Genomic DNA, 52,062 nt, shown 5'->3' with positions numbered 1-52,062 from the left:
AATAATCTTTAATGGCAGCTAATTTTAATTCTTTAGAAAACATAAAAGAACCCCTTAAGTTAGATTTCTCCAACTCAAGGGGTTCAGTTCACTGACATATTTGTCAGTCCTTTTTTATTACTTAGAAGTAGTTGTATTAGTATTTCCAGTATCTTTTTCTTGGTTATTGTTGGTAGTGTTTGAATTTGTGTTGTTAGTTGTAGTTTGCTTTGGTGTATATACTTCACGATACAACCAACCTTCAAGAGAACTTGCATATACGTAAACCTTGTAGTTACTTTGCTTTGGATTGTATTGGAACCATTGATCACCATTTGAAGGTGTATAAGTTTTTGGAAGAATTACACGACTATCACCAGGGTTGTATAGTGATTGTAGTCCAGTGTTTCCGTTAGCTAGTTTTAATACTAAAGTGTTTGATGTGATGGCATAAGGTTGGTTGTTGTTGATTGTAACCTTGTAACTCTTACCACCTATTACAAGCATTTCGTTTGAATCGTCAATCTTCATTGCCTTCACTGAATCACCAAATTTAAGAACGGTCTTACCTGTGCTGATTGGTGCGTTCAATGCATAGTAAGCATCGTTAGCAGCCTTAGTGCTTAAGTCGTTGGTAGGAACAGTCTTCTTACTGGTAGTGTAAACAGGAACGCGTTTAATCCAGTTTGATTTAGTGGTCTTAGTAATCCAGATACCGTTCTTGATTTCAGGAACGCTTCCACCGATTAACATCCATTGACCGTTATTTAATTTTCTAACTAAAATAACTTGGTTTTTAGCAATGGTGCTCTTTTTGATAATCTTCTTGGATTGGATGGTGTTGTTCTTAACAGCGTATCCGTAAACAGTGGTCTTCTTGGTAACCGCGTATAAAGGAACGTTCTTGTTAGTATTAACAGTTACCTTGGTAGCTTTTTTAGCGGTGTTCTTTTTAGCAACTTGTTTCATCCAAGTAGTTTTGGCTTGGCTAGTTGTTAAAACAGTGTTCTTAGCAGTCTTAATTCCGGTAATTTTCCAAACATTGCCCTTCACGTGTGTGACAGAGATTTTGGCTCCCTTTTTGATGTTAACCTTCTTTAGAACTTTCTTAGAAATCTTCTTCTTCACTACCTTGTGTTCAGTTGCCTCAATTTTTTTGGTAGTGGTAACGACACCTGCCTTATTCCAGTAACTGGAAGATTTGCTTGGTAGTGAGCTGGCATTGGCGGCAACAGCAGGTGTGGTGATTAGGACAGCGCCAGCTAAAGCGGTCATGATGCTTTTTTGAAACTTCATGTATGAATCCTTCTTTCAAATTAAATATTATGACTATCTTAACCTATAATTAGATATTTTTCTACATTTTCAGAAGATTTTAATCTTTTTAATCATTTCGGGTTACATTTGTAGACAAAGACAAGCCGATTTGATATATTCTTAATCAAGCAAGATTATTTAATGTAAAACATATTTTATAAGGGGTGCCAAATAATGAAGAAAAGAAACATTATGACTTCACTTTCAGTTGCTGCTTTATCACTATCATTACTATCTGGTGTAGCTGTAAGTGCTGATTCAATGAGTAACATGCACGACATGTCATCAATGAAGATGGAAAAGAAGACTACTAAGAAGTCTACCAAGAAATCAACTATGAAGATGACTAAGAAGTCAGCAAAGAAGACTACTGCCAAGAAATCAACCATGAAGATGACTAAAAAATCTTCGAAGAAGATGAATATGAAACACTCAATGATGAGTGGCATGATGATGGATGGTTTAGAAATGAACATGAACTCTAAACTACCAAAGGGATTGAAGAAAGCTACTCATGCTAAATTCCACGTTGGCCAAAAGGTAACACTAAAGGCTAAGCACATGGAAGGGATGTACAACGCTAAGGCAACTGTTGCCGGTGTATACAAGACCGACCTATACGAAATTGACTTCATGCCAACAAACGGTGGCAAGATGGTTGAGAACCACAAGTGGTTAGTAGCTAGCGAACTAAAAGCAAAGGGTGCCCTAAAAGCTGGTAAGAAGGTTACTGTTTTAGCCGATCACATGTACAATATGAAGGGTGCTAAGGGTAAGATTGTTAAGGTTCACAAAGGACCTGCTTACGTAGTAACTTTCAAGGATACTAAGACTAAGATGGTTATGAAGAACCACAAGTGGTTAACTCAACAAGAACTAAAAGCAATTAAATAACAATCAAAAAAGACCTGACAACGTCAGATCTTTTTATTTTATAGTAATGATTTAACGCCAAGTAAGATCAGCATTATACCAATAAATGGTTTTAAGTACTTACTGATTGGGCTCTTGGCAAGACCACTTGCTAACATTGGAGCAACAATGGCACCGACGATTGCACCGGAGGTTAGTGGTAAACCAGCATACCAATCGATTGATCCACCTGCTAAGTGGAATAACATACCAACGGTGGACATGAATGCCAATACGTATGTTGATGTGGCAGTTGCGTTGAAGGTTTCAAGCCCTAGGATGAATAGTCCGGCAGTGATAACCGCGCCACCACTCATTCCGGCAACTCCGACCATTAGACCAGCTAAACATCCGTATAGGGAAGCCTTTAGTCGGTCATTTCCGTTATTATCGATGCCTGCTTCAGAAACCTGTTTGGTTTTTCTAAGCATGTTAACACCTAGAATAATCATGATTAAACCGATAATCCATTTGTAGAAAGAATCGGGGATGAAGTGAGATAGGATGGAACCAGCGACTACAGATGGTAGTGCAGCAATTAGCATTTGGTTTCCGATTTTGACATCAATTTTTCCTTGGCGGTAGTAACTGATTGCTCCGATGATTAATGGTGGCAAACTAGTTACCAAGGATGTAGATGCTGCGTTAGCGGCGTTTAGACCGATGACACCGGTTAAAATTCCTAGATAGATGGCACCGCCACCACCACCTAATAGGATAGTCAGCATTCCGACTGCAACACCAAAGACGATTAAAAAGATAATACTAGACATGATAATAATCCTCTCTAAATAGAGTTATTTGCTTTTTCGTTTTTTATTAATTACAATATGTAATTATATCATTCAATATGTAATTATCAATTTATATGCTTGGGGGCATCGATGTGAGAACAGCAACGATTTCAAAAAAAGATATTATCAAGACCGCAATCATCATGATTGAAAAGGGTGAAAAAATTACATTTTCCACTATTTCTAGGAAGATGAAGATTACGTCTCAATCGTTATATAACTACTTTAAGAACCAAAAGGAATTAGAGTATGCAATTGTCGGGACCGTTGTTTCATCAGCTTGTAAAATTGCTCAAGAAAAGACTTTTGGCAAGAGTGGTCATGATGGCGTGACCTCATTAGCACTAACGTTTAGAAAGATGGGCGTAAGACACATTAACATGGCTCAATTTGTAATTTCACATCATCGTACCAATCAATATAAGATTGTTACAGATGCCTTTAACGAGTTGAAAATATTGATTGATCGCATGCTTGAAAGTTACATCGATTCAGATAAGTTACTAAAGGCCAGTCGACTAATTAGAAGCCTGGTAGTTGGCGATATTTTGAACGTTGGAACTGGTTGGTTTAAGAGCCCCGAAGTGAGGGCAGAATCCAGCTTCATTGAGATGTTAAATCTTAGTTTAAATGCTTTAAAGAATTCTTAATTCGTCGATTTAATTTGAAAAATCAATTTATTTTTTAAGTAATTTGGATTATATTTGTTATTATATATTCAGAGTGTTTTTTAGAAAGGATACATAATAATGAAAAAATTTACCGGTTGGGTAAAACATTGGTACAGATATAAGACTGATGAACCATACATTATTGCTGCTGCAATCGTTGGTGCACTATGCCTTTTAGGATCAATTGCTTTAGACCACAAAAAGAGATTTTACATGTACGTTTTAATCCTAATTTTAATTGCAATTTGGGCACTATTTAGGAGTGTTACCTTTAAGAAGAACTTTGTTCGTCAATTCGTTGATGAAAACAAGTTCGAAGGCAAGAGTAAGGGATTAGATTTAGGTACAGGTACTGGCTACGCATTAATCAAGCTAGCCCGTGATACTAAGCTAAAGAAAGTTTATGGTGTCGAAGACAAGTATCAATACACAATCAAACGCCTTGAAAAAAATGCATACTTAGAAAATGTTAAAGATCGCATTGAAATCACCACTGCAGATATTGAAAACCTACCTTTTGACGATAATGAATTCGATGTTATTACAGCCATTTCAGCAAATGGTAATCAATTAAGCACACCTAAGAGGGCTGTTTATAAAGATATTGCTTTTGAAATTGCTCGTGTAATTGCTGATAAGGGAACTATCTTTATGGTAAACACTCCTCGTATGACAAAGAAATATGCCAACGAGTTTGAAAACAGAGGACTAAAAGTTGAATACATGCACAGAAAATTCGAACGTTTCTTCTTCTTACGTGCAATCAAAGTTACCAACAAATAAAAAAAGCCGACCTGCTTAGGTCGACTTTTTTATTTTGTCTAGAAGTGGTGAACGCGGTTGAAGAAGTCAACGAATAGTTGGTTTTCTTCATCGTATTGATCCCACATATTTTCTGGATGCCATTGCACACATTGGATTGACTTGTCGTCATTTTCTAAGCCTTCAATCATACCATCATCGGCACGAGCCACTACATGAAGTCCTTCAGCAACGTCCTTAGCAGCTTCATGATGGAATGAATTGACAAATGCACGAGTGCCAAATGTCTTGGCTAATAGTGAATCGTCATCAATACTGATGTGATGCACTGGAGAGTATCCGATTGCCTTTTGTTCATGTTGTAATTGAGGTAATCCGTTTTGTGGGGTGAATTGAGCACCAATGTCTTGGTATAAAGTTCCGCCCATTGCAACGTTTACGATTTGTAATCCACGGCAAATTGCTAAGATTGGTTTGTGCATTCTAATTGCTTGCTTAACTAACGCTAATTCGAATTCATCTCTGGTTTCAAATGTACGACCAATTTGAGCAATTGGTTCTTCGCCGTAATATTTGGGCAATACATCTGGACCACCGGTAAAAATTACACCATCGACAGTTTCTAATAATTCGGCAGCCATGCTTGGCTTTCCAACTGGAAAGATAACTGGAGTGATGTTATTTTCTAGCAAACAGTTCATCAAAGTCCTTTGAGCAAAATGTCCTTCTCTTTGACGGAAAGGTTCATCCTGACTAAAGATGATATCTGATGTAACTCCAATACGCATATGAATCAGTCCCTTGTTAAAATATTGTGATAATATAGATATTCTATCATTTTATGTAATAATTGCCACTTATAATAATTAGGGCACGATATTTTTGATTGCATTGACTTTTTAGATGTGCTATTTTTGATAACATATTGTGGAAAATTATGATGAAATAGTTTTCAGACAGGGGGATGAACTTTTATGAAATTCAAGTCAATTGCAAAACTAGGTGTAGTGGCCATTGCTGCAACAATGGTGCTTGCCGCTTGCGGTAAATCATCAGATACAACATCTAGAACAGATTCATTGAATTGGATGAGTAATACAACATTGACCACTTTAGATCCTTCTAAGGCTGTTGATGTTACCAGTGATCAAGTTTTATACAACGCAATGCGTGGTTTAGTTACTCCCGATAAAGGAAATAAGATTGACCTAGCAATTGCAAAGAATTACAAGGTTACTAATGGTGGAAAGACTTACACTTTCACCTTAAGAAACACTAAGTGGAGTAATGGTAAGAAGGTTACTGCCGGTGATTTTGAATACGGAATCAAACGTAGCGCCGATCCTAAGACTGCTTCACAAATGGCATACTACATGGCTAATATTATGAATTACGATAAAGTGAAGACAGGTTCAATGTCAGCTGATAAATTGGGAGTTAAAGCAATGGGCGACAATAAGTTGCAAATTACTTTAACTAAACCACAAGCTGATTTTATAAATGTCTTAGCATTACCTGTCTTTTATCCTCAACAAAAGACGTTAGTTGAAAAATACGGTACCGCTTACGGAACAACATCAGATAAGATGGTATATGATGGTCCATTTGCTGTTAAAAACTGGAAAGGTAGCAACGATGCTTGGACATTATCCAAGAATAAAGGCTACTATGATAATGCTAACGTGAAATTAAAGGCCATCAACTATTCAGTGATTAAGGATCCACAAACTGCATTGGATGAATACCAATCAGGTAAGTTGGATCAAACACTATTAGCAGGTAAACAACAAGTTAACACCTACAAGAATAATAAAGATTTTGTGAACCACAAGCAGTTTATGGTTCAATATCTATCCATTAATCAAAGCAAAGTTCCTGCTCTAAAAAACAAGAACTTAAGAAAAGCTTTATCATTAGCAATTAATCGTGAAGAATTAACTCAAAATGTTTTAGGGGACGGTTCATTTGCTGCCAGAGGATTGGTTCCAGATACTTTGGCTTACATGAACGGTAAGGACTTCAATGATTATGCTACTGTTAAAGATGCTACTACTGGTGATTTAACTAAAGCAAAAGAATTATGGGCTAAGGGATTAAAAGAAATTGGTAAGAAGTCTGTATCAATTTCAATTATGAACAACAACGATCAAACGAGTCGTTCTGTTACTGAATTCTTGCAAACCGAATTAGAAAAATTACCAGGACTAAAGGTAAATGCAGAAATCTTGCCTAATAACGTTGCTTCCGGTCGTTCATTAAAATCTGATTACGAACTTTCAGTTTCAGGATGGGACCCATCAATTAGTGATCCAATCTCACCTCTACAAACTAAAGTTTCAACCAGTCCAATTAATACTTCTAAATGGGGCAACGCAATGTATGATATGTACATTGATCGTTCAAATAATGAAGATGCTAATAATCAAAATAAACGTTTCTTTGATTTAGTAAATGCTCAAAAGGTAATCTTAAATGATCAAGGAATTATTCCATTGATTCAAAAGGCCCAACCAGAACTAATGAAAACTAATATTCATGGTGTTAAGTACTTAGGAAATGGTCCGGTTTGGGATTTCTCTCACGCTTACATTAAATAAATCATAAAAGTCGCCAAAATTTTTGGTGACTTTTTATTTTGTTTTAGCTTTATATTAAATGTTGATTTATCAACGTTTGACAGCTTTGTAGCGTATATAATTTTTATGATTGTTATAAAATAAAAAGAATAGTTCGTGCTTTTTGGATAATTATATCGAATATTTATGGTTGTCAAAAATTTCGTTCGGATGTATTATACTTATAAATCATAAGGAGGGGTTCATAATGAAGATGTTTAACGAAGAACAAATGTGTTGTTGTCAATATCGAAGCATGAACTCTATTCTTATATTCTAATCAAGAAGACGTTTTTTAATTAGATTATAACGGGGTGTCATGGTTCGGCTTTTTAGCGTAGAATCATGACGCCCTTTTTCTTTTTTTAGATGGCCATCTATGTAAAGAGTATTTATTGAACAAAGGAGTATGGATATGAAAAAGTCACGGATATTATCAATCATCGTTACCACTGCATTACTTGGTTTGGTATTAACCGCTTGTGGTAAGAGTCAATCAAGTAATAAAAAACACCTGAACTGGATGACAAACGCATCCATTGCGTCACTTGATCCATCAAAAGCTGTTGACACTAACACTCAACAAGCTGTTTATAATGCTTTTTCTGGTTTAGTATCTCCAGATGGTAGTAACAAGGTGCGTCTAGCAACCGCCAAGAGCTATCACGTTTCAAAGGATGGTAAGACATACACATTTGATTTGAAACACACTAAGTGGAGTAATGGCCAAGAATTAACAGCAAAGGATTTCGAATACGGTATCAAACGTAGTGCTAATCCAAAGACCGCCTCACAAGAAGCTTACTACATGGATAACATTGAAAACTACACAGCCATCTCTAAGTCACAACTATCATCAGATCAATTGGGCGTGAAGGCAATCGGTAAGTACAAGCTACAAATTAAGTTAATTAAACCCCAACCATACTTCTTGAACCTATTAGTATTACCAGTGTTCTACCCACAATCAGAAAGTACTGTTAAGAAATATGGTAAGAGCTACGGAACAACCAGTAGCAAAATGCTATATAATGGTGCCTTTAAAATTACTAACTGGAATGGTACCAACGATTCATGGACTTTAACCAAGAACAAGGAATACTACAATGCTGACAAGACAAAACTTGACAGCATCAAGTACACAGTAATCAAGGACCCACAAACTGCTTTGAACGAATACCAAAGCGGTAAGTTAGATCAAACTACTTTAGTTGGTAAGCAACAATATAGCAGCTACAAGAACTCAAAGGACTTCCATTTAAGAAAGATTTACAGTGTAAGATACCTATCACTAAGTAACAAGAACGAACCTGCGTTTAGAAACGTTAACATCAGAAAGGCACTATCGTTAATCATCAATAGAAAAGAACTACTAAACGATGTTTTAGGTAACGGTTCAACTCAAGCACGTGGAATTGTGCCAGATACTTTGGCATCACGTAACGGTAAAGACTTTAACGACTACGCTAGCGTTTCTGACGCAGTCAACGGTAACGTTGAACAAGCTAAGAAGCTATGGAAAAAAGGTTTAAGTGAAATCGGTAAAAAGAACTTAACCATTTCCATTAATAGTAATAATGGTGATGATGCTAAACCTATTGTTGAATTCATTCAAAACCAATTTTCTAAGCTACCTGGTTTGAAAGTTAATCTAACATTACTTCCAAACACAGTAGCGACCTCAAGATTCTTAAGTGGCCAATATCAAGTAGCAGTTACAGGTTGGAGTCCATCAATTAGTGATCCTATTTCACCACTAAATATTAGATACTCAACTAATTCAATGAATACTGCTAAGTGGAGTAACGCTGAATACGACAAGTTGATTGATAAATCAAATGACGATGATGCTTTGAACCCAGCAAAACGCTGGAACGATTTAGTAGACGCCCAAAAGGTATTATTAGACGACCAAGGTCTAATTCCGCTATTCCAACCAGCACAAGCTGAACTAATTAAGAGTGATATTCACAATGTGCGTTTCTACGGAAATGGCCCAATCTGGGACTTCTCTGAAACTTACGTTAAATAGTTAATAAAAAGGTCATCTTATAATGGATGACCTTTTTATTTTTTTAAATTCTAGTTTTTTATAATAATGGTATAATTAGATGATATTAAATAACGATTAGAGGTATTTAATTATAATGAATCTAAAAAATAGACTGCATGACCTCTGGCGCAATCATGCGATTGTCATTTTAATTTTTATGGTCATGTCGATATTAAGTGTCTCAATTATGTGGCACTACAAATTTATTACAATGGGATCAGACATGCATTTTCACTGGGAACGAATTTGGGACTTACGTGAATCATTAGTTAATAAGAGTCCGTTTCCACTGGTAGCATTAAACCAATATAACCAAACTGGTTCCGCCGTAATGGCATTGTACCCACAATTAGGGATGTTGCCTATTGCATTACTTTCTTTGGTAATTAAATCATTTATTCCGTTGGTTTATACCGTATTGATGCTAAGAAACTTTTTTGCGTTGATTGTGGCTTACTTTGCTAGTTATAGCTACAACTATAACAGAAAGATTAGTTTTATTTTTGCATCTGGTTACACTTTGGCGGCCACAGTTTTATTCCATGCCGTTATCAGTTATGATATCGGGCGTTCATCTTCTATCATTTATTTACCATTAATTCTTTTTGGCTTCTTAAATCTATTAGAAAAAAACGACTGGATTGAATTAAGTCTCGGAATGAGTGCGATCATCATGTGTCACGTGGTAAATACTGCAATTGCCATCTTTTTCTTAATTGTTATGACACTTATTAACATTATGAAATTACTAAACAAAGATAAGTTAATCGCTTTGGGAAAAGCAGTTGTGATGACCGTTTTACTAACTGCACTATACTGGATACCGTTTATAATTATTGTTGGTAATAATTCTATTAATTTTCCACCATCTTATTGGAAAGTTGCTGGAACAGACACATATGTCTGGTACCTATCAATTATTCAAAATAGTGTAGGTCCATTTTTCAATATAATTAATTTATTAGGATTAGCTTTCGGGATTATCTTTTTTAGACGTCTGGGAACATATTCGAAACAATTATTATTTGTTGGAATTGGATTCTTAATTCTATGTAGTAATTTGTTTCCTTGGGATTTAATTGCGAAGACTGGAATTAATGATTCTCTTCAATTCACTTGGCGTTTAAACATCATTCCACAACTAATTTTTTGTTATCTATTCGCTGAAATTGTTGTGAAAATGTTCAAAAAAGAATCATTTACATGGACTGCAATTGTTGTTGCAACGATTGGAATTGTATTGTTGCAATTTAATGCTCAACAATCAGTGGTTAATGAAACCAAGAATAATCTTGAGTTGAATCACAAATTTTATGAAGATGGTAAGAAGTACCGTTTGAATAATAATCAGGATTTCAACAATATGATTTTTAGTGACGTTGGGGTGAGTGACTACTATCCAAGCGCAGCAATGAAGTATTATGGTAATACCAACAAACATATTGCTACCTATAACGGTAATCAACGATTAAAAGTAAAGTTATTAGGTGATGGTAAGTACTCATTTAAAGCACCGGTTAAAATTAAGAAACTAACATTGCCTTTCCTACATTACAAAGGGATTTCTTATGAAGTGCTTGTTGATGGTAAAGTTGTTAAAACAACGGCTAATCACCATGCTTTACTAACGGTTTCCCATCTTTCAGCTGGTCGTCATCACGTTCAGATTATCGTTCATCGAACTAAGAAGGAACTACTTTCATATTTATTTGCAGTTGTCGGAATTATTATTTTGATAACAGCATTGATCAGAAAGTATGGATTTAAAAATAATAAATAATAAACGATAAAAACCACAGGTCCAATGGGCTTGTGGTTTTTATATTGTGATTATTACCGTTTAGCTAGCAAAAAATACCACTTATATGAAATTTTGTTATTAATTTGTCGAATTGACGTAAGATTATCATATCGATTAGGAGGTTATAAAATGTTAGAAGTAAACGGATTAACAAAACGATTTAAAAATAAAATTGCAGTTGATCACATCGATTTGCAAATTAATGATGGTCAACTTGTCGCTTTTCTAGGTCATAACGGAGCCGGAAAATCGACAACCATTAACATGTTAATTGGTCTATTAAAACCAGATGCAGGAGAGATTCAACTAAACGGTTTGACCCCCAATGATAAAAATTACAACGATTCATTAGGTGTTGTCTTCCAAAATAGTGTTCTAGATAAATCTTTATCTGTTGAAGATAACTTAAAGATTGCTGGCAGACTTTATAAGAATTTTGATGCTGATTTTCAAAAGGATTTGCTAGATAAGTTAGAAATCAAATCCATTCAAAAACAAAAGTATGGCTCATTATCCGGTGGACAAAGAAGACGTGTCGACATTGCGCGTGCATTGCTAAGTAAGCCAAAATTATTATTTTTGGATGAACCATCAACTGGTTTAGATATTCAGACCAGAAATAAAATTTGGGAAGTACTAAATGAGCTACGCCATGAAATGGGATTAACCATTATATTGACAACTCACTACTTGGAAGAAGCTGATCAATCTGATTGGGTATATGTACTGGATAAGGGAAAGATTGTAGCCTCTGATACTGTTGACAATCTAAAGGCGCGTTATGCACAGAATACATTGATACTTTACGCAAACGACTTATCCACTGTGGATAAATTATCCATGCTTGATGACGTTAAAGTTTTGCACAATAAGGTGTTATTAAAAGTTAATTCATATCAAGAAGCAATCAGCATTATAGAAGAATACAAAAATGATATTTCAGACTTTGAATATATTCACGGATCAATGGACGATATCTTTATTGCTTTGACCGGAAAGGAGATTAAGTAATGATTTTAGCTAGTTTAATCAATCGTAATTTGAAATTATATTTTAGTGATAGAAAGCGCATTATCTTTTCACTAATGGGTGCACTAATCTCGGTGGTCTTGTACGTGGTTTTCTTGAAAAATAACATTCAAAAGGGATGGACAGGTATTGATGATGGGGTCAAACTACTGGATTATTGGTTAATTGGTGGAACCATTGCGATTGCTGCCATCACAACTACTGGGGATGCTTTGCACCAAAGAATCTATGATATTGAAAGTAAACGCATGGATGATCTAATGATGACCAATGCGAATAAATCAGTGATTGATATGAGCTACGTCATTAGTGCCACCTTGATTGGTTTAATGATGCAGGTGATTGTTTATGTCATCCTATCCGTTTTATTCATGTTGATGGATCAACTTCCCTTTAACTTTGCTATTTCGGGTCAACTATTGGGCGCAATGTTGATTGGTAGTGTGGTTTGGACACTCTTCAACATGATTATCTTGATGTTTGTTAAAAAGGCATCAGTAATCCCGTCATTGAATGCGATTATTTCCAGTTCTGCGGGTTTCTTTGCGGGAGTCTACATGCCATTAGGATTGCTTCCAAGTGGTGCCAGCAAGATTCTAAAGTATACACCAGCTCCTTACGATGCTTCGCTGGTAAGAAATATTTTGATGAACTCACAAATAAAGACGAGTTTTCAACATGTGGATAGTCACGTGCTAAGTAATTTTAAATCCACAATGGGACTTGTGATTAATGGCTTTGAAAAATCAATCGGGGATGCATGGGTATGCGTATCATTTATCGGTGTTTTCCTAATTGCATTTGTGATGCTAACTAGATTTAGAAAAAATGCAAAGTAGTTATGATAAGATATAAAAAAGGAGGTGGGTAGATTGAAGATTGATTTTAATAAGGATGGTCGATTGAACGATGACGAAATCAACGTGTTGGTCAGTGCCAAAGAACTAACCCCTGAAGTCATTGACTTATTATCGATGCTAAAGGATGCATCGAATGAAAATGATAATTGGCTTCCAGTTAATACTAACGACCGTGTTCAGATGATTGCTGTTGATGATATTGTCGGCATTGAGGTCTATCAAAATGAATTGAATATCTACACCACTGAGGAACAGTTTGTCACCACTGGGACTTTAAAAGATATGTATGAAAAATTGAAAAAACATCACTTTATTCAAATCAGTAAATCCGCGATTATCAATATTGATCACTTAGATTATATGGAAACAGCATTTTCGGGAAACATGACGGCATTTTTAACTAATGATTTAAAGTTAAATGTTAGTCGTAAGTATTTACCTGGTTTGAAGAAAAGTCTAAGGATGTGAGAAATTATGAACTTATTTTGGAATCTATTTAAGCGTTTCTTTATGGGGATGTTGTATGGATCATTTTTATATGTAGTTACCGGATTATACTTTAATAGCAGTTCCTATAACATATCTGATAGGTTAATCTTTTTATTCGCAAGTGGATTAATCGGATTACTGAGTGTGATATTTAAGAGTGAAAGAATCGGTATTGTATGGGAATTTGTCATTCATGGTGCTTTATCATACATGATTGTTGTCGCATTGAATCTCGTAATTACACCATATTTTGATTTTTGGAATCCAAACATCTTTACCACCTTTACCGTTGAATTCATAGTCATTTATGTGATTATTTGTAGCAGTAGCATCGCTATGTTTCATCGTTCTACTAGAGAAATTAATGATGAAATCACTAAACGTAAACAAAAAATGAACCAAAAAAATAATTAAGAAGAGCTTAAAAAAGCAGCCGATAATGGCTGCTTTTATTTTGTTTTAACTTAGTATGATAGAATGAACCTATAATTAATTTAACGGATGTGATTAAATGTTAAACCAAAAGATTAAGGATAATTGGAAATGGATCTTAATTCCAATCATCTTGATTGCAGAATTGTTAATCGATGATTACGTGATGCCACATGTTTATAAATTTGTGTTCCATCTATTTGCCTTCAATCCAGTCGAACACTTCTACACTTACTTAAACATCTACAAGATTGTGTCAATTTTGGTAATTTGTTTATTGAACTACTGGATTATCAAACAAAAGATATTCTTCAAACCCAGTGAGACCAAGGTGGGGTGGCTAGTATTTCTAGTTATCTGCTTTACCATCGTACTTACATGTTTTACGCATAAGAACTTCTGGATTGCATTAGACGTCGGCACCATTGCGGCATTGCCTGAAGAATTGATGTTTAGAGGAATCATTCTAGCATTTGTATTAAAACTAATGACGAGAAAATCAACTGATCAATGGAGAATCATTACCAGTTTGGTTATCTCTGCGCTAATTTTTGGTGGTTTCCACTACATTAACCTTACCAGCCAATCATTTGGTTTTACTTCTCTTCAAGTGGTCAATGCAGCCGCATTAGGAATGCTATTGGGTGCCGTATACATTAAGAGTGGGACCATCATCGTTCCAATGGCGCTTCACTTTATTTATGATTTCTTGGTGACATTGATTAAGGGAATGTCAGCAACCAATTATACAAGTGTCCAAACTAACCAATGGTGGGGGCTATCTATGTATGTATTGATATATTCAATCGTGGCACTCTCAATCATTAATTACAAGTCATCTGACAACAAAATTTTACCAAAACTTAAGAAATTATAGCACCGTTCAATGGTAAAATACGTCTTGAGTATTATATAAGAGTATAAAAATTAAGAGTTTAAAAATGGTTTTCATTGATAACATCTAGAAAGAAGGATGAACGGTGCGTAACAGTGACACTTGGAGATCGGACCACCTCTTAAAACGTGGTTTCATCGGTTTTTGCCTAATCTGCATGGTTGCTAGTTCAATTCAGTTTATTCCTGTTCAATATATTCAATCTAATCAGGCCAACGTTAATAATGTGGCTTTAACTATTGAATTCTTTGGTGCCTACATCATTATGCTAAACTTCGCGGTTTACGCGTACAGACGATACGGTAACGGGAATATATTTAAGGTACTAAGTCTAAAGGACTATCAACTAACAGCTTTCGCAACTGTGATGGCATTTTTAATTGCCCAGGCTTATATTTACATGTTCGATATTTTCTTCCAAAATAGATTCCAAATTGAAGCAATCCACTTTCCTAGAGATCTGTATGATAATACGTGGTCGTTAATTCTATTAGTGATTGGGTTCGTCTTCTTGTCACCAATTCTAGAAGAACTGGTATTTAGAGCCTACATTCTAGACGTGGCGTTTTCCGATAAGTGGCGATGGTTAGGTGAGATTGTTTCCGCATTATTCTATGGATTATTCCATATGAGATATCATAATCTATTCTCGTTTATCTTCTTTGCCCAGTATGGTTTTTGGATGGCCTGGTTATATAACCAGACTAGAAACGTTAGGGCCGCAATTTTGATGCACATAGTATTAAATGCTGTGACGATATCGATTGTTGGTTATTATTATCACTAAAAAAGCAATGCCTCATTCTGGCATTGCTTTTTGTGTACATTCAATTATTTGTTTGGGTGAGTCATATTTGAAACGTTGACCCACTTGTCGAAATCTTTTTCATCAATATCGAAATGTTGAGCGGATTCCTTTAGGGTGGTGTTATTTTGTTCAGCCCATTGGGCGATTTTGGCGCTCTTTTCATAACCAATGTGAGGGCTTAAGGCAGTCACTAGCATCAATGAATTATTCAATAGTTCGTTGATACGATCGACGTTTACTGTTAAACCATCAACTAATTTTTCGGTGAATGACTTAATTGATTCATTCAACAATTCGGTACTTTCCAAGAAACTATCGATGATGATTGGTTTGTAAACGTTCATTTCGAAGTTTCCTTGGCTATTAGCAAAGGTAATGGTAGCGTCGTTTCCAAATACTTTTGCGGAAACCATCGTCAATGCTTCAATCTGAGTAGGGTTGACCTTACCAGGCATGATTGATGATCCCGGTTCGTTACTTGGAATTGATAGTTCGTTGTATCCAGCACGAGGTCCGGAAGAAAGAAAACGGATATCGTTTCCAATCTTGATTAAATCGGATGCCAAGGTCTTAAAAATACCGTGAACCGAAGTGATTTCGGAATGGTCGGCTAGACCATGGAACTTGTTTTCTGCCACTTTGTAGTTGGTGTTTTCGTTGTGATTAATGGTATCGACGACGTCTTGGTCAAAACCATTTTTGGTGTTTAGACCAGTTCCGACGGCGGTGCCACCGATTGGTAATTCTAGTAGTGATTGTTTGATGGCGTTTAAAGTGACAACGTCGTGTTCAAGTGTTGATTTCCAACCACTGATTTCTTGGCCGACTGTGATAGGAGTGGCATCTTGTAAGTGAGTACGACCAATCTTGATGATTGATGCGAACTCATTTTGTTTCTTATCAAACGATGCGATTAGGTTTTCAACGGTCTTAATGACACTGTTGGTGGCTTGATATGCTGCCATCATCATGGCGGTAGGGAAAGTGTCATTTGAGCTTTGTGATTGGTTGACGTGATCATTTGGATGAACGTGGGCGTCTGGGTGTAGTTTGTTGGCAAGGTTTGCGACTACTTCGTTGACGTTCATGTTGGTTTGGGTTCCGCTCCCGGTTTGATAAACGTGAAGTGGAAAGGCATCCTTATAGTCGCCATCGATTAGTTTGTCGATTGCTTCGTTGATGGCGAAATACTTTTTATCATCTAGTGTTTGATTATTGTGGTTAACAAAAGCGACGGCTTTTTTAATCTTCAAAAGTGCATAGATGACTTCCATTGGCATGGTGCGACCAATGTTAAAATTATGTAGACTACGTTGCGTTTGGGGGCCAAATAAAGCGTCTTTAGGTACTTTGACCTCACCTAATGAATCGTGTTCAATGCGAAATTCCATCATATCAAGTCCTTTTATTAGAATATACGATAATTATAGCCATTTTCCTTAGCTCTTACTACCGAAAACATTATCCAAATGATACAATAGAATATACATATTATGTAGGAGTAGCAATATATCATGCATATAGACTTAAGATTTTTTATCGCTGAACTACTTGTCTTATGGATGCCGTTATCCATCGTAGTTTTGGTGTCAGAATTGCTTAAATTTAACTGGTTTCTGACTGGATTGTTATTACTATTGGTATACTTCTTGGTAGTCTTGTTTAACAGGGCTAACAGGGTGGTTTATTTTCTTTTCCACGTGCAAAAGCAATCAAGTAACCAATTGTTAGAATCAATCATCTTCTTTTTGGTGCTATTAATTTCAGTGATTCTGTCAGTAAAACTATTTGACGATTCCGCGGTCGGAATTATTGTGTTTATGTTGATCAGCACACTAGCTGGTTCTGTCGTAATTGACGCAAAATAACCACAGATAGTTTCAAAAATAAAAATAAAAAATTTAATATTTAATTATTACTGTAATTTCGGTAATTTGACCCCTATCTCGACTTTTGAGACCCTTGCAAAAAATATTGAGCATGGTAGTATATATAGTGTTGTTTTTAAGAAAGAACACTATATATTGTATGCATACATATTTTAGGTTCCAAATATAGAGATAGGGGTTTTCATTGTGTCAGCTTATTTTAAATTTTTGGCCCACCAACTAAAGGGTTGGCCACAACAAAATTACTACTTATTCTTCTTTAGTTTAGGTGCTCAAGTTATGACATTGGTAAATGCACCAATTACATGGCTTTCAATTTTAACTTTCATCGGTACTACCTTAGGGGTACTATGTGTCCTTGCAATTAACGCTGCTAAGTCAGTTAACGGGGTGTTGGGAATTCTATCAGCAATTTGTTTCATCATTGTTGGTTTCTCAGCAAAGAACTACTTAAGTATCGGTGAACAATTAGCATACGTTATTACACTAGATATTCCAGTTCTATTGAGTACAGACTGGAACGTTAACATGGTTTCTAAGATTAGAAAGTTCACTGCTAAGAGTTGGGCAATTTCAATTATCTTCACTCTAGCGGTTTACCTAATTTCTGGTTTCGCAATCAAAGCACTTACTAATGAACCACGTCCATTCTACGATGCCTTTAGTTTTGCTGTTTGTTTAACTGCCGGAATCATCTGTTTCCTACGTTACAACAACCAATACTTCTGGTGGTTAGCTTCAGGTCTAGCCCAAGTCGTTCTATGGTTCATCACATTCAGAGAAGGATCAGCAACTCTTGCGATGTTTGTTAACTCAGCAATTTACGTTGCTAACGATATCCTAGCCTTCACTGTTTCTCCATGGTTCAACGAACGCGAAAAGAAACGTTTAATGAAGGAAGAACAAGCTTACGCTGAAAAAGTGGAAGCTGACGCTTAATAATCACAAAAAAAGCTACCAATTATTGGTAGCTTTTTTATTATGCTTTGATATCTGTATCAATGATGATTCGAACACGTGAATCGTTGATGTTGAAGTCATCATGAATTTCTAGTAATTGGTTAAATGTTTCATCCTTAACACCGTTGATGGACTTGTTTTTGATGTTATCCAATGTAATATCATCATTGAAATAGTCCTTGGCTAGTGCAAGAGAGAACTTAATCATATTGTCCGAATCAAAGAAAATTTTATTTTTGTAGACGTCAAAAATACGGGTGTCGTATTCAAATTTTTCGTCTACGCTTAGTTGTCGATCCTTTAATTCCAATGGACTCTTACCGGCTAATAATAGGTATGAGTAGCAGTTTGTTTCATTATTAATTAGTTTGTAGAATGTAAACGTCAATTGAGGTTCGATGTTTAGACCACAAACGTCATAAATTTCCGCTCCCATGTCGATTAGGGTATACCCTTCGCCTAGCATTAATGAAAGATGATTGTGTTCTTCGAACAATGGTAGGTGGGCTGGTAGGAACTCTTCGAAGCTGGTTTGTTCAAACCCGTGGTTAGAGTTGAATTCACGAATGCCGTTTAGCTTTTCGGTAGTGGCATCGGTTGGAAACATTTGAACATTGGCATCGTATTTGTTTTCAATCTTGTCAAAGCTCATCTTCTTGAATGTTCCGATGGGACTATCGATTAGAGCGTGTGACATTGATTGACCGATAAGGTAGTCGGTAGCAAAGATTGGATCCTTGCTGTCAGTCATATCGGTCATTTCTTCGATTGCCTTTTGAGCTGGACCATAGAAACGATCGCCTTCAACACTGTTGTTCAAGGCGCGTTCCATTAGTTCGTTTGCTTCGGCAATGTTGCCGTTATTCATTAGGATTTTACCTAAGTAATAGTTGGCAGCCACGTACTTGCTATCGTATAAGATTGCTTGTTGAAATAGATGTACTCCGGTTGGATCTAATGATGAGCCGGATTCTGTAAAAATAATTCCTAGTTTAGTTAAAATTTCAGAACGACTTGGAATTTTTCCTTCGATTTCTTCAGTAGTCATAACCCCTGCTGGGTATTGTGAGATAGCAGAGCTTAGTAAAGAAATGGCGTCGTCTCCTTTATTGTCATCGATACATTGTGTAGCTAATTCGATGAATTTATTTAATTGTTGGGCTTTATCTTTTCCCAATTCAATAGCGTCCATTTGAAAACTCCTGACTTGAATTTATATATCTATTATAATCATTTTTGCGAAAATAAAAAACTTTACTATTAATATGGATTTATGTAATATTGAAGCTAATCAGAAGGGGAAAGCGAGGAGATAGATTGAAAAGACTGAAATGGCTGGCTTCGATTGTCTTGCCATTGGTTGCTTTAATGTGGTTTGTGCCAATTACAACCCACGCGGAAAGCACCAATCCAACACCTACCAAAGAGTATGTTGTTGATGATTATGCCAATATATTGACTGATAAGACAAAACAATTGGTAATTAATAAAGAAAAAGAATATCAAAAAACTAAAACACAGCCTCAAATTGTCGTGATGACCGTGAAAAGTACCGGGGATCAGGATATCGATGGCTATTCAGATAGCTTGCTAGATAATGCTAGATGGAAGTTTGGTAAGAAAGGTTTGGATAATGGGGTATTAATCCTATTTGCCCAAAACGGTGGTAAGAACAATGTCCGTATCTCCACCGGATACGGGGTAGAAGACATCCTACCCGATGCTACTACCAATCAGATTTTACAGGCCAATAAATCATTATTAAAGTCCAATAATAATGATGAGATTAATCAAGGTCTACAAAATACTTTTAACCAAGTTGCATCAATTTTGGATAAACGTTATGCTAATAAATCTTTAAATGAAGCCAAAGCAGAAGTATCACAAAACCATAATAATAAATTGGCTGGAATATTATTGGTGATAGTTATTTTAGTTATTATCGGAACTGCCATCTGGGTGATAAAAAGTAATGGTGATGACGACGATAACCACCGAAATGGTGGTGGCGGTGGTCGCTATGATTCCGGAGATACCTTCTTATTAGGAGCATTGCTTGGCGGATTAGGTAACTCCAGAGGTGGTTCATCAGGTGGATTTAGCTCGTCTGGAGGCGGCGGAAACTTTGGGGGCGGAGGTTCCTCAATTTAAATTAAGGAGATAAATTATGATTGAAAATAAACCATTTTATAAAAAAGGCTGGTTCATTTCACTAGCAGTTGTTGTCGTTTTATTATTTGCTTTAATTGGTGGCTTCATCAAGTCTGCTAACAGCATGGCTACCAGTGAACAAGGCGTTGAAGAACAATTAGGTCAAGTCCAAACAGTCCTACAACGTCGTGCTGATTTAATCCCTAACTTGGTTAACGCCGTTAAGGGTCAACAAAAACAAGAAAAATCAGTATACAGCGATATTACTAAGGCGCGTACTCAATACTACAACGCCAAGAACCAATACAATAATGCCAGTTCAACTTCCGATAAGGTAAACGCCTTGAATACTCAAGAACGTTCATTGAACATCTTGGTTGGATCAATCAAGGAAGCATATCCAAACCTTGCATCTAACTCAAACATGCAAACATTAATGGTTCAACTAGAAGGTAGTGAAAACCGTATCAGTGTTGAAAGAAACAGATACAACCAAGCAGCTAGGGCTTACAATGACAAGATTGTTAAGTTCCCAGGTTCAATTGTTGCTGGAATGACTGGTCACAAGAAGGTTAACTACTTCACAGCTGATTCAAACGCTCAAAACGCACCATCAGTTAACTTCTAATTATATATACGCAAAAATAAAAAACGTTGAGATTAATTTCTCAACGTTTTTTTATTACTTCACGATGTCGATAGCTTTATTAACTTTCTTAGCGTGAATTTGTGATAGTGATAGTTTGTTGTGCTTTTGACTGATAACGGATTTCTTAGTGTAGTTGTCTTGAGTAACTACCAGCATATCTTCGTTGTTACCTTTATCGACCAATTGAAAGGCATCTGGACTAGTTATGATAATTGTTTGATGTGGGCGAATTGGTTCGTTTTCCCAACTTTGTTCATAGCGATTCAATTTGGCTTGTTCATTGGCATTCTTGTTGGTGTAAGCAGATGAGTAGGCAAGTGGTTGATCTAGCTTCTTGTCCTTACCATCAACCTTGGCTGAAGCTAGTAGTTTAGTGTTGTTTACGATTTGGCCAGCGGTTAACATCTTATCTGAATTGTTAGTGGCTTTGAAACTGTATAGAACCATGTCGAAACGTTTCTTACCATTGTTATCGTAGCTAGTACCACGATAGGTCTTGTAGAAAGTAATGCTACCTTTTTTAGTGACCAGTTTAGTTTGGTTGTTTTCGTTTATTAATTTAACGTACTTAGTGGGTTTAGTTGATTGATCCGCTTCTTGCTTGGTCTTGGAATTTGAACATGCGCTAAGTGTTACAACTGCTAATAAAGCAAATCCAATAATTGATAATTTTTTCATATTGCGCCTCCACGTAATTTATACAACTTTATTTTAGCACTTTTCAACACAAATAAAACGGCTACCCCCAATGGATAGCCGTTAAGTTTTTATTAAATTTTGGCTTCCTTATGACCGGAAGTCTTGTATATGATTAATCCGATGATGGCACCAACGATAGCTGGAATTACCCAGTCCATACCAATTGAGGCAAACGGTAAAATCTTTTGTTCCGCATTGATTAATGCACGGATGAAATAGATGTTTGAGATAACTGGTGGAAAGGCTGCCAACATATCGAAGAATGCTGGGATTAGAGTAAAGATAATGGTGAATAGGTAAACGTTTCTATCCTTGTTAAATAGTGGTGAGCATAATGCTAGGATGATTAATACAATCGCAAATGGATATAGGAACATCAATACTGGAGTTGACCAAGTGATGATAAGTGATAGACCTTCGTTTGCAATGATAAATGATACGAAGCAGTTAAATGCTAACCATTGGTGGTATGAGAAACGAGGGAAGTGTTCGTGGAAATCTTGGGCGAACGCAGCAACAAGTCCTACGGCTGTGGTAACACAGGTTAGAGTCATCAATGTTGCTAGTAAGGCGTGGCCGGTAATTCCTAAGTAGTGACCCATGAATTGGTTGAAAGTAGTTCCACCGTCATCGGTACTAATCTTGAATAGGTTCAATGAAGTGGCACCAATCCAGATTAGGATGATGTAGATGATTCCAACCAATGCTTCGGAGATTAGACCGGCTCTGGCAGTTACCTTTGCATTTGACTTAGGAGATGTCTTTCCTAGTTGGTTAACAGCGGAAACAACGGTAACCCCAAAGGCTAATCCTGCCAATGCATCCATGGTGTTGTAACCCTGCAAGAAACCATTGAAGAATGATTGGTGTTGGTAAGCTTGGGTAACTGGTTGTGCTGAAGCAGCACCCATTGGATGTAAGAATGCCAATAAGAAGGCTAGGAACAATAGTGCCAAGAATAATGGGTTTAAAATCTTACCTAGGTTATCGATGATACTTGATGTTCGATATGATAGATAGAATGTAGCAATGAAGAATAGTGCGGTGAAGATAAACATTGCTAGTTTGATGTAGTGATCAGGGATGAATGGTTGAATCCCAACTGTGAAGTTAACGCTGGCAGTTCTAGGTGTGGCAAACAATGGTCCCAATGTTGAATGAACTAATACCAAGAAAATGATTGCAAATACTGGTCCCAGTGGTTTGGCAATGTCGTATACTCCCTTGGCACGAGAGATACTGATTGATAGAACTGAAAGTAGTGGTAATAATACCCCAGAAGCTAGAAAACCTAGCATGGCAGGTACCCAGTTGGCACCTGATAATTGACCCAAGTGAATTGGGAAGATTAGGTTACCCGCACCGAAGAATAGTGCGAATAGCATTGAACCGATGATTAGATATTGTTTGATTGACAATGGTTTTGTATTAATGTCTTTGATTTCGTCTTGCATAATAAGCGCTCCTTTAATAATTGTGTTCTTGATTTGTTATATGTGCTAACTACTCACAACGTTTTTCATAACCATCATCTCCTTTTTTTAAAGCAATAAAAAAGCACCCTTAGCTCGTATTGAACCAAGGGTGCTTTGTGCACGGTACCACCTTTAATTGCTAGACAAATAGTCTAGCCACTTCACGTACTAACATACGCTAACACTGTAATGGGTGTACCCAATATACGTTACTCTCCAACGGATTTCGGTATATAGCTCCAAAGATACTTTCGCAATTTAGTAGTTATCCCGTTTCCAGAAAGTAGGAACTCTCTTGAACTAGCCGAATTGTTACTCTGCTTTTTCATCGCTTTTTTAAACTGATTTATTGAATATAAAAAATATATCAGCAAAATTTATGAAAGTCAAATTTTATTTTAGAGAATCTAGTTCATCGGTAGAAATGAATTTCTTGTCTACTAATTCAGGATGACTTTGTTTAAAGACGTATTCCTTAATTGGTTGCTTGGTAGGAACCGATGTGTAGATCTTGAAATCAGTGAACTTGTCGGCGTTACTTGTGACCATGACATTATAACTTTCATCACCATTAACCTTAAGTGTAGCAGGCCAGTATGTGTTGATTTCATATAATGATCTGATGTACACGGCGTTAGTTGTACGGTATCTTTCCATTACCAATGGACCTGGACCAGATACTGGGTCGGTTGGATGATCACCTCTAAAGATGTAGTCGCCGACTTGAATCTTGGCTTGATTACCGTAGTACCAGTCACCGTAGAAATCATGGGTGATTGGTTTGTAGATTGGACTAGCAGGAATTGGAATAGAGTATTGCTTTGGTTGTTCTTTTTTCTTAGCAGTTTCTTTTTTGCTGCTTGAACTAGATGACATAGAAGATGAACTACTGCTAGTTGATACAGTAGAACTTGTTGCCTTTGAGCTGCTTGATTCAGCAGTATTATGGGTTTGATCGTTATGTTTAACGGATGCAAACGCCACTGTTCCTAGGATTAAAACAGCAACAATTGATATAACAGAAATGATTACTTTTTTACTGTTCAAAATAGCACTTCCTTTCTTACTTAAGTATGTTATCACTCTTGAACAATAAAAAAAGAGTTGAACATTTCGCTCAACTCTGATTGTTTGTTTAAACGTTAGTCTGTAACGGTTTGTAAATATTTTTTATTTTTGTACCAGTGACACATTAGGCCAAGTAGTAAACCTACGACCGCAAATGGTACCCAATCCATTCCGATTGATGCCAATGGAAGATAACTTTGTTGGAAGTTTCCGACCATTTTGGCAAATGCACTTTGTGATACGACTGGTGGAAATGATGCTAGCATGTCCATCAATGCTGGCACAGTGGTTAATAATACGACCCAGAAGTAGACGACTGAATCACGTTTGAATAGTGGTGAGAATACTGATAGTAGGATTAATACCATTGCGAATGGGTATAAAAACATTAGCATTGGAGTTGACCATTGGATGATGGTATCTAGTCCAAAGTTAGCAGTTAGAAATGATGCGGCACACATTAGTCCTAACCATTGAACGTAGCTTAATGCTGGGAAATGTTTGTGGAAATCTTGGGCGAATGCGGCAACTAATCCCATCGCAGTAGTTAGACATGTAAGGGTTAGTAGTGTGGCTAGTAGTGCGTGTCCAGTTGCACCTAGGTAGTAAGTCATTAATTGGTTAAAGGCAACACCACCATCTGCTGATGCCTTGAAATGACCTAGGGTAGTGGCACCCAACCAGATTAGGACAACGTAGATTAATCCGACTAGTGCTTCGGCTAGGAAACCGGCTTTGGCAGTTACTTTGGCGTTGCTAAGTGGGTTAGTCTTACCAAGTTGGTTAACGGCGGTTACGACAGTAACACCAAAGGCAAGTCCGGCTAGGGCATCCATGGTGTTGTAACCTTCCAAGAAACCATTGAAGAATGATCCACTTTGATAAGCTGCGGTGACCGGTTGGCTACCTGCTGAGCTCATTGGATGTAGAAATGCCAAGAAGAATACTACGAATAGTAATACTAAAAAGATAGGGTTCAATAGTTTACCAACACTAGCCATGATTGATGATTCCTTGTATGAAAGAAGGAATGCGGCTAGAAAGAATAGAAATGAGAATACTAGCAAACCATAGTGCATAAAGTTACTTGGTAGTAATGGTTGAACACCGACTGCAAAAGGAACGGTAGCGGTACGAGGGGTACCAAATAAAGGTCCGATGGTAGCGTGGATTAATACCATGAATACCAATGCAAATGTTGATCCCAGTGGGGTTCCAATGTCATAGACACCCTTTGAACGAGTCACACTGATGGCTAGAACTGATAGTAAGGGTAATACCACTCCTGTACATAAGAAACCAAGCATGGCGGTGAACCAATGAGCACCAGCTAGTTGGCCTAAGTGAAGTGGGAAAATTAAGTTACCAGCACCAAAGAATAGTGCGAATAACAGTGAACTGACGACTAAATATTGTTTTACTGATAATGGCTTTTTGTTTAAGTCTTCCATAATAAATCTCCTTTAAAAATTGTATGTGTTTGAATTGAATCACTATGTGTAAAATGTCAATCGGACTATCCATGCCATCATCTCCTTTTTTATGTATTAATTAACTGATTGCGGGGCACAAAAAAACGCCCTTAATCTAACTTTACAATTAGACTAAGGGCGTCATTCGACACGGTACCACCTTACATTCGTAGCTTAAAAAAGCTACCTTGACGTACTAACATACGCTGACGCTGTAAGGGGCGCTCCCCATGCACTTTACTTTTTGTTCAGTACATCGCTCGAAAGGGATTTTCGTAACCTGATCAACGCTTCCTTTCACCAGACGAAGCTCGCTTTGGTTGATGTCAGTTATTACTCAACTTTCTCATCGCAATCGTTTATTTGTCATTATATTAAAACTGGATTAGAAAAAAGTCAAATAAAATTGGTAAAGAAGCTTAACCAATTTTATACTTTTCTTAATAAACCTCTTGAAACGACAGTGATATAATATTAATATACTATAAACCAAATAATAGCTGTCAATTTTTCAGTATGCATAGAGGAGATATATACAATGAAGATTGATAATTATGTTCCAAAAAATCAACGAAGAGAAGTTTCTGACAAACGAATTCGTAATCTAAAAATTATGAGTAAAGTGGCTATCTTTACTTCATCACTAATGTACATTGCTTACATTCCAGAAATTATGCAAAACTTTTCTGGTAACCCAGTTAGCCCAATCCAACCATTCGTGGCCACTATTAACGCTACCTTGTGGACCCTATATGGTTGGTTTAAGACCTACAAAGATTGGCCTTTAATTATTTCAAATGTTCCGGGAGTTATTTTTGGTTTAATAACACTTGTTACAGTGTTTATTCATTAAAAAGGCTTATGACGACAGATCGTAAAACGGTCTGTTTTTTTGTTTGCAAAAAAGAACATTTGTTCGTATAATATATTTTACTGAAAGGAGGAACCCAACATGGATTATTCAAATGAACCCAAAGGGGTCTTTATGGTCATTGATAATAAGTCGTTTTATGCCAGTGTTGAGTGCGTTCAATTAGGTTTGAATCCACTGACGGCTAGCTTAGTGGTGATGTCTGATCAAGACAATACCAACGGTGGATTAATCTTAGCATCGTCTCCGACAGCTAAGAGACGATTCCACATTACGAACGTGACTAGAAAGCGTGATTTGCCTTGGGATGATTCATTAATTGTGGTTCCTCCAAGGATGAATTTGTACATTCAAAAGAACTTGGCAATCAATAAAATTTTCCATGAGTTCGCCGATGAAGAACAATGTTTTCCATACTCAATCGACGAGACCATCTTGGATTTGACCCACACATGGCAATTATTCGGCGATAGTCCTGCCCAAGTAGCCAGAAAAATTCAAAAGACGGTCAGACAACGCCTTGGTCTATACACGACAGTTGGAATTGGTGACAATCCAGTGCAAGCCAAGCTAGCGTTGGACTTGTTTGCTAAACACAATAAGGACCTAGTCGGCCAATTAAGCTATGACACTTTTGCCAAGAATGTTTGGCCAATTGAACCCATCGATAAGATTTGGAGTATTGGTAAACATACCGCTGAAAACTTAGCCAAACTAGGGATTCATAACCTAGGTGAACTGGCGAGAACAGATCCATATCAATTAAAGACGCACTTAGGTGTGATGGGATACCAACTTTTTGCGATTGCGTGGGGAATTGACCGTGCTCAATTAGACCAAAAAGTGCCAATCAAGGATAAGGGCTTATCCAATTCCCAGGTACTACCAAGGGACTACAAGGACCAACACGAACTAGAAGTCGTTATTACTGAAATCGCCGAACAAGTGGCATCTCGTTTACGCCACAGAAAGAAACAAACCAGCTGTGTTCATCTTTACCTCGGCTTTTCGTACGCGGAAAGTGAAGGCAGCGATCGAACCAGCATTTCACACGAACAAAAAATTACCACGACTTCGGATAACCGTGAATTGGTTGGAGCAGTCATGGATTTATTCCATAAGTATTGGCACGGCGAAAGGGTCAGAAATGTCGGTGTCTCATATACCAGATTAAGCAGTAGTAATGCTCAACAATTAGACATTTTTGCCGATCCAGAGGTGCAAATTAAGAAATCAAAAGTCGATAAAGTAGCAGATGAAATCAGGGACAAGTTTGGCGCCACTGCCATCTTTAAAGGTCACAGTCTAGAAAAGGGCGGCACAATGTTAAAACGTTCCGGATTAGTAGGTGGTCACAATGGAGGAAATGCATATGACTAATCAACAAACAGCAAAATTAATACTAGATAGAGCAGAACCATTATTTAAGCGTGAATATAATGTCCAATACAGAATTAAGGTCGTTTTTGATCATTACGACCATCAATTTAATTTCTACATGATTAGATACAAACCAGGTCACATCACGCGAGTAACACCATTGCACCACGTGGAAAGTACTTGGATTGCTGACTTGGAGGAAATCTTAAACCTAATCGAAAAGGACCTAAAGTTAACCATCGTGTTCACTGGATTCGAAGGCATTAAATGGGACAGTCGTAATTCCTACATTCAACGTCCCAAAAGAAAGGTCGGATAAAGTTGTTAAATCACCACATTGACGACAATACAGTGCAAAACTTCTTTGACTATTACTATCACGACAGAGGGATGCTAAAGTGGCAAGGATTTATGCTTTCTGATCACGTCAGTGCTCTTAGAAAAGAGCACAAGGAAGCCTTTGATGATAGCTTTATGTATATGGATTTTCAAAGTGTTCACGAGGAATTGGAACATAAGGGAGAAGGCCATGCTAAAACAGAGATCACCTATGTTAATGATGATGGGAACAAGAGCGTAATAAACGGACTTGTAATGAACCTACAACCTAGCCAGGTTACAATTATGACTGAAGATGGTGAAATGGTATTATCCATCCAACAGATTTTGATTGTGCAATAATTATGTGGCAAAAAAAGACACACCTTCTCAGCTCTGATATAATTAGTAGTAATAAATAAAGAGGTGTGATTGTCTGATGAACAAGAAGGCCAAACTTACATTGGGTCTATTTTTAATATCAATTGCATACATGTTATTTTTTATGCACCCAACAATTTGGCGTGATGAAAGTTTCACGATGGCATTGGTAGGACATAATTACGGGGATATAATCAGACTGGATTCGATGGATGTGCATCCACCGTTGTACTATATAGCATTAAGATTCTTCTTGAGCATTACTGCTTTTTGGACGAATTCGTTCTTCACGAAGGTCATTATTGCGCGATTATTTTCATACATATTAGCAGTCTTAACGTTTTTAACACTATCCAAGACGGTGAAAAACTTGGGCGTTCCAGGTGCCAACGCCATTCAATGGGCGGGATTCTTCCTAGCACCAAGTATTATGAGATATTCTACGCAGATTAGAATGTACGCTTTAGCAGCGTTGTTCTTAGCGTTAGTATTGAATCAATTGCAGCACTACGATAATTCGCAGAAGATTGGTCACATTTTCTTAGCGGTTATCTTTGCATCGTTTGCATCGTATACCCATTACTTTGCGGCTGTGGCAGCAGGATGGATGCTGTTCTTATACTTCGTTAAATTTCAATTTAATCGATACGACGGAAACGCCATCTTACGAGGGATTATCGTGTTTTTAGTGATGTTTGTTCCATGGGGAGTTGTCGCATTTGCACAAGCCCAACAGGTGTCATCTTCCTACTGGATTCCACCAGTAAACGTCGAAAACATTATCAATAATTTTGTGAACTTATTTGCGGATGTTTTTACCGATAATGGTGGCCAATACTATGCGATTGCCTTTATGGTATTGCTAATCTATCCAACGATTTGGGCATATCTAAATATGTCAAAGAAGTTTAAATCAACACTAACCATTGTACTGTTGACATTTGTTCTAACCACTTTGACTGGAATTGCGATTTCAGTGGCGGTAAGACCAATTTACATTGCTAGATACGCTTATCCAGCATACGCAGTGGCAATCTTCTTCATGATGACGATTGTGTCCCAAATGATGAAGAAGCCACTTAGTCGTTTGTCCAACTACTTCACGACATCGATACTAGCGGTGGGACTAACCATCATTATCGGAATGAATGTTGGTTTCCTAGGCAGTAATCAGTTTAATAATTACATCATGCCTAGCTACAATTTAGCGGATTCGGTTGAACAATATAAGGAAAATCCAAATAATGTGATTCACCTAAATCCAAACCAAAGTCCAAATTCGATTGTTGAAAAAACTGTCTATATTAAATCAATTAATAAACGTGTTTATATAAAAAATTTCAATGTTGCAAGAATCCTAGGAAAAGATAATCAAAAGCTATTCTATGGATTGTTTGATAACGTTGATCAAAGTTCAAGTAAATAGATAAAGGGGTTGTTATGAAAAATAACAACCCTTTTTTATTGGAAAATTTTTTTGTACAATTGAATACCCTGACTGTTGAGAGAGATAAATAAATTGAAAGGATACTTATTGATGAAAGAAAGAATAGATTCAGAAATTAACGACACTTCGAGCAACCGTTTGAAACGGTTCTGGTTGGAGCTGAAAAAGTGGTTAATTGTGATTGGCCCGGGGTTGATTGTTATGCTAGCCGATACCGATGCAGGGTGCTTAATTACGGCGGCACAATCCGGTGCTAGTTATGGTTATTCCATGATTTTACCTCAGTTGTTGTTAATTCCAATTCTATTTATGGTGCAAGAAATGACGGTTCGATTGGGAATTGTCACAAAGAAGGGTCATGGTGAATTAATCCGCGAATACTTTGGTAAATTCTGGGCATATGTCTCGGCGATTACCTTAATGATTTCAACCATTGGAGCGCTTTTGACCGAGTTTATCGGGATTGCCGGAGTTGGTGAATTGTTTGGTGTTTCCAAATGGATTACCGTTCCACTAAGTACGTTTGTTCTCATCTTAATTGCCTTCTTAGGTAGTTACCGTCGCGTTGAAAAGATTGGGATTATCTTTGGTTTGTTTGAATTAACATTTATCATCGGAATTTTCATGGTTCATCCAAACATGGACTCCATCATAACGGGGATTCAATCAATTCCAATCCATGATGATGGTTATGTATATTTGGTAGCCGCAAACGTTGGTGCGGTAATTATGCCATGGATGATTTTTTACCAACAAAGTGCGGTAGTCGATAAGGGCCTAAAGCGTCACATGATTAAAAAGGAACAGACAGATACAATGGTGGGAACATTCATTACCCAGGGGATTATGATTGGGTTCATCGTATTATTTGCCGCGACCGTTTTTCATAGTAAACTTCATGCCACCGAAGAAACGGTTGGTGACTTGGTAACCTCAATTGGTAGATATATCGGAATGGCACCCGCCAAAGCGATTATGGGATCTAGTATCCTAGGTGGGGCACTGGTTGCTGCCATCGTTGTTGTTTTAGCCGGAACATGGGGGATGACAGAGGTATTGGATTGGAAACACAGTTTAAACGAACGAATTAATCTTTCCAACTTAGGTTTTTATTCAATGTATTCACTGGTATTAATCATCAGTGCCTTGTTGGTATTATTTAACGAGGACTTAGTTTCAATTGCGATTACAGTCGAAGTAATTAACGCCTTGATGGTACCAATTGTGCTTGGCTTCTTATTAATGCTTGAAACCAAAGCGTTGCCAGATCGATACAAAATGAAGGGAATTTACAAAAAAATCGTAATTATTCTTTCATTAATTGTCATGGCTTTTGGTATCTACATGATTTTTCCAGTCTTGAATTTGTAATTATAGGCATATAGAATTAAGAGTTAAGTGGATTATGCAAAAATTATTGATGTATAATTGTTCACGGAAATTATGAATATTAATTATGAAAGAAAAGAGTGAGTGTTTTGAATAACGACGAAAACATGAGTCGAAGAAACAACAAAAACACATCCAAGAAACACATGAAGACTTGGAAAAAAGTTGTTTTATGGATTATTGGATTATTGATTGTATTATTGGGAGTAGGTGCATTTGCTGCTTACCATACAGTTAAGAAGACTGCCGATGCAGTATATCAACCTTCTGGAGCGAAGACGGTTAGGGATGCCGATTCACTTTTGAAGTCTGAAAAACCAGTATCATTACTATTTATGGGTACCGATACCGATTTTGATGGCAGAAGTGACAAGGGTCGTACAGATAGTATGATGATTGTGACCTTAAATCCAAAGACCAATACAACCACAATGGTAAGTATCCCACGTGATATGAAGGTTAATTTACCTGATTTCCAACAATACTCACCATCAAAAATTAATGCTGCCTACACTTATGGTGGTGCCAAAGAAGCAATTAATGCTGTCGAAAGTCACTTCAGCATTCCAGTCGACTATTACGTTACTTTGAGTCTAGGTGGACTTAAGAAGGCCATCGATCAAGTTGGTGGAGTTGATGTTGTTTCTCCGTTAACCTTTAGCTATGAAGGTCAACACTACACTAAGGGTAAGTTAGAACACATGGATGGAAAGAAAGCAATGTGGTTCTCCAACATGAGATATCAAGATCCACAAGGTGATTATGGTCGCCAAGGCAGACAACGATTAGTATTGGAGGCCCTAATGAAGAAGGCTATCTCATACAAAACAGTGATTAATTCTGACTTTTTGAACTCAATTTCTCATAACTTGAAAACTAATTTGACCATGAGCGACATGCTTCAATTAGCATTGCATTACAGAGGGACTAATAAAAACATTAAGAGTGATTACGCACATGGAACTGGTGAAATGCTAGACGGCGTATCATTCCAAGATGTTTCTGGTACTGAACAAAACAGAATTTCTAGCCTAATCAACGAAAGTTTAAAAGATTAAATAAAAAATAAAAAAGATACGACATTTTTGTCGTATCTTTTTTTATACATTTGTTCAAAAGGGAAAATTTAAATTGAGTTATAAAACGTTTAAATCTTAATTAGACTACAGTTATATTTGTCAAGTTCCCTTTTCTAGCGATTTTAAGGTGATATAATGAACAATTGTTTATAGTTTACTTAATGAAGATATTTAAAATAACTAATAGAAGGGTGCTTTATAGTGGAGAAACAAGAAACTAATTCTTTAGAAGAATTAAACAAAATCTTTCGCATTTTGTCTAAACATATCAAATTGATAATTACTACGGTTGTAATTACAGTATTGGTTTTTGCAATCGGAGTATTTTTTGTCGTTAAACCAAAATACCAAGCGACATCAGAAATTATCGTTAGCCAAAGATTGGATCGTGACGCTCAAGCAGCTGAACAACAACAAATTCAATCTACCGACTTGCAACTAGTTAATACATATAAGAGTATTTTGAGCAGTCAAACAGTTGGTAATTCAGTAAAGCATAAGGTTGGTAACAAGATTTATAAGGACAGTGAATTAAACGTTTCAACTGACACAAATTCACAAGTTATTAATATTAACGTTACTTCTCACGATGCAAAGCAAGCAGCTAGAATCGCTAACGTTACTGCTTCTACATTCAAATCAAAAATCAAGAACATTATGAACGTCAATAACGTCTCAATTATTTCAAAGGCTAGAGAAATTAAGAAGCCAATCTTCCCTAAGAAGGGGATTAGCCTACTAGCCGGTGCACTGGTTGGTATTATCTTAGGAATGTTCTTAGCACTATTGAGTGAATTCAACGATAAAACAATATCTACGACTGACTTTATCGAAAAGGACTTGGGTCTTATTAACCTAGGAACAATCAGTGATATTGACATGCAAACCATCAGTAAACAAATTAAGAAATAAAGGAAGAGTGTAATGGGATTATTTAATAAGAGTCCAAAGAAAAAATTAAATGATGACAGTTCCAAATTCGGGGTTAATTTGGTTGCTGAATTGTACCCAACTTCATCAGTATCTGAACAATTCAGAACTGTAATGACTAATATTTCATTCGCCAACATCAATGGTGAACTAAAGAGCATTATGGTGACCTCAAGTGATCCTTCAGAAGGTAAGTCTACTTTCAGTGCTAACTTAGCCGTTACTTACGCCAAGCAAGGTAGAAACGTTGTTTTAGTCGATGCTGATATGAGAAGACCAACGGTTCACAAAAGCTTTAACGTCAGCAACCAAAAGGGATTATCAACAATCTTATCTGGTAACTCAACAATTGAAGACACTATCAAATACACTTCAATTGATAACTTAAACGTAATTACCAGTGGTCCGATTCCACCTAATGCATCTGCATTACTAGGAAACCGCAAGATTATTGATATTATCAACAAGTTTAACAAGCCAAATGACTTGGTAATTGTTGATGTACCACCTGTTAACACAATGACTGATGCATCAATCGTTTCTACTACTGTTGACGGTACTATTTTCGTATTACCACAAGGCGTGGCAGAAAAGAAACGTGCCAAGATGGCCGTAGAACAACTAAAGAAGGTTAACGCCAACATCCTAGGTGGTGTGATGAACATGTCTAAGGACAACATCACCAACGATTACTATTACTATTATTCAAAGTAGGAGTTATTAAATGATTGATTTACATTGTCACATGTTGCCATCTGTAGATGATGGGGCAAAGACTATTAGTATGGCCTTGGATATGGCAAGGGAAGCCAAATCAGATGGAATCAATAAAATCCTACTAACTCCCCATCACATGGATGGCGAATATATAAATCACAGAAAAGAAATCGAAAAAGAAGTCGCTAACTTACAAATGACTTTTAACGACAACAATATCGGTATTGAGTTACGTCCGGGTCAAGAGGTTCACATCAATGGTGACCTTTTGAAAGACATTGATGAAGACGACGTGTTATATGCTGACGGTATCAATAAGAAGTACATGATGCTTGAATTCCCACATAGTGGGGTGCCTGAATATGCAGAAGACATGATTTTTGAATTAAAGGTGAAGGGGATTATTCCAATCATCGTTCATCCGGAACGTAATCACGGAATTCAACAAGATCCAGACATCTTATTTGATTTGGTTAGTCAGGGATGCCTAACTCAAATCACCGCTACCAGTTATGTTGGTGGCTTTGGTTCAACAATTCAACGTTTTACAGACAAGATTGTCGATGCTGGACTTGGGTTCATGTTTTCATCCGATGCCCATAACATGGAAGGTCGTCGTTTTAGAATGAAGGAAGCCTTTGACCGTTTGGCAGAAAAGAAGGGCAAAGACTTTGCCTTGCAATATGAACAAAATGCCGAAAAGGTTTGGAACAGCGAAACAATTGAAATAGGGAATATAGATAGAGTCAAGGAAGAAAGCACAGCTTCTAAATTCTTTAAGAAGCTTTTTGGGAAATAGAGAAGGTAGGTTAAATAGAAATGGAAAAGCATTCAAATATTTATAGTAATTTTTACCTTACTGTTAAAAGATTATTTGATATTGCTGCTAGTTTATTTGCGTTACTAATTACGTTGCCACTAACATTGGTGGTATCACTCTGTATTTATTTAGATGATAGAGGTCCCATTTTTTACACACAAGAAAGAATTGGTAAGGATGGAAAACCATTTAGAATCTACAAATTCAGATCAATGTGTCAAAATGCTGATGCTAAGAAAAGAGAATTAACCGAACAAAATGAAGTTAACGGTGCCATGTTCAAGATGAGCAATGACCCTCGAGTCACTAGGGTAGGGTGCTTCATTAGACGCCATAGTATCGATGAATTACCACAATTAATCAACGTGTTATTGGGTAATATGACAGTTGTTGGTCCAAGACCACCTTTGCCAGAAGAAGTCGCTCAATACAGTGAACATGATAAGGAGCGACTAAAGGTCAAGCCTGGTTGTACCGGTCTATGGCAAGTGAGCGGAAGAAATTCATTAGACTTTGATGAAATGGTAGAGCTAGATATTGATTACATTGAACACGCAAGTCTTTTGTTAGATATGAAGATTTGTTTTAAGACGGTTTGGATTATGATTTATCCAAACGAAGCGTATTAGTAACAGGGAGATTTTATGCCAAGAGAGAAAGAAAAACTGAAAATTATGTATGTTGTAGAGTCACTCGGCGGAGGAGTCCTCTCATACCTACTACTTTTATGCAATGAACTAGCGAAAAAGGGCAATGATATTACATTGCTTTATGGAGTTAGACAACAAACTCCTGATAACTTGAGAGAGCTATTTGATAACAGAGTTAACTTAATCGAAGTAAAGAATTTCCAACGTGCTGTTAGTCCAATTGCCGATTATAGGGCATACTGTGAAGTTAAACAGCAGATATTGGACGTCAAACCAGATGTCGTCCACTTGAATTCATCAAAAGCTGGTGCCATTGGTAGAATGATCAAACTATTCAATTTCCGTAGTTTGAAAAACATCCAATTCTTCTATACACCACATGGTTACTCTTTTTTGATGGGTAATGAATCGCCTTTAAAAAGAAATATATACTACGCCATTGAATCTTTGTTGAGTAAGCTAAATACCACGACAATCGCTTGTGGTAGTGGTGAATATAAGTATGCCAAAAAGATTGATAAGAATTCTAAGTATGTAAATAATTGTGTGGATTTGGATTACATTGATTCATTTGTGAATAGTGATTCTAACACGTTGACGAACGTGTTTTACACAGTTGGTAGAATCAACGAACAAAAGAATCCAAAATTGTTTAATCAAATCGCTTTAAGACACCCTGAATGGCAATTTATTTGGATCGGTGATGGACCAATGAGAGATGAACTATCAGCATCCAATATCAAAGTAACAGGGTGGCTTTCCAATCAAGAAGTGATGAAAAGCATTCAAGAATATGCCAACTTTATTTTGACATCTAAGTGGGAAGGTCTTCCAATCGTGTTATTGGAAGCCATGGCCTTACGAAAAAAATGCTTTGTCACCGATGTTAGTGGTAATTCAGAAGTGATTAATGACACTAATGGTTTTAAATTTAACACCGTTGATGAATTTGACGAGCAATGCGCAAGCATCAAAAGAGATGAAAACTCGTATAAGGGTGTAATGGCACGCAAAGACGTGGAATGTCTATATTCAAAGGATTCCTTCGTACAGGGATACAGCAGAATTTATGAGGGATAGTTTTAAGGAGAACGAAATGATTTCAGTAATTATGTCTACCTATAATCGTGGTCAGAAGATTAGTCGATCAGTTGAATCAATCTTGCAACAAACAGTCAGAGATATCGAATTTATCATTTGTGATGATTGTTCAACCGACGATACCTATGCCACATTACAAAAGATTGCCAAGTCAGATGATCGTGTGAAGTTAATCAGAAACGAGCACAACATGGGACTGCAAAAGTCTTTAAATAGATGTCTTAGCATATCTAATGGTGATTACATCGCTAGAATGGACGATGATGATTTCTCATTGCCAGATCGATTTGAAACTCAATTGAAATTTTTACAAGATAACCTTGAATATAGTTTTGTGGGCTCAAACGCTGATGAAGTGTTTGATGATCATAGCCTAGTCACTGATTTACCAAGTCATCCAGACGAATTCGACTTGATTAAGAGAAATCCCTATGTACATCCATCAATTATGATGCGAGCTTCAGTAATCAAAGCTGTTGGTGGCTATTCTGAAGCTGTTAACCATTTAAGAGTGGAAGATTACGAACTATGGATGCGTCTATACAAGAATGGCTATAAGGGTGCCAACATCAAGAGACCGCTAGTGGAATATAGCAAGTCATTTACTAACACTAGATTTTTAGATCGCAAGAATACCATTAGATTAGTGCATCAATATATTTATGACTTTAACTTACCAATTTACTATGAATATATTAATGTACTAACAGCCGCCAAGTTATTGGTGCCAGCTAAATTGAAGAGATTAATAAGACTTATATAGTAAGAGGGATTTGATTAAGAAATGAGACAAGCAATTCTTGTTATGAATAATGGTGGATTTGATACTTTACAACAAACAATCAATCTACTTGATGATAAAGATATCGATTTTTATATTTACGCTAAAAACAACGGTAGTTTAACTGCCAAGAACTCCAAGTTAACCTTTGTTGGATGCAATAAGAAGGTACATGCTCAAACTTTTGCTGAATTAGCAGAAGAAAAATTACTAATTCAACAAGCGTTGAAGGGTGATTATGAATACTTTCATTTAATTTCATCCAATGATTTTCCATTGATGACCAAACAATACTTCAAGGATTACTTCGCAAGTAAACCGGTTAAATTAGGGTTTGTAGAATTCTCCGATTCTCAAGATCAACATTCATTGGCTTTCTACTACCCATTTAACAACTTTAACTACCAAAGAGTATGGACTGCTTTTCCATTCGTTAAAGTATGCATGTTATTAAACCACTTGTTTGGTGTTGAAAGAATTGCTAGTGAAGATGTCGTAAAGGGATGTCCTTACTTCTCACTACCAAGAGAATATGTAACCGAACTAGATGAACAAAAGGTTGATAACTATCGTCATACCATTAATCCAAAGAACTTCTTTGCGCAAACCGCATTGAAGAACTTAAAGACTAACAATCCTGAATACACAATGAATTCTAATCGCTTTAACTTGATGAAAGCTTACGGTGATTCAGCTAGATACGCTAACTATGTCAAAACTAAAAAGATTAATTGGTTCGATGAAAATGCTTATCAATTCTCTGATGAAGACAGAGACGAACTAGGCAAAGTTGTTAATTCAGACTATGCCTTTGCGCACAATGTAACCGACGGTGACGACTTAGCGTCATTATTGAAAGATTAAGATTGGGAGGAAACTATGAAACACGCAGTTATGATTATGGGATACGGAGACGGCAAGATTGTTCAAAACACCATCGATGTATTAGATGATCCAGAAATTGATTTTTTTATCCATTGGGATAAGAAATTTGATATTCCAGAATTTAAGAGTGTTCACTCTCAAATCTATTTTATTAAAAATCGCCGCAAGGTTTATTGGGGTACTGATACCCAAACAATGGTTGAACGTATGATGTTAGAACAAGTCTACAATACACATCGTTACGATTATGTCCACCTAATTTCATCAAACGACATGCCATTAATGACCCCAGATTACTTCAAGTCATACTTTGAAAAGAAACCATATGCAATTGGTTTTCTAGATTATATCGACAGACAAATTTATAACCGTGCCAAGTACTATTACCCAATTAGATACATGAAACTAAAGACCGGTGTTAGATTCTACATGATTATTAAGAATCTTGAATACATCAATACAATCCTAGGTGTTGATAGATTGAAGCACAAGATATTGGAAAAGGGATGTAACTGGTTCTCAATGGACATTAAATACGTCAAAAGAGTGCTTGATTTCAAGGACTTCAAGATGTTTAAGAACACATTTACTGGTGATGAATTCTTTATTCAAACCATATTGCGTGATTTGAAGCCAAAAGGTCTTACTGAAAAGTATGATTACTATTCTGATGATTACAGAATGACTCGATCAAGTGTGATGGCTAGCCGTTATATCGATTGGCTGAATGGTCATGGTAAACCATATGTCTTTACTACTGATGACGTTGATCGTCTAAAGAAAGTCGTTAATACCGAGTATGCATTTGGTAGAAAGATTGATGATGAAGCGGTAATCACAGACACCTTTAAAGACTACTTAGCTAATAAAGGAGAATAAACGTGGGTACGATAGACATAATAAAACAACGATTATATCTTTTTTCGTATATAGTTTTAATGGCTACATCAATGCTATATATGTACAGTGAATTTAATAGTGTTGATCAACTTCCAGAACCTGGATATGTAAAAATGATTTGGTGGGCTGGAATTGCCATTTTTATTGTTTTGCAAGCCACGCTTTTATTGTTAAACATCAACGATCGACTCAAAATGAGTTGCCTAATCATTTTAGCTGGTTTGTTTTTGCTTGATATGATTGGTTTTAAATCGATTAATCTTCAGATTATTTGCCTGTCATTTTTAATCATGAATAGTGAATCGGTCAGCTTTAAGGAATTTATTAAGGTCGATTTTGTCACCAGACTTGCCTGTATTGCTTCGATTTTAATAATGTTTTTCTGTGGTATTTTTCCCAGTCAATATGATGTATATGTTCCAAGAGGGGACACCATCAGAAGTTCATTAGGATTTAACCATCCTAATTCATTTGGTGGGTACTGCCTATACATTCTGATTTCATTTTTACTTTTCTTCTATAGTACGGGACGTCTACAAAACTTAAAGAAAATCAGTAATCTATTCTGGTTCTTACTTATGTTTATCACAGGATTCTTTATTGAATTCGTATATGCAGATTCAAGAAGTTCACAAGTGGCATTCATCTTAATGGTGCTACTAATTATTCCGCTCGTATTCAACAAGAATATCAAATCATTTAAGCCATTATTAGGAATTTTCATCCTATTGATTATGACTTTAACATCGGTCATGGTTGTGTTTTACTATAATCAATTCAGTACCTTTTTCGTGAAGTTAAATGATTTAACCTCCAATCGTTTATTTTTACAAAATGAGGCTTTTAAGGTATTTGGTTTTAATCTATTCAACGTTAGTGATTTCGCACAGGGCAATCCAATTTGGGTAGACAATCAATACGTTTACAACCTGATTTCGACTGGTATTATCGGTTCTTTAATTTATACATATATATACGCAAAATCATTTGTTAACGCACATAAGGCTGATTGCTATATTTTGTATATTGTTTTAATTGCGCTAATCTTCAAGGGTAGCTTTGAATCAACATTAATTGACTACTACGCACTGCTACCAATTATCTGTTCATTCTTCATGGTAAATAAAATTAGCATGAAACAATAATCGGGTATTATTTTTTCTTCGGGTATATGTTATTATAGACAGTTGCTTTAAACAGAGGAGGAATAATTTTGGACGATAATAAACATTGGCGTAAGAATCTTTGGATATTGCTATTTGGTACTTTTCTAACAGGGATTGCCTTTAGTGAAGTTATTCCATTTCAACCGCTATATATTTCTGAATTAGGCGATTTTAGTAAGAGCCAACTCTCACTACTTAGTGGAATTGTATATGCTTCTTCTTTTATTGTCGTAATTTTTACATCGGCCATGTGGGGACGATTTGCGGATCGTCATGGACGAAAGAGAATGGTGTTACAAACATCATTCGGTTCAGCTGTTACGCTATTTTTAATGGCTTTTTGTACCAATGTCTGGGAACTTCTAATCCTAAAGTGTCTACAAGGATTCTTTGACGGGGTTATCCCTAACTCAATCGCATTGGTTGCAACTAGTACACCCAGAAACAAGACTGGATATGCATTAAGTTGGCTATCAACTGGATACACAAGTGGATTTTTAGTTGGACCTATTTTTGGTGGTTTATTAGTACGATTATTGAGTATTCGTGTTTCATTTATGGTAACGGGATTACTACTATTTTCGTTCTTTTTACTAACTTATTTCTTCGTAGAAGAACACTTCAAGCCAGATCCAGCTAAGCTAAAAGAAAAGAAGGAATCGTTTGTTAAAATTATCAAACGTTTCCCAAACACACACTTTGTTGTTTGGATTTTAATTATTTCAATCGCGCTTCAAATTATGAACAACTCAATCAATCCATTGATTACCTTATACGTTAAAGAGTTAATGAATAACTCTGGAAACGTATCTGTTGTATCAGGGATTGTTGCAGCTATGCCAGGTATTGGGATGGTACTTGTTTCTCCTTGGTTCGGAAGACTAGGAGACAGATATGGTACCAACAAAATCCTAACGCTTGGGTTCATCTTGGCAATTCTATTTATTTTCCCTCAAGGCTTTGCACCAACCGTTCTATTCTTTGGTGTATTTAGATTCTTAACTGGGGTTTCAAATGCGGCAATTTTTCCATCTGTTCAAACATTGCTGGCAAAGGGAACACCATCAGAATCTACAGGGATGGCATTTAGTCTAAACCAAGGTGCACAAGCCGTTGGTATTTGTATTGGTTCATTAATGGGAAGTATTATTTCATCTATCTGGGATTACAACGTGGTCTTCTACGTTAGTGCCTTAGTAGTATTGGTTACATTTATCCTAGTTAAGATTAAAGTGCCGGAATTGAGAGATTCAAACGCAGAATAAGTATTTTTCATTGAGAATGTAGGTGTAAAAGGGTAAATGAATAAGGGACTTGTTAAAAATATAATCAATCTAATGATCAGTAATTTAATATCACTGATGATTAGTGTCTTATCATCATTTATTACGCCTGTTATCTTGGGTCATGATGGATATGGTTACTATAAAATATTCTCACTATATACGACGTATGTACCATTGCTTCACATTGGATTTATCGATGGGATTTTAATTCGAAATGCTGGTAAAAAAATAGAAGATATCTCGTTTAATAAGTTTAGAACCTATACGTTATTCTTGTTAATATTCGAGTTATTCTTAAGTATTGTAATGAGTATCTTTGCATGCTTAATTAATATCCCGCAAATTAATCGAGAAATTATTATTGCAATTGCTATATATTCATTCTTATTGAATGCACTAACATACTTTCAGTTCTTTTCTAAGTGTATTATGCGCTTTAGTGAATTGGCATCTATCGCAAGACTTCAATCATTTATCAATCTATTCTTTTTATTATTAGCTTTGTACCTATATAAATTTACAGCTTTCAATGTAAACGTCACTTACTACATGTTTTACATGAACTTCGCTGTGTTTATATTACTTTGCTACTACCTCGTTAGATATAAGAAAATTATATTAGGTGAACGTAAAACTTTGGCTAGCCAATTTAAAAATATCCGGGTATTTTTCAGAGTTGGTTTCGCAATTATGATCTCGTATCAAATTACGATGGTGATGGTTAACGCTGATAATCAATTTATCTCAATGTTTTTCAAGGTTAGTGAATATGGTAAGTATGCATTTGCATACTCACTAGCGGCCTTGCTATTAACAGTGTTTAACGCCGTTTCTTCGGTAATGTTACCGTACATGAAAAAGGTGGGGAAATCAGCGGTTGTATCTAATCATGATTCAAACATGGCAGTCATGAACGCAATTGTTTTTTTCGTCATTGCTTCGTACTATCCAATCGCTTGGATAGTTAACAATTTTATTGCTAGTTATAGTGAATCTGTTCAATATTTAAGTGTCGTCTTTCCGGGAGTCGGGATTACTTGTATTGTGCAGTCTTATATATTCAATGACTACATCATGGCTAAGAAAATTAAGGACTTCTGCTATATCTCATTAGCCAACTTAGTATTTGACTTTGCCGTTTACTACGTTGGATTTAGATTAAGTCATAGTACGCTTAAAATCGCGCTATTATCAATTCCACTGTTAATGATATGGTATCTAACCCTTGAATGGTTTATGAACGCTGAATCTGGAGTGAAGTTCATTAAGAACTTCTATTACTTGATGATCATGGCATTTGCATTTATTGTCATTAGCCACATCAGTAATATCTGGATTAGTCTGATTGCATATGTCATTACGTATGTCGCTGTTACATTAGCGTTTTATTTTAAAACATTTAAAACTATTATCTTAAATTTATAAAGTAGCATTAAAAACTAATCCTAAAATAATCGACGTTTTTTAGGGAATTAATCATCAGATGTTATATTAATTTATGAATAGGTAAGAGAAGATAGATTACTTTATTCCAGGGACTTTGTCCCACGTTTATTAATCCATAATTAAAAAAAGAGGCCTCCGCGGAGGTCTCTTTTTATTTAACATCTACATCAGAAGATAGCACGTAAGTATTATCATTGATCTTGTAGAAGTTGGTTTGTTCATCTTGGACTAACTTGGTAGATGTTAGTTTAGTTCCTTTTTTGTAGGTGTCTTTCTTCAATGAATCAAGACGAGGAAAACTGTATTGACTTGTTTGATTATTTTTAACAATTAGTTCATATTTACCATTATGTTTTTTCTTTGTCACAGCGACGGTTTGATTAACTGCTTTCAATGTGGAATCAACGTTACTATTCTTGGTGGCGATACTAATAGCAGCGATGATGGCAATGAATAACAAGATAATGACGATTACAATTTTTGAAAATGTACTTTTCATTTTTTTCATTCCTTCTCATTTTTACTTTGCTACTTCATAGTATACAACTTTTACTGATAGAGCAATGAAAAAGTAGGTGCTTTTACTTTATATTAAAAAATAATTAGAATTAATCATTGACTTCTCATTTGTAAGCATGTATTATTCAAGATAATCAATCCGTACGAAAGAAGGTTATCCATTTGAAGAACGTAATTTTAATTTCATGTTGTTGTCAAACTGTCGTTAGCACAAAAGTGGTAACCTTTTTAATCGTGTAACTCGAGATAGTTTGACAGAAATTAATAAAAATTGAGTTATACGAATAAGAGACCACTGTTTGAGGCTAACATTATTGTTATCCTCGGGCAGTGGTCTTTTTCTTTTGATTGAGCACATAAAAACACATAGGAGTGAAAAAATATGAAAAAGTTATTAGTAGCATCAGTAATGACAGCGTTAGCAGGGGTAACGCTATCAGCATGTGGTAATAATTCAGGCGGTAACGATGCCAAGACACAAACATTAAATTTAGCAGCCACATCACAATTAAGTACTTTAGATATCTCAACATCTACTGGATATGGATCCACAGGAAATGCCTTTAGTAGTTTTTACAAGCTTGGTGATGATGGGAAACCAACACTAGATTTAGCGCAAAGTGCTAAGACTAGTAAGGATGGTAAGACATGGACATTTAAACTAAGAGATGCCAAGTGGAGTAATGGCAAGGACATTACTGCCAATGACTTCGTATATTCATGGCGTCGGACTGTAAAACCTGCAACTAAGGCTGAGTACTCATACTTATTCAACGATGTTGAAAACGGTGAAGCTATCACTAACGGTAAGATGAACCCTGATAAGTTAGGGATTAAAGCTCTTAACAAACATACAGTTCAAATTAAGTTAACTAAACCAATCGCATACTTCAAGACCTTGATGGCTTATCCATTATTTGGACCACAAGACCAAGCTACTGTTACTAAGTATGGTGATAAGTATGGAACTAATGCTAAGTACATGGTTTATTCAGGACCATTCTCAATTGAGGGATGGAATGGAACTAATGATACTTGGTCATATGTAAAGAACAATAATTACTGGGATGCTAAGGACATCAAACTAAATAAGATTAACTACACTGTTGTAGCTAACCCAACCACTAGTTTGAACCTTTACAACCAAGGTAAGATTGATGTGACTGCATTATCATCAGAACAATTAAAGAACTACAAGAATAATTCAGAATTGCATGATTACTCATATTCAATGACTACATTCCTACGTTACAACTTTAACGACCCTGATGAACAAAACAGAAAGATTATTAACAACAAAAACATTCGTAAGGCAATCTCTTTAGCAATCGATAGAGATCAACTAAACGAAAGTATTCTTGGTTTCAACACCAAAAAGATTACTGGATTCGTTCCTTACGGTTTAGCTAATGATCCAAAGACTGGCAAGGATTTTGCTGACCAACAAGGCAGCAAAGACTCGCTAGCTTACAACAAGAAGTTAGCTAAACAATACTATGAAAAGGGATTAAAGGAATTAGGCATCAAGAACGTGTCATTATCATTAATGGCTTCAACTGATGATGCTAACACTCCAGTTGCGACACAATACTTAAAGGCGCAACTGGAATCAGTTCTTCCTGGTTTCACTTTAAACCTAAGAACCATTCCGGGTAAGTTAGCCAACGACAATCTAACTAAGGGTAACTTCGAAATTTCACTATCATCATGGGGTGGAGACTTCAAAGACCCAATTACCTTCCTACAAATTCCTGAACAAAACACACCTTACAACTTTGGTAAGTACAACGATGCTAAGTTTAACGCATTATTAAAGAAGGCTGGCACTACAGATGCAAATGACGCAAGCAAACGTTGGCAAGATCTAATCGATGCAAGTAAGGAACTAAACGATGATCAAGGAATTACTCCACTATATCAAGTAAGAACTTACTACCTACAAAAGAGCTACGTTAAAGACGTTATTCACAACACTGCTGGTCCGCAATGGAACTATACGAAAACTTTTATTAAAAAATAATTAAAAAGTGTTGACTTTTCTAATCACGCTCTTATAATAGGGTCAATTAGATAAATAAATAGCGATTATAAGAACAACTAATCAGAATCGTTTTAAGAGAGTGCTGGGTTGATGTGACAGCATAACGAACCTGATTAAAAGTTATCATTCTTTAGTTAGCCCACTGAAACAACAGTAAGTGGCGCCGGTAGCAACCGTTAAGTTGACAGCGTATCGATTTTTATCCGTACGTAGAGGATAGTCTTTTTAGACTATTAAATTAAAGGTGGTAACACGCGGAAGCGTCCTTAGACCCATATTAAGTGTGGGTTTGAGGGCGCTTTTTTATTTATCAATCAGGATTAGGAAAGGAAGTGGTGACAATGCAATTACCGATTAGTGAGTTAGATGATGGACAGATTAATATTTTATTTTGGATTGCAGCGTCACCAAATAAGGTACGCTGCTAGAAAAGGAGCGTATTATTATGACAACTACTGAATTAGAATTAACCGCAACTGAAGAAAGATTAGCCAACGCATTGTTTGAAGCATACAAGACCAAGAAACCATTAAAAATGGATGAATGGGAAGATATGGTGTCTGATGAAGAGTCATCATATCGAGTTCAAAGAAGATTAATGGAATTAAAAGATGAAGATCTTGGTGGATACAAGGTCAGTTTGACTAGTAAGCAAACCCAAGATATGTTCGATTCAAACGAACCACTATATGGAGCTCAAGTTAAATCACATTTCGTTCAATCACCGGTATCATTATCACTGAACAGTGAACTTATGGATCCACTTGCCGAAGTTGAGCTGGTCTTTAAAGCTAAAGAGCCATTATTGCCAACCGATAGCCTAGAGGATTTAGCAAATAAGACCACAGTGTCATCAGGAGTAGAAGTTCCAGACTCAAGATTTTCTGATTGGTTCCCATCACTGTCTAAGTACATGGTCATGTCAGATGCTGCTGTTGGCGGATACGTAGTCTATGGAGAGGAATTTGATACTAATAGTTTCTCACTTAATGATTTAGAAAATGTTACAACTACACTAAGACATGATGGTGAAGAAGTTGCGACTGGATCATCTTCCGAAGTGTTAAGTAATCCTTTAAACGCACTCCAATGGTTGGTCAAAAAACTAGATGAGCAAGATCTAAGACTAGAGGCAGGCCAAAGGGTATCTTCGGGAACCTTCCTGCTTCCTCCACACTTAACCAAAGGACAATGGACAGCAACATTTAATCAAGGGTTTAGTGAAGTAAAATTGAATGTTAAATAAAAGTTATGAAAAAGAACATCCTAATAGGGGATGTTCTTTTTTGTAATATTTATGTAATATATATTGCTTTATTTTTTAAGAAAATATTAAATATAAAAAGTTGATATAACGGGTTATTTCTACACTTACCATAACAATGTTAATAAAATCTTAAATATTATTAACTTTTTTATACGTTTTTGTTACAATACTATTGCAATAATATTGAAAAATTATAATAAGTTTATAACATATAGGTGGTATTTATGAATAATTATCAAGATAGAAAATTGCATTATAAAATGTACAAAAGTGGAAAAAACTGGGTTGTTGCAGGTATTGTTTCAGCAACAATGTCTATTGTATTATTCCAAAATATTAATGATGTTACAGCAAAAGCTAGTCAAAATCATATTACATATTCAGGTAGCTATGCTTCGGCAGATTCCGGTAGTGCTAAAAGTGCATATTCAGCGTCATCTTACATAAGCGGAGCAAGTTCTTCGTCTGTACCTAGCACTGATAATTCAAACAATTCAAGCTTAGCGTCGTCAACAAACTCTAGTGCTGTGACTTCTTCATCAAGTTCAGATGTTATGAATCAATCATCTAATTCACATGAGTCATCAACAAGTTCAGACGTTTCAAATCAATCACAAAGTTCAAAATCAGCATCAACGAGTTCAAATTTGTCAGAAAAATCTGATTCAGCATCACAGTCTAATAAGTCTGTGCAATCATATGAATCTGTTCCTTTAAGTGTATCTTTAGCATCCAATGCTTCACAAAACTTAAAATCGCATACAAAGAACATTGATGGAAAGACATATTTTTATGATTCAAACAATAATGAAGTAAAATCTGCTTTGATGGAAGATAATGACACATATTATTATTTTGGACCTAATGGCTATTTAACTACTTTTAATGATTCAAAATTTTCGGATGGCTCAATCAACTCATCAGATCATTTATCTATTTACACCCCAGATGGTAAATCAATTACAAATGTTGATGGCTTTTTAACAGCTGACTCATGGTATCGTCCTAAACAAATTCAGGTTAGCGATACTCAATGGAGAAATTCTACTGATGCAGATTTTCGACCACTATTGAGTGTGTGGTGGCCTAACAAGACAATTGAAATTAATTACTTAAACTATATGAGCAAAAATGGTCTAGTTAGTGGTCATTTTGATAATAATAGTAGTGCAAATGATATCAACCAAGCAGCTGCTACTGTAAGATTAAGCATTGAAAACAAAATTAAAGCAGATAATGGTGATTTAAGTGAGATTAAATCTTTATTTACCACTTTTGTTAATTCTCAAGATGAATGGAATGTTAATAGTGAAGACTATAATGTTTCTGATGGATTCCAGGGTGGAAATGTGGCTTATGGCAATAATTCACAAACTATAAATGCTAATTCAGATTATAGATTATTTGGTCGTACTCCATCTAAACAAGATGGTAAAGTTGATTACAAAGAAAGCAATTATTATGGTTATGAATTTTTGCTTGGGAATGATGTAGATAATTCGAATCCTACTGTACAAGCAGAAACACTAAACTGGTTATACTACCTTATGAATTTTGGTAGTATCACTCAAAATGATCCAAATGGTAATTTTGACAGTGTTCGTGTTGATGCTGTCGATAACATGGATGCAGATATTTTGAATATCATTGGTGAATACTTTAAGAGTGCATACAAGATTAATGAAAACGATAGTAACTCCAATAATCATATTTCTATATTAGAAGATTGGAGTAAGAATGATGCTTATTATGAAAAGAATCATGGAACAAATCAAATGACAATTGATGGTGATTATTTAGGTGCCTTACAAGCTGACTTAATGAGCTCACCTTCAAATAGATATGATTTATCTTCTCTAATTACTTCAGGAGTTGTAGATAGAACAAACGACGATACAGAAAATACAAACATTCCTAATTATTCAATTGTTAGAGCTCATGATAATGGTGTTCAAAGTATTATTTCTAATATTGTGATTGATAAAATTGCACCAAATTCCACTGGATTGAATCCTACATTAGATCAAATAAGTAAAGCCTTTGAAATTTATAATAGCGACGAAAATAGTACTGATAAAAAATATACTCAATATAATATTCCAGCTTCTTATGCCTTAATATTAACTAATAAGGATACAACTCCAAGAGTTTATTACGGAGATATGTATACTGATAATGGACAATTCATGGCTAATAGATCACCTTATTATGATTCTATTTCTTCTATGCTCAACGCTAGAATAAAATATGTTTCTGGTGGACAATCGATGAATACAGTTAAAGTAGATAATGGCTTTGACACAATCTTAACATCGGTTAGATATGGAAAAGGTGCTTTGAAATCAACAGATGTTGGTGATGATACTACCAGAACATCCGGTATTGCGGTAATTGAAAGCAACAATCCTAATCTTAAATTATCTAGTACAGATAAAGTTGTAGTACATATGGGTGCTGCACATAAAAATCAAGAATATCGTCAATTATTAACAGCTACTGATTCTGGTATTGCTACATTTAATAGTGATAGTGCTAATGGATACGTATTGGCTCGTACTGATGATAATGGTGACTTAACATTGGATGGGAGCGTCATAAAGGGTTATGCAAATCCACAGGTGTCAGGATATTTGTCAATGTGGGTTCCTTTGGGAGCATCTGATAGTCAAGATATCAGAACGGATCCAAGTACAACACCAACGAATGATGGTCAATCACTTCACTCGAATTCTGCATCTGATTCTAATGTAATCTTTGAAGCATTTTCTAACTTTCAAGATTTTGCTAAAACAACTGATCAATACGAAAATGTTGTTATTCAAAAGAACGCAGATAAATTTAAACAATTAGGATTTACGTATGTTGAGTTACCACCTCAGTATCGTTCAACTACAGATGGAACTTTCTTAGATTCTACTGTTCAGAATGGTTATGCATTTAATGATAGATATGATTTAGGATTTGGTACCCCAACTAAATACGGTACAGCTGAACAACTAACTGATGCGATTAAATCTTTGCATGCACAAGGAATTAAAGTAATAGCTGATTTTGTTCCTGATCAACTCTACTCTTTACCAAATCAACAAATAGTAGATGCATCAAGAGTAGATCCGCAGGGGGCTCTTGAATCAACTAATTCATTCACGAATGTACTTTATGATACATTTAGTAAAAGTTCCGGAACAGATTATCAAGCTAAGTACGGTGGAGAATTTTTAGGCAAACTGAAAGAGTTATATCCAGATTTATTTACCATAAAGCAAATTTCAACAGGACAACCAATCGATGCTTCTACTAAGATTAAGACATGGACTGCTCAATATCTTAATGGATCAAATATTCAAGGTAGAGGTTCACAATTTGTTTTAAGTAATTTAGGAAACAGTGGGTACTTTACAGTAACTACTAATGATAACAGTAATATTTCTTCTAGTTTTCTTCCAAAACAACTATACGGTGAAAATGTTCAATATGGATTAAGGAATATTAATGGGGAAATTAAGTATATTTCAACTAGTGGATATGTTCCTACAAATGCATTCTTAGAAGATGATAATGGAAATTGGTATTACATTGGTGCCGATGGAAATTTTGTTAAATCTCCAGAAAAAATTAATGGTGTTAATTATTACTTTGTATCTAATGGTGTTAATTTAAGGGATTTCATTTACAGAGATCCTGATGGGAAAATGTATTACTATCAAAGTAATGGTGCAATGGCAACCACTGCTGGATATTACTATAGTAATAACATGGGTCATGAACTTTACATTAACAAGGATGGTACAGTTCACACAGGCCTACTGATTAATGGTGATAACGAACAATATTACGATGAAAACGGTTATCAAGTTAAGGGCGATATCGTTGTAATTAACGGTAAAAGAAAGTACTTTGAACCGACACTCGGTAATATGGTAAAGAAGGGCTATGTTTGTTATGAAAATAATTGGTATTATGCTGATGAGAATGGAGATTTTGTAACTGGCATTCAAAAGATTGGTACCGATTATTCATACTTTAATTCTGAAGGCATTCAAGAAAAGAATACTTTTGCCTTACGTAATGGAAAAATGGTTTACTTTGATAATGATCTTGGAAACATGGCAAGGGACACTTTCATTAATCGTAATGGAAAGATTTATTACGCTGACGATAATGGATATCTTTTAAAAGGTTATCAAGACATTAACGGTACAAAAGTATTCTTTAACGACGATTATACACAACTAAAAGATGTAATTGAAAATGTTAATGGCAAGTTAATGTATTTTGATGGCGGATATGGACATGCTTATACTGGTGGTTTTTTTGAAAAAAATGGAAATTATTACTATGCTCTTAGTGATGGTACTTTAGCAACTGGTAGCATTGACATTGATGGATATGGATATTATTTTGATGAAAATGGAATTCAGGTTAAAGGTAAAATTATTTCATTTAAAGATGGAACTCAAAAATACTATGAAGCTAGTCTAGGTCATTTGGTAGTTAGTCAACAAGAAGTGATAGACGGACATAAGTATAGATCTGATGCTGAAGGAAATCTTGAATTAATTGATTCTAATTCAAATAATAGTAGTTCAGAATATCAAAGCAGTGTATCAAGTCATGAAGCACAAAGCAGTGCATCAAGTCATGAAGCACAAAGTAGCTCAAGTGCACAAAGTAGTGCAGTAAGTCATGAAGCACAAAGTAGCTCGAGTGCACAAAGTAGTGCATCAAGTCATGAAGCACAAAGTAGCTCAAGTGCACAAAGTAGTGCAGTAAGTCATGAAGCACAAAGTAGCTCGAATGCACAAAGTAGTGCATCAAGTCATGAAGCACAAAGTAGCTCAAGTGCACAAAGTAGTGCATCAAGTCATGAAGCACAAAGTAGCTCAAGTGCACAAAGTAGTGCAGTAA

General features: G+C 36.0%; 47 protein-coding genes and 3 other annotated features. Of the genes, 37 read left to right on the top strand and 10 right to left on the bottom strand.

Annotation, left to right across the window (positions count from 1 at the left end):
- Window positions 1–117: 117 nt before the first annotated feature.
- A complete protein-coding gene (locus RZ78_RS06520) occupies window positions 118–1,275 on the bottom strand; it encodes a hypothetical protein (protein ID WP_054608504.1) in 1,158 nt (385 codons plus the stop codon).
- 195 nt (window positions 1,276–1,470) lie between these two features.
- Between RZ78_RS06520 and RZ78_RS06515 the strand changes: the two genes are divergently transcribed.
- The gene (locus RZ78_RS06515) at window positions 1,471–2,190 is read left to right on the top strand and encodes a YdhK family protein (RefSeq protein ID WP_237756989.1); all 720 of its coding nucleotides are present in this window, start codon (window positions 1,471–1,473) and stop codon (window positions 2,188–2,190) included.
- Between the two features lie 38 nt (window positions 2,191–2,228).
- Here the strand turns inward: RZ78_RS06515 and RZ78_RS06510 are convergent, their stop codons facing one another.
- Window positions 2,229–2,981, bottom strand: a complete 753-nt coding sequence (locus RZ78_RS06510; RefSeq protein WP_054608503.1) for a sulfite exporter TauE/SafE family protein — start codon at window positions 2,979–2,981, stop codon at window positions 2,229–2,231.
- A 113-nt stretch (window positions 2,982–3,094) separates the two neighbouring features.
- Here RZ78_RS06510 and RZ78_RS06505 point away from each other — a divergent pair, with 113 nt between their 5' ends.
- Together RZ78_RS06505 and RZ78_RS06500 are read left to right on the top strand one after the other, a co-directional pair.
- On the top strand, window positions 3,095–3,652 hold the full coding sequence (locus RZ78_RS06505; RefSeq protein WP_054608502.1) for a TetR/AcrR family transcriptional regulator: 558 nt from the start codon (window positions 3,095–3,097) through the stop codon (window positions 3,650–3,652).
- 99 nt (window positions 3,653–3,751) lie between these two features.
- The gene (locus tag RZ78_RS06500) at window positions 3,752–4,456 is read left to right on the top strand and encodes a class I SAM-dependent methyltransferase (RefSeq protein ID WP_054608501.1); all 705 of its coding nucleotides are present in this window, start codon (window positions 3,752–3,754) and stop codon (window positions 4,454–4,456) included.
- Window positions 4,457–4,494: 38 nt separating this feature from the next.
- Here the strand turns inward: RZ78_RS06500 and RZ78_RS06495 are convergent, their stop codons facing one another.
- Window positions 4,495–5,223, bottom strand: coding sequence for a gamma-glutamyl-gamma-aminobutyrate hydrolase family protein (locus RZ78_RS06495; RefSeq protein WP_052471555.1), 729 nt, complete (start codon window positions 5,221–5,223; stop codon window positions 4,495–4,497).
- 186 nt (window positions 5,224–5,409) lie between these two features.
- Here RZ78_RS06495 and RZ78_RS06490 point away from each other — a divergent pair, with 186 nt between their 5' ends.
- The 9 genes from RZ78_RS06490 to RZ78_RS06450 all read left to right on the top strand — a co-directional run bounded on the left by RZ78_RS06490 (window position 5,410) and on the right by RZ78_RS06450 (window position 15,396).
- Window positions 5,410–7,032 carry a peptide ABC transporter substrate-binding protein gene (locus RZ78_RS06490; protein WP_054608500.1) on the top strand — a complete coding sequence of 541 codons (1,623 nt, stop codon included), beginning with the start codon at window positions 5,410–5,412 and terminating at the stop codon, window positions 7,030–7,032.
- Between the two features lie 433 nt (window positions 7,033–7,465).
- Window positions 7,466–9,082, top strand: a complete 1,617-nt coding sequence (locus RZ78_RS06485) for a peptide ABC transporter substrate-binding protein (protein WP_054608499.1) — start codon at window positions 7,466–7,468, stop codon at window positions 9,080–9,082.
- Between the two features lie 184 nt (window positions 9,083–9,266).
- Window positions 9,267–10,883 carry a hypothetical protein gene (locus RZ78_RS06480; RefSeq protein WP_191978851.1) on the top strand — a complete coding sequence of 539 codons (1,617 nt, stop codon included), beginning with the start codon at window positions 9,267–9,269 and terminating at the stop codon, window positions 10,881–10,883.
- A 150-nt stretch (window positions 10,884–11,033) separates the two neighbouring features.
- Window positions 11,034–11,915, top strand: coding sequence for an ABC transporter ATP-binding protein (locus RZ78_RS06475; RefSeq protein WP_054608497.1), 882 nt, complete (start codon window positions 11,034–11,036; stop codon window positions 11,913–11,915).
- A complete protein-coding gene (locus RZ78_RS06470; protein ID WP_054608496.1) occupies window positions 11,915–12,772 on the top strand; it encodes a hypothetical protein in 858 nt (285 codons plus the stop codon). Before RZ78_RS06475 ends, RZ78_RS06470 begins: the two co-directional genes overlap by 1 nt.
- A gap of 33 nt (window positions 12,773–12,805) precedes the next feature.
- Complete coding sequence (locus RZ78_RS06465) at window positions 12,806–13,261, top strand: LytTR family DNA-binding domain-containing protein (protein ID WP_054608495.1); 456 nt, start codon at window positions 12,806–12,808, stop codon at window positions 13,259–13,261.
- Between the two features lie 6 nt (window positions 13,262–13,267).
- Window positions 13,268–13,696: a DUF3021 family protein gene (locus RZ78_RS06460; RefSeq protein WP_054608494.1), complete on the top strand. Its 429-nt coding sequence runs from the start codon at window positions 13,268–13,270 to the stop codon at window positions 13,694–13,696.
- A 97-nt stretch (window positions 13,697–13,793) separates the two neighbouring features.
- Window positions 13,794–14,591 carry a CPBP family intramembrane glutamic endopeptidase gene (locus tag RZ78_RS06455; protein WP_054608493.1) on the top strand — a complete coding sequence of 266 codons (798 nt, stop codon included), beginning with the start codon at window positions 13,794–13,796 and terminating at the stop codon, window positions 14,589–14,591.
- Between the two features lie 103 nt (window positions 14,592–14,694).
- Window positions 14,695–15,396 (top strand): CPBP family intramembrane glutamic endopeptidase, encoded by a 702-nt coding sequence (locus RZ78_RS06450; protein WP_054608492.1) that lies wholly within the window; start codon window positions 14,695–14,697, stop codon window positions 15,394–15,396.
- Between the two features lie 44 nt (window positions 15,397–15,440).
- On the opposite strand, the gene RZ78_RS06445 is transcribed toward RZ78_RS06450, so the two are convergent.
- The gene (locus RZ78_RS06445; RefSeq protein ID WP_054608491.1) at window positions 15,441–16,811 is read right to left on the bottom strand and encodes a class II fumarate hydratase; all 1,371 of its coding nucleotides are present in this window, start codon (window positions 16,809–16,811) and stop codon (window positions 15,441–15,443) included.
- 120 nt (window positions 16,812–16,931) lie between these two features.
- On the opposite strand from RZ78_RS06445, the gene RZ78_RS06440 reads away from it, so the two are divergent.
- Window positions 16,932–17,285, top strand: a complete 354-nt coding sequence (locus RZ78_RS06440; protein WP_054608490.1) for a hypothetical protein — start codon at window positions 16,932–16,934, stop codon at window positions 17,283–17,285.
- A gap of 207 nt (window positions 17,286–17,492) precedes the next feature.
- Window positions 17,493–18,245: a nicotinamide riboside transporter PnuC gene (pnuC, locus tag RZ78_RS06435; protein WP_034532248.1), complete on the top strand. Its 753-nt coding sequence runs from the start codon at window positions 17,493–17,495 to the stop codon at window positions 18,243–18,245.
- Window positions 18,246–18,285: 40 nt separating this feature from the next.
- Here pnuC and RZ78_RS06430 read toward each other — a convergent pair whose 3' ends face one another.
- The gene (locus RZ78_RS06430; RefSeq protein ID WP_054608489.1) at window positions 18,286–19,458 is read right to left on the bottom strand and encodes a tetratricopeptide repeat protein; all 1,173 of its coding nucleotides are present in this window, start codon (window positions 19,456–19,458) and stop codon (window positions 18,286–18,288) included.
- A 125-nt stretch (window positions 19,459–19,583) separates the two neighbouring features.
- Between RZ78_RS06430 and RZ78_RS06425 the strand changes: the two genes are divergently transcribed.
- Entirely contained in the window at window positions 19,584–20,417 is an 834-nt protein-coding gene (locus RZ78_RS06425; protein WP_054608488.1) for a TPM domain-containing protein, read from the top strand.
- A gap of 16 nt (window positions 20,418–20,433) precedes the next feature.
- A complete protein-coding gene (locus RZ78_RS06420) occupies window positions 20,434–21,045 on the top strand; it encodes a LemA family protein (RefSeq protein WP_051592219.1) in 612 nt (203 codons plus the stop codon).
- 54 nt (window positions 21,046–21,099) lie between these two features.
- Here RZ78_RS06420 and RZ78_RS06415 read toward each other — a convergent pair whose 3' ends face one another.
- The 4 genes from RZ78_RS06415 to brnQ (RZ78_RS06400) all read right to left on the bottom strand — a co-directional run bounded on the left by RZ78_RS06415 (window position 21,100) and on the right by brnQ (RZ78_RS06400) (window position 25,759).
- Window positions 21,100–21,744: a hypothetical protein gene (locus tag RZ78_RS06415; RefSeq protein ID WP_054608487.1), complete on the bottom strand. Its 645-nt coding sequence runs from the start codon at window positions 21,742–21,744 to the stop codon at window positions 21,100–21,102.
- A 92-nt stretch (window positions 21,745–21,836) separates the two neighbouring features.
- Window positions 21,837–23,219 carry a branched-chain amino acid transport system II carrier protein gene (gene brnQ / locus RZ78_RS06410; RefSeq protein ID WP_155451861.1) on the bottom strand — a complete coding sequence of 461 codons (1,383 nt, stop codon included), beginning with the start codon at window positions 23,217–23,219 and terminating at the stop codon, window positions 21,837–21,839.
- Between the two features lie 123 nt (window positions 23,220–23,342).
- Window positions 23,343–23,578: a binding site (T-box leader), on the bottom strand.
- Between the two features lie 55 nt (window positions 23,579–23,633).
- Window positions 23,634–24,287 carry a hypothetical protein gene (locus RZ78_RS06405; RefSeq protein WP_054608486.1) on the bottom strand — a complete coding sequence of 218 codons (654 nt, stop codon included), beginning with the start codon at window positions 24,285–24,287 and terminating at the stop codon, window positions 23,634–23,636.
- A gap of 95 nt (window positions 24,288–24,382) precedes the next feature.
- Window positions 24,383–25,759, bottom strand: a complete 1,377-nt coding sequence (gene brnQ / locus RZ78_RS06400) for a branched-chain amino acid transport system II carrier protein (RefSeq protein WP_054608485.1) — start codon at window positions 25,757–25,759, stop codon at window positions 24,383–24,385.
- Window positions 25,760–25,911: 152 nt separating this feature from the next.
- Window positions 25,912–26,139: a binding site (T-box leader), on the bottom strand.
- A 254-nt stretch (window positions 26,140–26,393) separates the two neighbouring features.
- Here brnQ (RZ78_RS06400) and RZ78_RS06395 point away from each other — a divergent pair.
- From RZ78_RS06395 to RZ78_RS06310, 18 genes are all read left to right on the top strand, one after another.
- A complete protein-coding gene (locus RZ78_RS06395; RefSeq protein WP_250232887.1) occupies window positions 26,394–26,633 on the top strand; it encodes a SemiSWEET family transporter in 240 nt (79 codons plus the stop codon).
- Between the two features lie 99 nt (window positions 26,634–26,732).
- On the top strand, window positions 26,733–28,031 hold the full coding sequence (locus RZ78_RS06390; RefSeq protein ID WP_054608483.1) for a Y-family DNA polymerase: 1,299 nt from the start codon (window positions 26,733–26,735) through the stop codon (window positions 28,029–28,031).
- Window positions 28,024–28,350 carry a hypothetical protein gene (locus RZ78_RS06385; protein WP_054608482.1) on the top strand — a complete coding sequence of 109 codons (327 nt, stop codon included), beginning with the start codon at window positions 28,024–28,026 and terminating at the stop codon, window positions 28,348–28,350. Before RZ78_RS06390 ends, RZ78_RS06385 begins: the two co-directional genes overlap by 8 nt.
- 2 nt (window positions 28,351–28,352) lie before the next feature.
- Window positions 28,353–28,712: a hypothetical protein gene (locus RZ78_RS06380; RefSeq protein ID WP_054608481.1), complete on the top strand. Its 360-nt coding sequence runs from the start codon at window positions 28,353–28,355 to the stop codon at window positions 28,710–28,712.
- A gap of 76 nt (window positions 28,713–28,788) precedes the next feature.
- On the top strand, window positions 28,789–30,156 hold the full coding sequence (locus tag RZ78_RS07525; protein ID WP_155451860.1) for a hypothetical protein: 1,368 nt from the start codon (window positions 28,789–28,791) through the stop codon (window positions 30,154–30,156).
- A gap of 111 nt (window positions 30,157–30,267) precedes the next feature.
- Entirely contained in the window at window positions 30,268–31,548 is a 1,281-nt protein-coding gene (locus RZ78_RS06370; protein ID WP_054608479.1) for an NRAMP family divalent metal transporter, read from the top strand.
- 125 nt (window positions 31,549–31,673) lie between these two features.
- On the top strand, window positions 31,674–32,624 hold the full coding sequence (locus tag RZ78_RS06365; protein ID WP_081006940.1) for an LCP family protein: 951 nt from the start codon (window positions 31,674–31,676) through the stop codon (window positions 32,622–32,624).
- A 222-nt stretch (window positions 32,625–32,846) separates the two neighbouring features.
- Window positions 32,847–33,557, top strand: a complete 711-nt coding sequence (locus RZ78_RS06360; protein WP_054608477.1) for a YveK family protein — start codon at window positions 32,847–32,849, stop codon at window positions 33,555–33,557.
- Window positions 33,558–33,569: 12 nt separating this feature from the next.
- Window positions 33,570–34,289: a CpsD/CapB family tyrosine-protein kinase gene (locus RZ78_RS06355; RefSeq protein ID WP_054608476.1), complete on the top strand. Its 720-nt coding sequence runs from the start codon at window positions 33,570–33,572 to the stop codon at window positions 34,287–34,289.
- A gap of 10 nt (window positions 34,290–34,299) precedes the next feature.
- On the top strand, window positions 34,300–35,091 hold the full coding sequence (locus RZ78_RS06350; RefSeq protein ID WP_054608475.1) for a tyrosine-protein phosphatase: 792 nt from the start codon (window positions 34,300–34,302) through the stop codon (window positions 35,089–35,091).
- A gap of 20 nt (window positions 35,092–35,111) precedes the next feature.
- A complete protein-coding gene (locus RZ78_RS06345; RefSeq protein ID WP_054608474.1) occupies window positions 35,112–35,741 on the top strand; it encodes a sugar transferase in 630 nt (209 codons plus the stop codon).
- A gap of 45 nt (window positions 35,742–35,786) precedes the next feature.
- A complete protein-coding gene (locus RZ78_RS06340) occupies window positions 35,787–36,842 on the top strand; it encodes a glycosyltransferase (protein WP_191978850.1) in 1,056 nt (351 codons plus the stop codon).
- 16 nt (window positions 36,843–36,858) lie between these two features.
- Window positions 36,859–37,626, top strand: coding sequence for a glycosyltransferase (locus RZ78_RS06335; protein WP_054608472.1), 768 nt, complete (start codon window positions 36,859–36,861; stop codon window positions 37,624–37,626).
- 21 nt (window positions 37,627–37,647) lie between these two features.
- Window positions 37,648–38,508, top strand: a complete 861-nt coding sequence (locus tag RZ78_RS06330; protein ID WP_054608471.1) for a hypothetical protein — start codon at window positions 37,648–37,650, stop codon at window positions 38,506–38,508.
- Between the two features lie 15 nt (window positions 38,509–38,523).
- Entirely contained in the window at window positions 38,524–39,408 is an 885-nt protein-coding gene (locus tag RZ78_RS06325; RefSeq protein ID WP_054608470.1) for a beta-1,6-N-acetylglucosaminyltransferase, read from the top strand.
- A 59-nt stretch (window positions 39,409–39,467) separates the two neighbouring features.
- On the top strand, window positions 39,468–40,574 hold the full coding sequence (locus RZ78_RS06320; RefSeq protein WP_155451859.1) for an O-antigen ligase family protein: 1,107 nt from the start codon (window positions 39,468–39,470) through the stop codon (window positions 40,572–40,574).
- Window positions 40,575–40,642: 68 nt separating this feature from the next.
- Complete coding sequence (locus RZ78_RS06315) at window positions 40,643–41,860, top strand: MFS transporter (RefSeq protein WP_053792082.1); 1,218 nt, start codon at window positions 40,643–40,645, stop codon at window positions 41,858–41,860.
- Window positions 41,861–41,896: 36 nt separating this feature from the next.
- Complete coding sequence (locus tag RZ78_RS06310) at window positions 41,897–43,306, top strand: oligosaccharide flippase family protein (RefSeq protein WP_054608468.1); 1,410 nt, start codon at window positions 41,897–41,899, stop codon at window positions 43,304–43,306.
- 172 nt (window positions 43,307–43,478) lie between these two features.
- Here RZ78_RS06310 and RZ78_RS06305 read toward each other — a convergent pair whose 3' ends face one another.
- Window positions 43,479–43,826 (bottom strand): hypothetical protein, encoded by a 348-nt coding sequence (locus RZ78_RS06305; protein WP_034532221.1) that lies wholly within the window; start codon window positions 43,824–43,826, stop codon window positions 43,479–43,481.
- 402 nt (window positions 43,827–44,228) lie between these two features.
- Between RZ78_RS06305 and RZ78_RS06300 the strand changes: the two genes are divergently transcribed.
- From RZ78_RS06300 to RZ78_RS06290, 3 genes are all read left to right on the top strand, one after another.
- Window positions 44,229–45,866 (top strand): peptide ABC transporter substrate-binding protein, encoded by a 1,638-nt coding sequence (locus tag RZ78_RS06300; protein ID WP_054608467.1) that lies wholly within the window; start codon window positions 44,229–44,231, stop codon window positions 45,864–45,866.
- Between the two features lie 55 nt (window positions 45,867–45,921).
- Window positions 45,922–46,158: a binding site (T-box leader), on the top strand.
- A gap of 174 nt (window positions 46,159–46,332) precedes the next feature.
- Window positions 46,333–47,133, top strand: a complete 801-nt coding sequence (locus RZ78_RS06295; protein ID WP_054608466.1) for a 2-keto-4-pentenoate hydratase — start codon at window positions 46,333–46,335, stop codon at window positions 47,131–47,133.
- A gap of 281 nt (window positions 47,134–47,414) precedes the next feature.
- Window positions 47,415–52,062 (top strand): glycoside hydrolase family 70 protein (locus RZ78_RS06290; RefSeq protein ID WP_191978848.1); only part of this gene is annotated, 4,648 nt, incomplete at its 3' end.

Source organism: Apilactobacillus kunkeei, assembly GCF_001308195.1.
In the GTDB taxonomy this organism is placed as follows: Bacteria; Bacillota; Bacilli; order Lactobacillales; family Lactobacillaceae; genus Apilactobacillus; species Apilactobacillus kunkeei_C.
Note: the sequence above shows the minus strand (reverse complement) of the source record. Positions and strands in the feature narration are given on the sequence as shown.

Excerpts from the sequence above, each read along its gene's own strand:
- RZ78_RS06295 (WP_054608466.1), top strand. The coding sequence starts at position 46,333 with ATGACAACTACTGAATTAGAATTAACCGCAACTGAAGAAAGATTAGCC.
- RZ78_RS06395 (WP_250232887.1), top strand. The coding sequence starts at position 26,394 with ATGAGTAAAGTGGCTATCTTTACTTCATCACTAATGTACATTGCTTAC.
- RZ78_RS06455 (WP_054608493.1), top strand. The coding sequence starts at position 13,794 with ATGTTAAACCAAAAGATTAAGGATAATTGGAAATGGATCTTAATTCCA.
- RZ78_RS06350 (WP_054608475.1), top strand. The coding sequence starts at position 34,300 with ATGATTGATTTACATTGTCACATGTTGCCATCTGTAGATGATGGGGCA.
- RZ78_RS06480 (WP_191978851.1), top strand. The coding sequence starts at position 9,267 with ATGTCGATATTAAGTGTCTCAATTATGTGGCACTACAAATTTATTACA.
- RZ78_RS06365 (WP_081006940.1), top strand. The coding sequence starts at position 31,674 with ATGAGTCGAAGAAACAACAAAAACACATCCAAGAAACACATGAAGACT.
- RZ78_RS06300 (WP_054608467.1), top strand. The coding sequence starts at position 44,229 with ATGAAAAAGTTATTAGTAGCATCAGTAATGACAGCGTTAGCAGGGGTA.
- RZ78_RS06330 (WP_054608471.1), top strand. The coding sequence starts at position 37,648 with ATGAGACAAGCAATTCTTGTTATGAATAATGGTGGATTTGATACTTTA.
- RZ78_RS06445 (WP_054608491.1), bottom strand. The coding sequence starts at position 16,811 with ATGATGGAATTTCGCATTGAACACGATTCATTAGGTGAGGTCAAAGTA.
- brnQ (WP_054608485.1), bottom strand. The coding sequence starts at position 25,759 with ATGGAAGACTTAAACAAAAAGCCATTATCAGTAAAACAATATTTAGTC.
- RZ78_RS06385 (WP_054608482.1), top strand. The coding sequence starts at position 28,024 with ATGACTAATCAACAAACAGCAAAATTAATACTAGATAGAGCAGAACCA.
- RZ78_RS06325 (WP_054608470.1), top strand. The coding sequence starts at position 38,524 with ATGAAACACGCAGTTATGATTATGGGATACGGAGACGGCAAGATTGTT.
- RZ78_RS06515 (WP_237756989.1), top strand. The coding sequence starts at position 1,471 with ATGAAGAAAAGAAACATTATGACTTCACTTTCAGTTGCTGCTTTATCA.
- RZ78_RS06520 (WP_054608504.1), bottom strand. The coding sequence starts at position 1,275 with ATGAAGTTTCAAAAAAGCATCATGACCGCTTTAGCTGGCGCTGTCCTA.
- RZ78_RS06475 (WP_054608497.1), top strand. The coding sequence starts at position 11,034 with ATGTTAGAAGTAAACGGATTAACAAAACGATTTAAAAATAAAATTGCA.
- RZ78_RS06390 (WP_054608483.1), top strand. The coding sequence starts at position 26,733 with ATGGATTATTCAAATGAACCCAAAGGGGTCTTTATGGTCATTGATAAT.
- RZ78_RS06495 (WP_052471555.1), bottom strand. The coding sequence starts at position 5,223 with ATGCGTATTGGAGTTACATCAGATATCATCTTTAGTCAGGATGAACCT.
- RZ78_RS06415 (WP_054608487.1), bottom strand. The coding sequence starts at position 21,744 with ATGAAAAAATTATCAATTATTGGATTTGCTTTATTAGCAGTTGTAACA.
- RZ78_RS06345 (WP_054608474.1), top strand. The coding sequence starts at position 35,112 with ATGGAAAAGCATTCAAATATTTATAGTAATTTTTACCTTACTGTTAAA.
- RZ78_RS06335 (WP_054608472.1), top strand. The coding sequence starts at position 36,859 with ATGATTTCAGTAATTATGTCTACCTATAATCGTGGTCAGAAGATTAGT.
- RZ78_RS06355 (WP_054608476.1), top strand. The coding sequence starts at position 33,570 with ATGGGATTATTTAATAAGAGTCCAAAGAAAAAATTAAATGATGACAGT.
- RZ78_RS06370 (WP_054608479.1), top strand. The coding sequence starts at position 30,268 with ATGAAAGAAAGAATAGATTCAGAAATTAACGACACTTCGAGCAACCGT.
- RZ78_RS06510 (WP_054608503.1), bottom strand. The coding sequence starts at position 2,981 with ATGTCTAGTATTATCTTTTTAATCGTCTTTGGTGTTGCAGTCGGAATG.
- RZ78_RS06500 (WP_054608501.1), top strand. The coding sequence starts at position 3,752 with ATGAAAAAATTTACCGGTTGGGTAAAACATTGGTACAGATATAAGACT.
- RZ78_RS06340 (WP_191978850.1), top strand. The coding sequence starts at position 35,787 with ATGTATGTTGTAGAGTCACTCGGCGGAGGAGTCCTCTCATACCTACTA.
- RZ78_RS06430 (WP_054608489.1), bottom strand. The coding sequence starts at position 19,458 with ATGGACGCTATTGAATTGGGAAAAGATAAAGCCCAACAATTAAATAAA.
- RZ78_RS06310 (WP_054608468.1), top strand. The coding sequence starts at position 41,897 with ATGAATAAGGGACTTGTTAAAAATATAATCAATCTAATGATCAGTAAT.
- RZ78_RS06440 (WP_054608490.1), top strand. The coding sequence starts at position 16,932 with ATGCATATAGACTTAAGATTTTTTATCGCTGAACTACTTGTCTTATGG.
- RZ78_RS06490 (WP_054608500.1), top strand. The coding sequence starts at position 5,410 with ATGAAATTCAAGTCAATTGCAAAACTAGGTGTAGTGGCCATTGCTGCA.
- RZ78_RS07525 (WP_155451860.1), top strand. The coding sequence starts at position 28,789 with ATGAACAAGAAGGCCAAACTTACATTGGGTCTATTTTTAATATCAATT.
- RZ78_RS06485 (WP_054608499.1), top strand. The coding sequence starts at position 7,466 with ATGAAAAAGTCACGGATATTATCAATCATCGTTACCACTGCATTACTT.
- RZ78_RS06420 (WP_051592219.1), top strand. The coding sequence starts at position 20,434 with ATGATTGAAAATAAACCATTTTATAAAAAAGGCTGGTTCATTTCACTA.
- RZ78_RS06470 (WP_054608496.1), top strand. The coding sequence starts at position 11,915 with ATGATTTTAGCTAGTTTAATCAATCGTAATTTGAAATTATATTTTAGT.
- RZ78_RS06305 (WP_034532221.1), bottom strand. The coding sequence starts at position 43,826 with ATGAAAAGTACATTTTCAAAAATTGTAATCGTCATTATCTTGTTATTC.
- RZ78_RS06320 (WP_155451859.1), top strand. The coding sequence starts at position 39,468 with ATGGCTACATCAATGCTATATATGTACAGTGAATTTAATAGTGTTGAT.
- RZ78_RS06460 (WP_054608494.1), top strand. The coding sequence starts at position 13,268 with ATGAACTTATTTTGGAATCTATTTAAGCGTTTCTTTATGGGGATGTTG.
- brnQ (WP_155451861.1), bottom strand. The coding sequence starts at position 23,219 with ATGCAAGACGAAATCAAAGACATTAATACAAAACCATTGTCAATCAAA.